Origin of the sequence: Kosakonia sp. 1610 (assembly GCF_050435845.1) — a bacterium.
Lineage (GTDB): Bacteria > Pseudomonadota > Gammaproteobacteria > Enterobacterales > Enterobacteriaceae > Kosakonia > Kosakonia cowanii.
This window is the reverse complement of sequence record NZ_JBNDKZ010000007.1, coordinates 1-56443: the sequence shown is the minus strand read 5'-3', so window position 1 is coordinate 56443 and position 56443 is coordinate 1. Positions and strand designations below refer to the sequence as shown.

At 58.7% G+C, this 56443-nt stretch carries 56 protein-coding genes; 25 read left to right on the top strand and 31 right to left on the bottom strand.

Features of this window, described 5'->3' with window-relative positions; translation table 11 throughout:
• Window positions 1-263: 263 nt before the first annotated feature.
• The 9 genes from csrA to mltB all read right to left on the bottom strand — a co-directional run bounded on the left by csrA (window position 264) and on the right by mltB (window position 9592).
• Entirely contained in the window at window positions 264-449 is a 186-nt protein-coding gene (gene csrA, locus ABIC80_RS17730; protein ID WP_023480680.1) for a carbon storage regulator CsrA, read from the bottom strand.
• Window positions 450-687: 238 nt separating this feature from the next.
• A complete protein-coding gene (alaS, locus tag ABIC80_RS17725; protein ID WP_200135652.1) occupies window positions 688-3318 on the bottom strand; it encodes an alanine--tRNA ligase in 2631 nt (876 codons plus the stop codon).
• Between the two features lie 130 nt (window positions 3319-3448).
• Complete coding sequence (recX, locus tag ABIC80_RS17720; RefSeq protein ID WP_094421794.1) at window positions 3449-3964, bottom strand: recombination regulator RecX; 516 nt, start codon at window positions 3962-3964, stop codon at window positions 3449-3451.
• A 67-nt stretch (window positions 3965-4031) separates the two neighbouring features.
• Window positions 4032-5096 (bottom strand): recombinase RecA, encoded by a 1065-nt coding sequence (gene recA, locus ABIC80_RS17715; protein ID WP_023480527.1) that lies wholly within the window; start codon window positions 5094-5096, stop codon window positions 4032-4034.
• Between the two features lie 90 nt (window positions 5097-5186).
• Window positions 5187-5684 carry a nicotinamide-nucleotide amidase gene (gene pncC / locus ABIC80_RS17710; RefSeq protein ID WP_023480601.1) on the bottom strand — a complete coding sequence of 166 codons (498 nt, stop codon included), beginning with the start codon at window positions 5682-5684 and terminating at the stop codon, window positions 5187-5189.
• Between the two features lie 186 nt (window positions 5685-5870).
• Window positions 5871-6749 carry a metal ABC transporter substrate-binding protein gene (locus ABIC80_RS17705; protein WP_094421798.1) on the bottom strand — a complete coding sequence of 293 codons (879 nt, stop codon included), beginning with the start codon at window positions 6747-6749 and terminating at the stop codon, window positions 5871-5873.
• Window positions 6750-6760: 11 nt separating this feature from the next.
• A complete protein-coding gene (locus ABIC80_RS17700; protein WP_042714680.1) occupies window positions 6761-7624 on the bottom strand; it encodes a metal ABC transporter permease in 864 nt (287 codons plus the stop codon).
• Entirely contained in the window at window positions 7621-8283 is a 663-nt protein-coding gene (locus tag ABIC80_RS17695; protein WP_429178030.1) for a metal ABC transporter ATP-binding protein, read from the bottom strand. The genes ABIC80_RS17700 and ABIC80_RS17695 overlap by 4 nt, the downstream gene beginning before the upstream one ends.
• A gap of 226 nt (window positions 8284-8509) precedes the next feature.
• On the bottom strand, window positions 8510-9592 hold the full coding sequence (gene mltB / locus ABIC80_RS17690) for a lytic murein transglycosylase B (RefSeq protein WP_094421800.1): 1083 nt from the start codon (window positions 9590-9592) through the stop codon (window positions 8510-8512).
• Window positions 9593-9862: 270 nt separating this feature from the next.
• On the opposite strand from mltB, the gene srlA reads away from it, so the two are divergent.
• From srlA to gutQ, 7 genes are all read left to right on the top strand, one after another.
• Window positions 9863-10423, top strand: a complete 561-nt coding sequence (gene srlA / locus ABIC80_RS17685) for a PTS glucitol/sorbitol transporter subunit IIC (protein ID WP_429178028.1) — start codon at window positions 9863-9865, stop codon at window positions 10421-10423.
• On the top strand, window positions 10420-11379 hold the full coding sequence (srlE, locus tag ABIC80_RS17680) for a PTS glucitol/sorbitol transporter subunit IIB (protein ID WP_124967451.1): 960 nt from the start codon (window positions 10420-10422) through the stop codon (window positions 11377-11379). Before srlA ends, srlE begins: the two co-directional genes overlap by 4 nt.
• Window positions 11380-11389: 10 nt before the next feature.
• Entirely contained in the window at window positions 11390-11752 is a 363-nt protein-coding gene (srlB, locus tag ABIC80_RS17675) for a PTS glucitol/sorbitol transporter subunit IIA (protein ID WP_242389156.1), read from the top strand.
• A gap of 17 nt (window positions 11753-11769) precedes the next feature.
• Window positions 11770-12549: a sorbitol-6-phosphate dehydrogenase gene (gene srlD / locus ABIC80_RS17670; protein ID WP_054804638.1), complete on the top strand. Its 780-nt coding sequence runs from the start codon at window positions 11770-11772 to the stop codon at window positions 12547-12549.
• A 158-nt stretch (window positions 12550-12707) separates the two neighbouring features.
• A complete protein-coding gene (gene gutM / locus ABIC80_RS17665) occupies window positions 12708-13067 on the top strand; it encodes a transcriptional regulator GutM (protein WP_242389157.1) in 360 nt (119 codons plus the stop codon).
• A gap of 67 nt (window positions 13068-13134) precedes the next feature.
• Window positions 13135-13908 carry a glucitol operon DNA-binding transcriptional repressor SrlR gene (srlR, locus tag ABIC80_RS17660; RefSeq protein WP_042714694.1) on the top strand — a complete coding sequence of 258 codons (774 nt, stop codon included), beginning with the start codon at window positions 13135-13137 and terminating at the stop codon, window positions 13906-13908.
• Window positions 13901-14866 (top strand): arabinose-5-phosphate isomerase GutQ, encoded by a 966-nt coding sequence (gene gutQ / locus ABIC80_RS17655; protein ID WP_200581197.1) that lies wholly within the window; start codon window positions 13901-13903, stop codon window positions 14864-14866. Before srlR ends, gutQ begins: the two co-directional genes overlap by 8 nt.
• Here gutQ and norR read toward each other — a convergent pair.
• Window positions 14863-16377, bottom strand: coding sequence for a nitric oxide reductase transcriptional regulator NorR (gene norR / locus ABIC80_RS17650; protein ID WP_429178026.1), 1515 nt, complete (start codon window positions 16375-16377; stop codon window positions 14863-14865). The two genes, gutQ and norR, sit on opposite strands and share 4 nt — an antisense overlap.
• Window positions 16378-16558: 181 nt before the next feature.
• Here norR and norV point away from each other — a divergent pair, with 181 nt between their 5' ends.
• On the top strand, window positions 16559-18001 hold the full coding sequence (gene norV, locus ABIC80_RS17645) for an anaerobic nitric oxide reductase flavorubredoxin (protein ID WP_429178024.1): 1443 nt from the start codon (window positions 16559-16561) through the stop codon (window positions 17999-18001).
• Window positions 17998-19131 (top strand): NADH:flavorubredoxin reductase NorW, encoded by a 1134-nt coding sequence (gene norW / locus ABIC80_RS17640; RefSeq protein WP_429178022.1) that lies wholly within the window; start codon window positions 17998-18000, stop codon window positions 19129-19131. The genes norV and norW overlap by 4 nt, the downstream gene beginning before the upstream one ends.
• On the opposite strand, the gene hypF is transcribed toward norW, so the two are convergent.
• The 4 genes from hypF to ABIC80_RS17620 all read right to left on the bottom strand — a co-directional run bounded on the left by hypF (window position 19076) and on the right by ABIC80_RS17620 (window position 25232).
• The gene (gene hypF / locus ABIC80_RS17635; RefSeq protein ID WP_429178020.1) at window positions 19076-21349 is read right to left on the bottom strand and encodes a carbamoyltransferase HypF; all 2274 of its coding nucleotides are present in this window, start codon (window positions 21347-21349) and stop codon (window positions 19076-19078) included. The two genes, norW and hypF, sit on opposite strands and share 56 nt — an antisense overlap.
• Before the next feature lie 4 nt (window positions 21350-21353).
• Window positions 21354-23504 carry a formate dehydrogenase subunit alpha gene (gene fdhF, locus ABIC80_RS17630; RefSeq protein WP_263754070.1) on the bottom strand — a complete coding sequence of 717 codons (2151 nt, stop codon included), beginning with the start codon at window positions 23502-23504 and terminating at the stop codon, window positions 21354-21356.
• Window positions 23505-23539: 35 nt separating this feature from the next.
• On the bottom strand, window positions 23540-24085 hold the full coding sequence (gene hydN / locus ABIC80_RS17625) for an electron transport protein HydN (RefSeq protein WP_023480526.1): 546 nt from the start codon (window positions 24083-24085) through the stop codon (window positions 23540-23542).
• 133 nt (window positions 24086-24218) lie between these two features.
• On the bottom strand, window positions 24219-25232 hold the full coding sequence (locus ABIC80_RS17620) for a LacI family DNA-binding transcriptional regulator (protein ID WP_429178018.1): 1014 nt from the start codon (window positions 25230-25232) through the stop codon (window positions 24219-24221).
• A 264-nt stretch (window positions 25233-25496) separates the two neighbouring features.
• Here ABIC80_RS17620 and ascF point away from each other — a divergent pair, with 264 nt between their 5' ends.
• From ascF to ABIC80_RS17600, 4 genes are all read left to right on the top strand, one after another.
• Window positions 25497-26939: a PTS cellobiose/arbutin/salicin transporter subunit IIBC gene (ascF, locus tag ABIC80_RS17615; protein ID WP_094421819.1), complete on the top strand. Its 1443-nt coding sequence runs from the start codon at window positions 25497-25499 to the stop codon at window positions 26937-26939.
• 20 nt (window positions 26940-26959) lie between these two features.
• The gene (locus tag ABIC80_RS17610; protein WP_094421821.1) at window positions 26960-28384 is read left to right on the top strand and encodes a 6-phospho-beta-glucosidase; all 1425 of its coding nucleotides are present in this window, start codon (window positions 26960-26962) and stop codon (window positions 28382-28384) included.
• 136 nt (window positions 28385-28520) lie between these two features.
• On the top strand, window positions 28521-29414 hold the full coding sequence (locus ABIC80_RS17605) for an SDR family oxidoreductase (protein WP_023480577.1): 894 nt from the start codon (window positions 28521-28523) through the stop codon (window positions 29412-29414).
• 84 nt (window positions 29415-29498) lie between these two features.
• Window positions 29499-31313 (top strand): glycoside hydrolase family 15 protein, encoded by a 1815-nt coding sequence (locus tag ABIC80_RS17600; protein ID WP_429178016.1) that lies wholly within the window; start codon window positions 29499-29501, stop codon window positions 31311-31313.
• Window positions 31314-31332: 19 nt separating this feature from the next.
• On the opposite strand, the gene ABIC80_RS17595 is transcribed toward ABIC80_RS17600, so the two are convergent.
• Both ABIC80_RS17595 and ABIC80_RS17590 read right to left on the bottom strand, forming a co-directional pair.
• Complete coding sequence (locus ABIC80_RS17595; protein WP_429178014.1) at window positions 31333-32394, bottom strand: bifunctional transcriptional activator/DNA repair enzyme AdaA; 1062 nt, start codon at window positions 32392-32394, stop codon at window positions 31333-31335.
• Window positions 32381-33145 carry an isocitrate lyase/PEP mutase family protein gene (locus ABIC80_RS17590; RefSeq protein ID WP_429178012.1) on the bottom strand — a complete coding sequence of 255 codons (765 nt, stop codon included), beginning with the start codon at window positions 33143-33145 and terminating at the stop codon, window positions 32381-32383. Before ABIC80_RS17590 ends, ABIC80_RS17595 begins: the two co-directional genes overlap by 14 nt.
• A gap of 335 nt (window positions 33146-33480) precedes the next feature.
• Here ABIC80_RS17590 and ABIC80_RS17585 point away from each other — a divergent pair, with 335 nt between their 5' ends.
• Window positions 33481-33879: a type IV secretion protein Rhs gene (locus ABIC80_RS17585; protein ID WP_429178010.1), complete on the top strand. Its 399-nt coding sequence runs from the start codon at window positions 33481-33483 to the stop codon at window positions 33877-33879.
• A 135-nt stretch (window positions 33880-34014) separates the two neighbouring features.
• The gene (locus ABIC80_RS17580; protein WP_429178009.1) at window positions 34015-34422 is read left to right on the top strand and encodes a putative T6SS immunity periplasmic lipoprotein; all 408 of its coding nucleotides are present in this window, start codon (window positions 34015-34017) and stop codon (window positions 34420-34422) included.
• A 35-nt stretch (window positions 34423-34457) separates the two neighbouring features.
• Here the strand turns inward: ABIC80_RS17580 and ABIC80_RS17575 are convergent, their stop codons facing one another.
• The 5 genes from ABIC80_RS17575 to ABIC80_RS17555 form a co-directional block, all read right to left on the bottom strand.
• Window positions 34458-34991 carry a hypothetical protein gene (locus tag ABIC80_RS17575; RefSeq protein WP_429178008.1) on the bottom strand — a complete coding sequence of 178 codons (534 nt, stop codon included), beginning with the start codon at window positions 34989-34991 and terminating at the stop codon, window positions 34458-34460.
• Window positions 34992-35299: 308 nt separating this feature from the next.
• Entirely contained in the window at window positions 35300-35599 is a 300-nt protein-coding gene (locus tag ABIC80_RS17570) for a helix-turn-helix domain-containing protein (RefSeq protein ID WP_124967434.1), read from the bottom strand.
• Window positions 35600-35788: 189 nt separating this feature from the next.
• Window positions 35789-36484, bottom strand: coding sequence for an ArsR/SmtB family transcription factor (locus ABIC80_RS17565; protein ID WP_429178006.1), 696 nt, complete (start codon window positions 36482-36484; stop codon window positions 35789-35791).
• Window positions 36481-36873 (bottom strand): amino acid-binding protein, encoded by a 393-nt coding sequence (locus ABIC80_RS17560; RefSeq protein WP_094421828.1) that lies wholly within the window; start codon window positions 36871-36873, stop codon window positions 36481-36483. Before ABIC80_RS17560 ends, ABIC80_RS17565 begins: the two co-directional genes overlap by 4 nt.
• Window position 36874: 1 nt before the next feature.
• A complete protein-coding gene (locus ABIC80_RS17555; protein WP_042714721.1) occupies window positions 36875-37189 on the bottom strand; it encodes an antibiotic biosynthesis monooxygenase family protein in 315 nt (104 codons plus the stop codon).
• Between the two features lie 219 nt (window positions 37190-37408).
• On the opposite strand from ABIC80_RS17555, the gene ABIC80_RS17550 reads away from it, so the two are divergent.
• Together ABIC80_RS17550 and ABIC80_RS17545 are read left to right on the top strand one after the other, a co-directional pair.
• A complete protein-coding gene (locus ABIC80_RS17550; protein ID WP_263754058.1) occupies window positions 37409-39268 on the top strand; it encodes a beta-glucoside-specific PTS transporter subunit IIABC in 1860 nt (619 codons plus the stop codon).
• A gap of 30 nt (window positions 39269-39298) precedes the next feature.
• Entirely contained in the window at window positions 39299-40294 is a 996-nt protein-coding gene (locus ABIC80_RS17545) for a LacI family DNA-binding transcriptional regulator (RefSeq protein ID WP_413313173.1), read from the top strand.
• 162 nt (window positions 40295-40456) lie between these two features.
• Here ABIC80_RS17545 and ABIC80_RS17540 read toward each other — a convergent pair whose 3' ends face one another.
• Window positions 40457-41317, bottom strand: a complete 861-nt coding sequence (locus ABIC80_RS17540) for an aldo/keto reductase family oxidoreductase (RefSeq protein WP_054804326.1) — start codon at window positions 41315-41317, stop codon at window positions 40457-40459.
• A 167-nt stretch (window positions 41318-41484) separates the two neighbouring features.
• On the opposite strand from ABIC80_RS17540, the gene ABIC80_RS17535 reads away from it, so the two are divergent.
• On the top strand, window positions 41485-42438 hold the full coding sequence (locus tag ABIC80_RS17535; RefSeq protein WP_042714729.1) for a GGDEF domain-containing protein: 954 nt from the start codon (window positions 41485-41487) through the stop codon (window positions 42436-42438).
• On the opposite strand, the gene hycI is transcribed toward ABIC80_RS17535, so the two are convergent.
• From hycI to hycA, 9 genes are all read right to left on the bottom strand, one after another.
• Complete coding sequence (hycI, locus tag ABIC80_RS17530) at window positions 42435-42890, bottom strand: hydrogenase maturation peptidase HycI (RefSeq protein WP_429178004.1); 456 nt, start codon at window positions 42888-42890, stop codon at window positions 42435-42437. The genes ABIC80_RS17535 and hycI overlap by 4 nt on opposite strands.
• Complete coding sequence (locus tag ABIC80_RS17525) at window positions 42883-43293, bottom strand: formate hydrogenlyase maturation HycH family protein (protein ID WP_242389172.1); 411 nt, start codon at window positions 43291-43293, stop codon at window positions 42883-42885. Before ABIC80_RS17525 ends, hycI begins: the two co-directional genes overlap by 8 nt.
• Window positions 43293-44057 carry an NADH-quinone oxidoreductase subunit B family protein gene (locus ABIC80_RS17520; RefSeq protein ID WP_042714733.1) on the bottom strand — a complete coding sequence of 255 codons (765 nt, stop codon included), beginning with the start codon at window positions 44055-44057 and terminating at the stop codon, window positions 43293-43295. The genes ABIC80_RS17525 and ABIC80_RS17520 overlap by 1 nt, the downstream gene beginning before the upstream one ends.
• A complete protein-coding gene (locus ABIC80_RS17515) occupies window positions 44057-44599 on the bottom strand; it encodes a formate hydrogenlyase complex iron-sulfur subunit (protein ID WP_023480689.1) in 543 nt (180 codons plus the stop codon). The genes ABIC80_RS17520 and ABIC80_RS17515 overlap by 1 nt, the downstream gene beginning before the upstream one ends.
• A 17-nt stretch (window positions 44600-44616) precedes the next feature.
• Window positions 44617-46326: a formate hydrogenlyase subunit HycE gene (gene hycE / locus ABIC80_RS17510; protein WP_094421840.1), complete on the bottom strand. Its 1710-nt coding sequence runs from the start codon at window positions 46324-46326 to the stop codon at window positions 44617-44619.
• 12 nt (window positions 46327-46338) lie between these two features.
• The gene (locus ABIC80_RS17505) at window positions 46339-47265 is read right to left on the bottom strand and encodes a respiratory chain complex I subunit 1 family protein (protein ID WP_429178003.1); all 927 of its coding nucleotides are present in this window, start codon (window positions 47263-47265) and stop codon (window positions 46339-46341) included.
• Between the two features lie 2 nt (window positions 47266-47267).
• A complete protein-coding gene (gene hycC, locus ABIC80_RS17500; protein ID WP_429178002.1) occupies window positions 47268-49082 on the bottom strand; it encodes a formate hydrogenlyase subunit 3 in 1815 nt (604 codons plus the stop codon).
• Window positions 49079-49687, bottom strand: a complete 609-nt coding sequence (locus ABIC80_RS17495; RefSeq protein WP_054804321.1) for a 4Fe-4S dicluster domain-containing protein — start codon at window positions 49685-49687, stop codon at window positions 49079-49081. Before ABIC80_RS17495 ends, hycC begins: the two co-directional genes overlap by 4 nt.
• A 94-nt stretch (window positions 49688-49781) precedes the next feature.
• Window positions 49782-50249, bottom strand: a complete 468-nt coding sequence (gene hycA / locus ABIC80_RS17490; RefSeq protein WP_023480582.1) for a formate hydrogenlyase regulator HycA — start codon at window positions 50247-50249, stop codon at window positions 49782-49784.
• A gap of 197 nt (window positions 50250-50446) precedes the next feature.
• Between hycA and hypA the strand changes: the two genes are divergently transcribed.
• The 7 genes from hypA to ABIC80_RS17455 all read left to right on the top strand — a co-directional run.
• Entirely contained in the window at window positions 50447-50794 is a 348-nt protein-coding gene (gene hypA / locus ABIC80_RS17485; RefSeq protein WP_023480549.1) for a hydrogenase maturation nickel metallochaperone HypA, read from the top strand.
• 3 nt (window positions 50795-50797) lie between these two features.
• A complete protein-coding gene (hypB, locus tag ABIC80_RS17480) occupies window positions 50798-51670 on the top strand; it encodes a hydrogenase nickel incorporation protein HypB (protein ID WP_429178001.1) in 873 nt (290 codons plus the stop codon).
• Entirely contained in the window at window positions 51661-51933 is a 273-nt protein-coding gene (locus tag ABIC80_RS17475) for a HypC/HybG/HupF family hydrogenase formation chaperone (protein ID WP_042718782.1), read from the top strand. The genes hypB and ABIC80_RS17475 overlap by 10 nt, the downstream gene beginning before the upstream one ends.
• On the top strand, window positions 51933-53054 hold the full coding sequence (hypD, locus tag ABIC80_RS17470) for a hydrogenase formation protein HypD (protein WP_429178000.1): 1122 nt from the start codon (window positions 51933-51935) through the stop codon (window positions 53052-53054). Before ABIC80_RS17475 ends, hypD begins: the two co-directional genes overlap by 1 nt.
• Window positions 53051-54061, top strand: coding sequence for a hydrogenase expression/formation protein HypE (gene hypE, locus ABIC80_RS17465; protein ID WP_429177998.1), 1011 nt, complete (start codon window positions 53051-53053; stop codon window positions 54059-54061). Before hypD ends, hypE begins: the two co-directional genes overlap by 4 nt.
• Before the next feature lie 43 nt (window positions 54062-54104).
• On the top strand, window positions 54105-56186 hold the full coding sequence (gene flhA, locus ABIC80_RS17460; protein ID WP_128482238.1) for a formate hydrogenlyase transcriptional activator FlhA: 2082 nt from the start codon (window positions 54105-54107) through the stop codon (window positions 56184-56186).
• A partial coding sequence (locus ABIC80_RS17455) for a hypothetical protein (RefSeq protein ID WP_429177996.1) occupies window positions 56179-56443 on the top strand: 265 nt, incomplete at its 3' end. The genes flhA and ABIC80_RS17455, both read left to right, overlap by 8 nt.

Here is a 56443-nt window from a genome sequence, read left to right as displayed (position 1 = left end):
TGGGACTTATAAGTCAAACAATTTTTCCCAGCCCTGAATCGTTTGCACACTTCGCAGGCAATTAGGCGCTAAAAAGGGCAAAAAGGATGTTTTATCAGCAAAAATTCACTGCCCCGCAGGCATGACATTACAGATGTGTGAAAACAAAAATGGCGCGAGAAAGTATCAGATGCAGGAAATCTGCAATAAAAATGAGACAGAGAAGCGGGAGAATCGACGGGAGGGTTGCGTCTCGCCGAACAACCGCGAGACGCATAATGGCATCAGAAATTGGACTGCTGGGATTTTTCAGCCTGGATACGCTGGTAGATCTCTTCACGATGGACCGATACTTCTTTGGGGGCGTTTACGCCAATGCGCACCTGGTTACCCTTAACCCCTAATACAGTCACAGTGACCTCATCCCCAATCATGAGGGTTTCACCAACTCGACGAGTCAGAATCAGCATTCTTTGCTCCTTGAAAGATTAAAAGAGTCGGGTCTCTCTGTATCCCGGCATTATCCGTCATACAACGCCAAAACATAAGCGATGACAAACTCATAACATGCAAGCAGCCATGGCATTACATTCTGTAGACGTAAGTTTAGCCGATATACACAACTTCAACCTGACTTTCTCGTTATCAATAGCGTAGTGGCAACAAAGCCATAACCTCAAGGTTATGGCTTGTGCGTTCGCTTTGTAATTATGACAGTTTAGCGCTTACCCAATCTTTAACACTGGCGAGAGCAGCAGGCAGCGCGGCCGCATCGGTACCACCGGCTTGCGCCATGTCCGGGCGTCCACCGCCTTTGCCCCCAACCTGTTGGGCGACCATTCCTACCAGTTCCCCTGCTTTAACGCGGTCAGTCACATCCTTAGAGACGCCCGCGATGAGAGAAACTTTACCTTCAACAACAGTGGCAAGAACGATAACCGAAGCGCCGAGTTGGTTCTTCAGGTCGTCCACCATGGTACGCAGCATCTTCGGCTCGACACCTTCCAGCTCGCTCACCAGCAGCTTAACGCCGTTGATCTCCATCGCGTTACCGGAGAGGTTTGCGCTCTCTTGCGCTGCCGCCTGTGCTTTAAGCTGCTGCAACTCTTTTTCCAGCTGACGCGTACGTTCAATCACTGAACGCACTTTGTCGCCGAGATTCTGGCTGTCGCCTTTCAGCAACTGAGCAATATCCTGTAGCTGATCGTTCTGCGCATGCAGGCTGGCAATTGCCGCTTCGCCGGTGACGGCTTCGATACGACGCACGCCCGCCGCGGTGCCGGATTCAGACACAATGCGGAACAGACCAATATCACCGGTGCGCGAAGCATGCGTACCGCCGCAAAGCTCGGTGGAGAAATCCCCCATCTGCAACACGCGAACGCGATCTTCATACTTCTCGCCAAACAGCGCCATTGCGCCGTTCGCTTTTGCCGCTTCAAGATCCATGATGTTGGTTTCGATCGGCAGGTTGCGACGAATTTGCGCATTCACCATATCTTCCACCGCGCGGATTTCCGCCGGCTTCATGGCTTCGAAATGGGAGAAGTCAAAACGCAGCGCTTTGTCATTCACCAGCGACCCTTTCTGCGCGACATGCGTACCAAGTACGCTACGCAGCGCGGCGTGCATCAGGTGGGTGGCAGAGTGGTTAAGGCGGATACGGGCGCGACGCGCTTCGTCAACTTCCGCTTTCACGCCGTCGCCCACTTTCAGCGAACCGCTGCTGAGCTTGCCGACATGACCAATCGCCTGACCATACTTCTGCGTATCCAGGACGGCGAATGTAAAGCCGTTGCCTTTCAGCTCGCCTTTATCACCAACCTGGCCGCCTGATTCCGCATAGAACGGGGTCTCATCAAGCACGACAACCGCTTCCTGGCCGGCGGCAATCGACTCAACCTGTTTGCCATCGACAAACAGCGCGGTCACTTTGCCGTTCAGCTCAAGCTGATCGTAGCCTTTAAATTCTGTTGCGCTATCAACGCGGATCATCGCGTTGTAGTCTGCGCCAAAGCCGCTGGACTCACGTGCGCGACGGCGCTGCTCTTCCATTGCCGCTTCGAAGCCCGCTTCATCCACTTTCAGATTGCGCTCGCGGCAGACGTCTGCGGTCAGATCGACCGGGAAACCGTAGGTGTCGTACAGGCGGAAGGCGGTTTCGCCATCCAGCGTGTCGCCCTGCAGTTTGGAGAGCTCTTCATCCAGCAGTGCCAGACCGCGCTCCAGCGTACGTGCAAACTGCTCTTCTTCGGTTTTCAGAACCTGCTCAACCTGCGCCTGCTGGCGCTGCAGCTCTTCCCCGGCGGAACCCATCACTTCAATCAGCGGGCCAACCAGTTTATAGAAGAAGGTATCCTTCGCGCCGAGCATGTTGCCGTGACGAATCGCGCGGCGAATGATGCGGCGCAGCACGTAGCCGCGGTTCTCATTCGATGGGATCACACCGTCCGCAATCAGGAAGGCGCAAGAGCGGATATGGTCAGCGATAACGCGCAGAGATTTGTTGCTCAGATCCGTTGCGCCGGTCACTTTCGCAACCTGCTGGATCAGCTTCGAGAACAGATCGATTTCATAGTTGGAGTTCACGTGCTGCAGCACGGCTGTAATACGCTCCAGGCCCATACCGGTGTCTACGGACGGCTTCGGCAGCGGCTCCATGGTGCCATCAGCCTGGCGGTTGAACTGCATAAAGACGATGTTCCAGATCTCGATATAGCGATCGCCATCCTCTTCCGGGCTGCCCGGCGGGCCACCCCAGATGTGGTCGCCGTGATCGTAGAAGATCTCGGTGCAGGGGCCACACGGACCGGTATCGCCCATCTGCCAGAAGTTGTCAGACGCATACGCTGCGCCTTTGTTATCACCGATACGAATAATACGTTCGCGCGGGATACCGACCTCTTTTTCCCAAATTTCGTACGCTTCATCGTCGGTTTCGTACACCGTCACCCACAGACGCTCTTTCGGCAGCTTGAACCAGTTTTCACCGGTCAGCAGTTCCCATGCGTACTGGATAGCATCATGTTTGAAGTAGTCGCCGAAGCTGAAGTTGCCCAGCATTTCAAAGAAGGTGTGATGACGTGCGGTGTAGCCGACGTTTTCCAGGTCGTTGTGTTTGCCACCTGCACGCACGCAGCGCTGCGACGTGGTTGCGCGGGAATAATTACGTTTGTCGAGCCCAAGGAAAACGTCCTTGAACTGGTTCATCCCGGCGTTGGTAAACAGCAAAGTCGGGTCGTTATTCGGTACCAGGGAGCTGCTGGCAACTACCTGATGTCCCTTGCTATGGAAAAAATCGAGAAACGCCTGACGGATCTCAGCGGTGCTCTTGCTCATAATTATCCTGAAATCAAGCTAACGAAATGTGGTAGCGGGCCATCGCCATCGCATGGCAGACGCATCCGCTACTGGAAAAAGTGGGAATAAGATAAGTTTTCTTTAGTGGGAAGTAAAATCCCGTATGCGCTCAGTCGGCAAAATTTCGCCATATTTCCTGAATATCTTCTTGCATAAAGCCGCGATAGAGCAGAAAGCGTTGCACTTTCACTTTTGCAGCAAATTCAGTGGGCAACGGCTCGCCATATTTGCGCTGCGCCTGATCGCGGGCGCTGCTTACCCAGTCAATCTCGCATTCGCGCATCGCGTTTTCGCTGGTCTCCCGGGCAATACCTTTCTGGTTCAGCTCCTGGCGAATACGTACCGGGCCATACCCTTTGCGCGCGCGGCTGGCGATAAACTGACGGACAAAACGGCTGTCATCAAGAAAGCTGTGCTCTATGCACCACGCCACAACCTGATCGATCTCTTCCGGCGTCGCGTCAACCGCTTCCGGGCCCTTCTTCGTCATGATGGGTGCGGCAAGCTTGCGGCGAAACTCAAGTTCGCTATGGTCGCGCATTGCCAGAATACGCATGGCGCGATCGCGTAAGCGCGCCATGGCGCTGCGGCGGGAGGTGTTATCAGAAGAGGAGTTATCGGACATCGTAAAATCCTGTCACCATAAAAACAAAAAGGGCTGCATCAGCAGCCCTTGATTACGGATAACGTTATCAGAAATCTTCGTTAGTTTCTTCAACGCCCGCGTCTTTGTCGTCAACGGTAAACTCTGGCGTCGCAGTCTGGTTGCTGAGCAGAATTTCGCGCAGCTTCTTCTCGATCTCTTTCGCCGCAGCCGGGTTCTCTTTCAGCCAGGAGGTCGCGTTCGCTTTACCCTGACCAATCTTGTCGCCGTTGTAGCTGTACCAGGCGCCCGCTTTTTCGATCAGCTTCTCTTTCACGCCCAGGTCGACCAGCTCGCCGTAGAAGTTAATGCCTTCGCCGTAAAGGATCTGGAATTCAGCCTGTTTAAACGGTGCCGCGATTTTGTTTTTCACAACCTTCACGCGGGTTTCGCTGCCGACAACCACATCGCCCTCTTTCACCGCGCCGATACGGCGGATGTCGAGACGAACGGAAGCGTAGAACTTCAGCGCGTTACCACCGGTAGTGGTTTCCGGGTTACCGAACATTACACCGATCTTCATACGGATCTGGTTGATGAAGATAAGCAGCGTATTGGACTGCTTCAGGTTACCGGCCAGCTTACGCATCGCCTGGCTCATCATACGTGCCGCGAGGCCCATGTGAGAGTCACCGATTTCGCCTTCGATTTCCGCTTTCGGCGTCAGCGCCGCAACGGAGTCGACCACCAGCACGTCAACCGCGCCGGAACGCGCCAGCGCGTCACAGATTTCCAGCGCCTGCTCGCCGGTATCCGGCTGGGAGCAGAGCAGGTTATCGATATCAACGCCCAGTTTGCGGGCATATACCGGATCCAGCGCGTGTTCCGCATCGATAAACGCACAGGTTTTGCCTTCGCGCTGCGCCGCAGCGATAACCTGCAGAGTCAGGGTGGTTTTACCGGACGACTCAGGCCCGTAAATTTCGACGATACGGCCCATTGGCAGACCGCCCGCGCCCAGCGCGATGTCGAGGGAGAGTGAGCCGGTAGAGATAGTCTCTACATCCATGGAGCGGTCTTCACCCAGACGCATGATGGAGCCTTTACCGAATTGCTTTTCGATCTGACCCAGTGCAGCTGCAAGCGCCTTTTGTTTGTTTTCGTCGATAGCCATTATTACTCCTGTCATGCAGAGTGAAGCGCGTTACGCCCCGTGGTGAATAACTGATTTGTTGCGGCAATTATACTGTATAGTCATACAGTATCAAGCCTTTTGTAGAAAATGTTGCCAGAGGGTCGTAAGTGCATAGGCCGTCGCTTGACGACGCACCGATTCACGGTCTCCCTGGAAGCATTCGCGCCGCGTAATCCCTTCTCCGTTAACGCAGGCAAGCCCAAACCAGACGGTGCCGACAGGCTTGCTTTCGCTGCCGCCATCCGGCCCGGCGATGCCGCTAATCGAAATCGCATAGTCAGCGCGCGCGGCTTTAAGGGCCCCAATCGCCATCTCGACTACCACCGGCTCGCTGACAGCGCCGTGCGCATCCAGCGTCTCGCTTTTCACGCCGATCATTTGCGCTTTCGCTTCATTACTGTAGGTCACAAACCCGCGTTCAAACCAGGCGGAGCTGCCTGCGATATCGGTAATCACTTTCGCAACCCAACCGCCGGTGCAGGATTCAGCGGTGGTTAGCGTCGCGCCGCGCGCCTTTAGCGCAAGCCCGATGCGCTCGCTGAGCTGCATTAATTCACTGTCCGTCATGATGGCTCCCATGCCTCCATTAAACCGTGGCGTGAAAGATAGCACTTTCCCGTCAAATATGGGGATGGTATGGCAATTTTACGAGGCGACTTCCGAAAAAAGCAGTGTGATATAGCGGGGACGTGGTGAGGAGAAGCCCGGTGCGCCGTCGCGTCACCGGGTAGTTTACAGGCTATCCGCGCAGGGTTACTTCATGCTATTGGCGATAGTGTCCACGTTGTGGCGAAAGGCTTTCTGATAGGTATCCGCCACGCCCCCTTTTGCGCTCAGCGCTTCAGGGTAGAGCTCGCCGCCCGGCTGCGCGCCGGTGGCATTCGCGATCTGTTTTACCAGACGCGGGTCGAGCTGGTTCTCCATAAACCACACCTTCACGCCATCAGCTTTAATCTGTTTGATAAGCGCCGCCACCTGCGATGCATTGGCCTCGCTTTCCGATGAGAGCCCCTGCGGTGCCATAAACTCAACGCCATACGCGCGGGCAAAGTAGCCGAAGGCGTCATGGCTGGTGAGCACTTTGCGTTTCGCCTGCGGAATGGCGCTGAAGCGCTCTTTCGCCCAGCTATCCATCTCTTTCAACTGCTCAATATAGCGCTGTCCCGAGGCGTTAAGCGCCGCTTCATCCGCCGGGTCGGCTTTCACCAGCGCCTTGAGAATATTTTGCGCATAGAGGGCACCATTCGCGGCACTGTTCCACGCATGAGGGTCGGTGACCGTCGCACCATCCTCCTCCAGCGTATGGGTTTGCACACCGTCAGAGGCGATCACCAGTTGGCCTTTAAAACCGGAGGCCTTCACTAACCTGTCGAGCCAGCCTTCCAGCCCAAGCCCGTTGACCACCACCACATCCGCATTATTAAGCAGCGCACTATCTTTTGCCGAAGGCTCAAAGGTGTGCGGATCGCCATCCGGCCCCACCAGCGAGGTCACCTTTACATGATCTCCGCCCACCTGACGGGTGATATCGCCCAATATCGAAAAGCTGGTTACCACGTTGATGGTTTTTGCCACCGCGCTCTGCGCCATCAACCCGAGCGCCAGTGCCAGAATCACCCCTGTACGTTTCATTATGTTCCCCTTTATGTAAAAAGCGCGCGCAGGCTGTTTGCCAGCCCGCTGCGCGTGCCGAATAAGATGGATAAAAAGAAGATAAGGCTCGCAGTCAGCACTATTGCCGGGCCGGCAGGTAGCCCCGCCAGCCACGACAGGCTTAAGCCGAGCCAGGCGCAGAGCGCGCCAATCGCCGCAGCCAGCAGTAACAGACGCGGCAAGGTCCGCGCCCAGCAGCGCGCTGCCACGGCGGGCAGCATCATTACCCCCACCGCCATCAGCGTGCCGAGCACCTGAAAACCGGCCACCAGGTTGAGCACCAGCAGCGCCAAAAACAGCCCGTGCAGCATGCCCGGCAAGCGCGGTGCGTTGACCTGTAAAAAGGCGCTGTCGAACGCCTCACTCACCAATCCGCGATAACAGACGGCAAGGGTAATCAGCGTCAGGCTGGAAACCCCGGCGACAAACAGCGCCGCGTCGCGATCCACCGCCAGAATTGAGCCGAACAGCAGGTGCAGCAGATCGACATTCGACCCGCGCAGCGACACCAGCGTCACGCCCAGCGCCAGCGAGCCAAGGTAGAAACCGGCAAAGCTGGCATCCTCTTTCAGCGGCGTCCGGCGGCTGACCCACCCCGCCACCAGCGCGACGGCAATCCCGGCGATAAACCCGCCGACACTCATCGCCAGCAGCGACATGCCGCTCAGTAAGTAGCCCACCGCTACGCCGGGCAGGATGGCGTGGGATAACGCATCGCCCATCAGACTCATGCGCCGCAGCAGCAGAAAGATGCCGAGCGCCGTGGTGCTGACAGAGAGCGCGAGGCAGACCACCAGCGCGCGGCGCATAAACCCGTATTCGATAAAGGGCTGGAAAAAGAGATGCCAGATCATGCGCAGTTCTCCTCAAGGCTCAGCGTCGCCCCCCACTGCGCCCGTTTCTCATCCAGCCGCAGCGTCTGCGGAAAGTAGCGCGTCACGCGCGCGCTGTCGTGCAGCACCGCCAGCAGCGTCTGCCCGGCGCGGTGCATATCCACCATCTGCTCCATCAGCAGCTGCGACGTCGCTTCATCAATGCCGGTAAAGGGTTCATCGAGCATCACCAGCGGCGCGTTCTGCACCCAGATGCGGGCAAACAGCATGCGCTGAAACTGGCCGCCAGAGAGGGTGTCGATGGTCTCGTGCGCCATCTCCGTTAGCCCGACACGCTCCAGCCCCTGCGCCACGCGTTTGCGCGCATCGCGGTTCAGGCCAGCAAACAGGGAGATGCGCGGCCAGCAGCCCATGCTCACCACCTCCTGCACCGTCAGGGGAAATTGCGCCTCCAGCGCGTGACGCTGCGCCAGCCAGCCGATAGTGGGCCGCGCGCCCTGCCAGCGCAGCACGCCGCTGACCGGGGGTAAAAATCCCGCCAGCGTTTTCAGTAGTGTCGATTTGCCGCAGCCGTTGGCACCAACAATCGCCGTCATGCTGCCGCGCGCCAGCGTGCCGCACAGCGCCGGGGTGATCGCTAGCCGATCATAGCCAGCAACCAAGTGGTCCAGTTCCATCATGGCAGCGCAACCGCCCACTCAGTCAGTAGCCAAAGCAGCAGCAACAGCCCTGCCGCCAGCAGCAGGCGGCTCGCAGCGGAAAAGGAGAAAAGGGTTACGGGAATCATTCACACACCTCATATGTTATAACGTAACAATAAGCTGTAGTGATAATGATGTAAATCGCGGAGCGTAACGGGAGTGCGTCGAAATGTTTCAATCCCCTCCCGCAGGAGGGGAAAGCAATTTACTGAATACGCGCCAGCGCTACCGCCTGGCCAAGCTGCCAGACCGCCATCGCGTAGTGGGTGCTGTGGTTGTAGCGGGTGATGGTGTAGAAGTTCGGCAAACCGTACCAGTACTCATACCCGGTGCCGACATCGAGGCGCAGCAGGCTCGCCTGCTGATGATCGCCCAGCGGCTGTTGCGGTGTCAGACCCGCCGCCGCCAGCTGTCCGAGGCTGTAGTTGGTTTTGAAGCCGTTCGCCAGACCCGGTGCCTGGCCGTTAGCCGGAACCGCAACCTGATCGCCCTTCACCCAGCCGTGCTGTTTGAAGTAGTTAGCCACGCTGCCAATTGCATCCACCGGATCCCACAGGTTGATATGGCCATCGCCGTTGAAGTCCACCGCGTACTGCTTATAGGAGGACGGCATAAACTGGCCGTAGCCCATCGCACCGGCGAAAGAGCCTTTCAGTTCCAGCGGATCGTCGCTCTCATCGCGCGCCATCAGCAGGAAAGTCTCCAGCTCGCTGGCGAAGTAGTCTGCGCGGCGCGGGTAGTCAAAGGCCAGCGTCGCCAGCCCATCGAGGATGCGGGTTTTGCCCATCACGCGGCCCCAGCGCGTTTCCACGCCGATAATGCCAACGATAATTTCCGGCGGTACGCCGTAGACACGCCATGCGCGGTCGAGGGCATCCTGATACTGGTTCCAGAAAGCGACACCGTTCTGCACGTTATCCGGCGTGATGAACTGCTTGCGGTAGCGCAACCACGCACCGTTTGGCCCGGTTGGGCCCGCGGTCGTCGGCGCCTGTTTGTCCATCAGGCGCAATACGTAATCAAGACGTTTCGCCTGCGAAAGGATCTCATGCAGCTGCTGACGATCGAATCCATGCTTGCTCACCATCGCATCAATAAAGCGCTCTGCCGCCGGGTTATTGGCAAAGTCGCCGCCGCTCATCACCACCTCATGCTGCGGTTTAAGCAGAAAGCCGCCGGATGGCGCGGGCGACACGGTCTGGGGAGCTTCAGCGAGCGGGGGTTTACTGCTACAGGCACAGAGCACAACAAACGCGGGCAATAACGCCGCGTAACAACGCTTCAACATGGGATATCCACTTAAACGAATTCAGCCAGGGGGCAAGTATGGTAAAGCATTTCCCCGCCGACAAGGAAGCGCGGCATCACCTGCGTAGAGGATCGCATTTCCCCTGTATCCCCTTCTCTTTTCATTCATTTAAAACCGAAGCACCTCGCAAAAACTTTCAAAATGATCATTTTTTCTTTCATAGTGAGATCTAAATAACACATTAAGACCTTTCATCATGATTATGATAGCGCCCGGTGACATAACAAAAACCCCCTACAGGAGAGAACAATGGAAACCATCACGCATGGTGCCGAATGGTTCATCGGGCTGTTTCAGAAAGGCGGTGAGGTCTTTACCGGTATGGTGACCGGTATTTTGCCGCTGCTGATAAGCCTGCTGGTGATCATGAACGCGCTGATTAACTTTATTGGCCAACACCGCATTGAAAAACTTGCCCAGCGCTGCGCGGGCAACCCGATCGCCCGCTACTTACTGCTGCCCTGCATCGGCACATTTGTGTTCTGTAACCCGATGACGTTAAGCCTCGGGCGCTTTATGCCGGAACGATACAAACCGAGCTATTACGCCGCCGCGTCCTATAGCTGCCACTCGATGAACGGCCTCTTCCCGCATATCAACCCCGGCGAGCTGTTTGTCTACCTCGGTATCGCCAGCGGCCTTACAACGCTCGGCTTACCCCTCGGTCCGCTGGCGGTGAGCTACCTGCTGGTAGGCCTGGTGACCAACTTCTTCCGTGGCTGGGTCACCGATCTCACTACCCGCATTTTTGAGCGAAAAATGGGCATTCAGCTTGCACATGAAGTTCACCTCGCCGGAGCAAAATCATGAGCCGAATCATTATTGAAAAAGGTGCCGGCGGCTGGGGCGGCCCGCTGGAGATCGATGCCAGCAGCGAGAAGAAGATCGTCTATATCACCGCGGGCACGCGCCCGGCAATCGTCGACAAACTGGCGCAGTTGACCGGCTGGCAGGCGGTGGACGGCTTTAAAGAGGGTGAACCGCCTGAGGAGGAGATCGGTGTGGCGGTGATTGACTGCGGCGGCACGCTGCGCTGCGGCATCTACCCCAAACGCCGCATTCCGACCGTCAATATTCATGCGACGGGCAAGTCGGGGCCGCTGGCGCAATACATCCTTGAGGATATCTATGTCTCTGGCGTGAAAGAGGAGAACATCCGGCTGCAAGGTGACGCTCCGGCTGCCAGAGCGCCCCAGCCGCGGGATTACGACACCACGAAAAAGATCACCGAACAGAGCGACGGCCTGCTGGCGAAAGTCGGCATGGGTATGGGTTCGGCGGTGGCGGTGCTGTTCCAGGCCGGTCGCGACACCATTGATACGGTGCTAAAAACCATCCTGCCGTTTATGGCCTTCGTCTCGGCGCTGATCGGCATCATCATGGCTTCCGGGCTGGGCGACTGGATCGCTCACGGCCTTGCGCCGCTGGCCAGCCATCCGCTCGGGCTGGTGACGCTGGCGCTGATTTGCTCCTTCCCGCTGCTCTCGCCTTTTCTTGGCCCGGGGGCGGTTATCGCTCAGGTTATCGGCGTGCTGATTGGCGTGCAGATAGGCCAGGGGCATATCCCTCCGCACCTTGCGCTACCGGCACTGTTCGCCATTAACGCCCAGGCCGCCTGCGACTTTATTCCCGTTGGCCTGTCGCTGGCAGAAGCCCGCCAGGAGACGGTACGCGTCGGCGTCCCTTCCGTGCTGGTGAGCCGCTTTTTAACCGGTGCGCCAACGGTGCTGATCGCCTGGTTTGTCTCCGGTTTTATCTATCAATAAGGGGTGATGCATGACCGTTATCTATCAAACCACCATAACCGCAATTGGCGAAAGCGCACCGGAGGCGCTCAGCGACAACATGCTGATCACCTTCCGCGAGGGCGCACCTGCCGATGTCGCCGAGTTCTGTTTTATCCATAACCACGGCCCGCTCTGCGGCGCACTGCTGCCGGGCGCAAAGTTTACGCTCGGTGAAAAGCACTACCCCGTCACCGCCGTCGGCGAGGTCGCCGAGCAGAATTTGCGTGAGCTGGGTCATATCACCCTGCGTTTCGATGGACAGACGCAGGCGGAGTTTCCGGGCACGGTGCACGTCGCCGGTCCGGTACCGGACGCTGTCGCGCCGGGCTGCATTTTAAAATTTGTCGCTTAAGGTCTAAGGAGAAGAGTATGAAACAGGTTGCCGTTGTCATTGGTGGAGGACAGACCCTCGGGGCGTTCCTCAGCCGTGGGCTTGCCGCAGAAGGGTACCGCGTGGCGGTTGTCGATATTCAGAGTGATAAAGCGGCGACGGTCGCTAATGAAATTAACAGCGAGTATGGCGAAGGGATGGCCTATGGCTTTGGTGCCGACGCCACCAGCGAGCAGAGCGTGCTGGCGCTGGCGCGCGGCGTTGATGAGATTTTTGGCCGCGCCGATCTGCTGGTCTATAGCGCCGGGATCGCCAAAGCGGCGTTTATCAGCGACTTTGCGCTGGGGGATTTTGACCGCTCGCTGCAGGTTAACCTGGTGGGCTATTTCCTTTGTGCCCGCGAGTTTGCCAAATTGATGATCCGCGATGGCATTCAGGGGCGCATTATCCAGATCAACTCCAAGTCCGGCAAAGTGGGCAGCAAGCACAACTCCGGCTACAGCGCGGCGAAGTTCGGCGGCGTAGGGCTAACGCAATCCCTGGCGCTGGATCTGGCGGAGTATGGCATTACCGTGCACTCATTGATGCTCGGCAACCTGCTGAAGTCGCCAATGTTCCAGTCGCTGATCCCGCAATATGCCAGCAAGCTTGGCATTCCGGCAGAGGAAGTGGAGCAGCATTACGTTGATAAAGTGCCGCTGAAGCGCGGCTGCGATTATCAGGATGTGCTGAACGTGCTGATGTTCTACGCCAGCCCGAAAGCCTCCTACTGTACCGGCCAGTCAATCAACGTCACCGGCGGTCAGGTGATGTTCTGATTCGCCCCCAACGCCTGATGGCGCTGCGGTTCTTGTAGGCCTGGGTTTTGTAGGCCGGATAAGGCGTCAGCCGCCATCCGGCAAACAGCCCACACCTACGCCTGATGGCGCTGCGCTTATCAGGCCTACGGGTTCAGCGATTTATAAAGGAGACACCGATGGTTTCATCCCTTATCACTCTCGCCATTATCGCCTGGCTCAGCCAGCTGGCGCTTGGCGGCTGGCAAATCCGCCAGTTCAACAAAGCTTTTGACTCGCTCTGCCAGCGCGGGCGCGTCGGCGTTGGTCGCTCGGGCGGGCGCTTTAAACCGCGCGTAGTGCTGGCGGTGGCCTTCGATCAACACGATCGCGTCAGCGACACGTTACTGATGCGCGGCCTGACGGTTTTTGCCCGCCCGAGCAAAATTGAGCGCTTAATCGGCGTAAAAAGAGAGGAATTAGAGCCCGATGTGATCTTTCCCCATGATCCGGGCTGTCAGAATGCTCTATCATTGGCGCTTAAAATGAAACATGGATAATTTCGTTGTGAACGCTATTAGCTTGCGAAATTATCATTTCGCAACGTAACGCAGGATATCTTCGCCTATGAAACCACGTCAGCGTCAGGCGGCAATTCTTGAGCATCTGCAGAAGCAGGGAAAGTGTTCTGTTGAAGAGCTGGCACACCACTTTGATACCACCGGCACAACCATCCGCAAAGATCTGGTCGCGCTGGAGCAGTCCGGCGCGGTGATCCGCACCTACGGCGGGGTGGTGCTCAATAAAGACGAGGCCGATCCGCCCATCGATCACAAAACGTTGATCAACACCGTGCAAAAGGGTCTGATTGCCGAAGCAGCCGTTGGCTACATCCACGACGGCGACTCGATCATCCTCGACGCGGGCAGCACGGTGCTGCAAATGGTGCCGCTGCTCAGCCACTTCAATAACATCACCGTGATGACCAACAGCCTGCATATCGTCAACGCCCTTTCAGAGCTGGATAACGAACAGACCATCCTGATGCCCGGCGGCACATTCCGCAAAAAATCGGCCTCCTTCCACGGCCAGCTGGCGGAGAACGCCTTTGAGCAGTTCAGCTTCGACAAGCTGTTTATGGGCACCGACGGCATCGATCTTAACGCCGGGGTGACCACCTTTAATGAGGTCTTCACCGTCAGCAAAGCGATGTGCAATGCCGCCCGCGAGGTGATCCTGATGGCAGACTCCTCCAAGTTTGGCCGTAAAAGCCCCAATATTGTCTGTAGCCTTGAGAGCGTCGATAAGCTGATTACCGACGCCGGGATCCCGCCGGACGTTCGCGCCGCGCTGGAAGAGAAAGGAATCGATGTGATTATTGCCGGAGAAGAAAATGCGTGACGCTTTTATTAACGCCGCCCGCCAGGCTCTGCTGCTGGAGCTACAGGAAGCAAGCCGCCTGCCGGAGCGCCTTGGCGACGATTTTGTCCGCGCCGCTGAAACGGTGCTGAACTGCCAGGGCAAAGTGATTGTTTCCGGGATCGGTAAGTCCGGGCATATCGGCAAGAAGATTGCCGCCACCTTCGCCAGCACCGGCACCCCGGCCTTTTTTGTCCACCCGGCAGAGGCGCTGCACGGCGATCTCGGCATGATCGAGAGCCGCGACGTGATGCTGTTTATCTCCTACTCCGGTTCGGCAAAAGAGCTGGATCTGATCCTGCCGCGTCTTGACGAGAAAGCCGTCACGCTGCTGGCGATGACCGGTAAATCGCGCTCGCCGCTGGCGCTCGCTGCCCACGCGGTGCTTGATATTGCCGTTGAGCGCGAAGCCTGCCCGATGCATCTTGCCCCCACTTCCAGCACCGTCAACACGCTGATGATGGGCGATGCGCTGGCAATTGCAGTCATGCAGGCGCGCGGCTTTGACGAAGAGGATTTTGCCCGCTCGCATCCGGCGGGCGCGCTGGGCGCACGGCTGCTGAACAAAGTGCATCATCTGATGCGCAAAGCAGATCAGGTGCCGCAGGTGATGCTGACCAGCAGCGTGATGGACGCGATGCTGGAGCTGAGCCGCACCGGGCTGGGCCTGGTGGCAGTCTGCGACGCCGGGCATCACGTGCATGGGGTGTTTACGGATGGCGACCTGCGCCGCTGGCTGGTGGCGGGCGGTGCCTTAACCGCGGCGGTCAGCGAGGCGATGACGCCGGGCGGCATTACCCTTGACGCCAGTAGCCGCGCAGTGGATGCCAAAGAGCGCCTGATGCAGCGCAAAATCGCCGCCGCGCCGGTGGTAGATGATGCAGGTGAACTGGTCGGTGCCATCAACCTGCAGGACTTTTACCAGGCCGGAATTCTCTAGTCCTTGAGCCCAAGACGCTTCGCCAGCCGGTGCAGGTTGGCGACGTCCATCTCCAGCGCTCTGGCGCAGGCGGCCCACTTGCCGCCACTCTCCTCAAGCGCGCGAGAGATAAGTGTGCGCTGGAACGCCTCCGTCGCTTCGCGCAGGTTTTGCCCGCTTAACGGCACGCTTACCGGCTTTGCCGGCGGTGCAGGCTCATCGCTCAGGGCAAAGTGATGCGCTTCCAGCACGATATCCCCGGCATGCTGGGTGCCGCACGCCAGCACCACCGCCCGGTGGATGGCATGCTCCAGCTCGCGCACGTTCCCCGGCCAGCCGTAACGCTGCAAATGCCCGCGCGCAGCGGGGCTTAGCGCCACGCGCCCGAGACCAAAACGCAGGCGGCACTGCTCGCAAAAATAGCCCGCCAGTAGCACCACATCCTCGCCCCGCTCGCGCAGCGGCGGCACCTGTAACGGAAAGACGCTCAGGCGGTGATAGAGGTCGGCGCGAAACCGTCCGGCAACCACCTCTTCACGCAGATCGCGGTTGGTAGCAGCCAGCACCCGCACATCAACACGCTGGCTGCGGTCATCGCCGACGCGCTGAATATCGCCATACTGCAACACGCGGAGCAGCTTCGCCTGTAGCGCCAGCGAAAGCTCGCCAATCTCATCGAGAAACAGCGTGCCGTTATCGGCCATTTCGAACTTGCCGCTGCGGTTGCTGATGGCTCCGGTAAAGGCCCCTTTCACATGACCGAAAAGTTCGCTCTCGGCGACACTCTCCGGCAGCGCGGCGCAGTTAAGGTAGACCAGCGGCTTGTCGGCGCGCGGCGAGGCTTCGTGGATTGCCTTCGCCACCAGCTCTTTACCAGTGCCAGTTTCGCCGCCGATCAGCACGTTGAGATCCGAAGGCGCAACGATGGCGATCTCTTTTTTCAGCTGCACCATCCCTGGCGACAGGCCGATCATCTCGCTGCGCGCGACCTGCTCAAACGCCGCGGGCGCACCGGGCAGCATGTTCTGCCGCTCCAGCTCCTCAATCAGCAATGCGTTATTGAGCGCGCCTGCCGCCAGCGCGGCAACCAGCCGCAGCTCCTCATCACTGAAGGCGTCAAACTGATCCGGCGACATGCCGTCGAGAGTCAGCGCGCCAATCAGGTTTTGCCCGGCAAACAGCGGCAGGCCGACGCAGGCGTGCACTTTGAGTTTCTCCTGGCCGGGGATCAGCCCATCGTAGGGATCGGGCAGATCGCTGTCGGCAGGAAAGCGCACCACATCCCCGGCGCGGGCAATCGCTTCCAGCCGCGGGTGGCCTTCAAGGGTAAAGCGACGCCCGAGCACATCCTGCGCCAGGCCGTCGATCGCCAGCGGAATAAACTGCCGCGCCTCGTAGCGCAGCAGCGCCGAGGCATCGCACGCCAGCACCTGACGCAGGGTGGTAATCAGCCGCTGGAAACGATCCGCGTGACCGATCCCGCTTTGCAGTTCAATGGCGATACCCGCCAGCACATTCAGAGAAAAACGCATTCTGACCCCACTGTCATTTTGACAATACATAGTGTCATATTGACTGCATTTATCATAGTCATAATGACATTATAATTTTCGATTATTTTAAAAAAACATATCAATATCAAAATGATAAAAATCTGGCATGCCTCTTGATATAGCCATGTATCACATTGAGAAACTGCACAGGACTACGATCATGGCGATTCATGTAAAAAACAATATTCACTGGGTTGGACAACGCGACTGGGAAGTTCGTGATTTTCACGGCACCGAATACAAAACGCTGAAGGGCAGCAGCTATAACAGCTACCTGATCCGCGAGGGCAAAAACGTGCTGATTGATACCGTCGATCACAAATTCAGCCGCGAGTTCGTGCAGAACCTGCGCGGGGAAATCGATCTGGCAATGATCGACTACATCGTCATTAACCACGCTGAAGAGGATCACGCTGGCGCGCTGACGGAGCTGATGTCGCATATCCCCGATACGCCGATCTACTGTACCCATAACGCTATCGACTCGATTAACGGCCACCATCACCACCCTGAATGGAATTTCCATGTGGTGAAAACCGGCGATACGTTGGATATCGGCAACGGCAAACAGCTAATCTTTGTCGAAACGCCAATGCTGCACTGGCCCGACAGCATGATGACCTACCTGACCGGCGACGCGGTGCTGTTCAGCAATGACGCCTTCGGCCAGCACTACTGCGACGAGCATCTGTTCAATGATGAGGTGGATCAGGCCGAGCTGTTTGAACAGTGCCAGCGCTATTACGCCAATATCCTCACCCCCTTTAGCCGACTGGTAACACCGAAAATTACCGAGATCCTCGGTTTTAATCTGCCGGTAGAGATGATTGCCACCTCCCACGGCGTAGTGTGGCGCGATAACCCGACGCAGATCGTTGAGTTGTACCTGAAATGGGCGGCGGATTATCAGGAAGATCGCATCACCATTTTCTACGACACCATGTCAAACAACACCCGCATGATGGCCGACGCCATCGCCCAGGGAATTACCGAAGTCGATCCGCGCGTGGCGGTGAAAATCTTTAACGTGGCGCGCAGCGATAAAAACGACGTGCTCACCAATGTTTTCCGCTCAAAAGGGGTGCTGGTCGGCACGTCGACGATGAACAACGTGATGATGCCGAAGATTGCCGGGCTGGTGGAGGAGATCACCGGCCTGCGTTTTCGCAATAAGCGCGCCAGCGCTTTCGGCTCCCACGGCTGGAGCGGCGGCGCGGTTGATCGCCTCTCGACGCGTTTGCAGGATGCCGGGTTTGAGATGTCCCTCAGCCTGAAAGCGAAATGGCGACCCGATGTCGATGCGCTGGAGATCTGCCGCCAGCACGGGCGCGACATTGCCCGCCAGTGGGCGCTCGCTCCGCTGCCGGAACCGCTCAGCCAGCCCGCCGTGCAAGCTGCCTGCGGCTGCGCAGAATCAACTGCCGATCTCGGCCCGCGTATGCAATGTAGCGTCTGCCAGTGGATTTATGACCCCAAAACAGGCGAGCCGATGCAGGATGTCGCGCCGGGTACGCCGTGGTCTGAGGTGCCGGGCTCCTTCCTCTGCCCGGAGTGTTCGCTGGGTAAAGAGGTATTTGACGAACTGGCAGTGGAGGCAAAATGAGCGCCGGGATTGTGATTATCGGCTCAGGCTTCGCCGCCCGCACGCTGGTGAAAAATATCCGCAAGCTGGACAGCCACGTACCGCTGACGCTGATTGCCGCAGACGGTATGGAAGAGTACAGCAAGCCTGAGCTGAGCCATGTGATAAGCCAGGCGCAGCGCGCCGAAGATCTGATCCGCCAGACGGCGGGCGACTTCGCCGAGCAGTTCAACGTGCGCCTTTTCCCCTACACCTTTGTCACCGCCATCGTTCCCCACGCGCAGGTGGTGAAAAGCGCCGACAGAAGCTGGCCGTACGATAAGTTAGTTCTGGCGACCGGGGCGAAAGCCTTTGTGCCGCCGCTGCCGGGGTGCGAAATGATGCTGACCCTTAACAGTTTGCAGGAGTATCACACCTGCGAAGAGCAACTGCGGGCGGCAAAGCGGGTGCTGATTGTCGGTGCCGGGCTGATTGGCTGTGAGTTAGCGATGGATTTTCAGCGCGCGGGCAAGACCGTCACCCTGCTGGATAACGCCGCCAGCATCCTTCCGGCGCTGATGCCGCCGGAGGTGAGCGCACGTCTGCAACACTGCCTGACGGCAAGCGGCGTGCGCCTGCTGCTCGCCGCTAAGCTGGCACGGCTTGAGGCTCAGGAGAGCGGCGTGCGGGCGCGTCTGGATGATGAGCGCATTGTCGATGCCGATGTGGTGGTTGCCGTCACCGGCCTGGTGCCGCACACCGCGCTGGCGCAGGCCGCCGGGCTGGAGACCCGCCGCGGAATTGTCGTCGACGCCACGCTGCAAACCAGCCATCCGCATATCTTCGCGCTGGGCGACTGCGCCGAAATTAATGGTCAGGTGCTGCCCTTCCTGCAACCGATCCAGCTCAGCGCCATGACGCTGGCGAAAAACCTCACCGGCAGCCCGTCGCAACTGACGCTGCCGCCGATGCTGGTGAAGGTGAAAACGCCGCTGATGCAGCTGCATCTGGCAGGTGAAACCTCGCGCGCCGACCTGCGCTGGTACATCGCTACCGATGCCGCAGGCATGGTGGCAAAAGGGGTCGACGACTCCGACAAGCTGCGCGCGTTTGTGGTCAGTGAAGATCGCATGAAAGAGGCCTTTGCGCTGCTGAAGGCGCTGGGGCAATAGCCCGCGCGGCCGCCACCAGCCCCTGGCCGAAGGCGATGCCGCCATCCCCGGCCGGAAGCTGGTAGGGAAAAAGCAGCGTAAAATCGGCCAGGTAGTGCTGTAAGCGGGCTTTCAGCAGGCGGTTATGCAGCACGCCGCCGCTGAACACCAGCGTTGTAATGCCGCGCTTGCAGGCCTGCCCGCGCGCAAGCCCGGCAAAGCCGCGCGCCAGCGCGTCGTGGAATGCCCACGCCCGCGCGGAGGGTGCCGCCTGCCAGCACAGCCACGTCTGCCAGAAGGTCGCCAGATCGAGCCGGTTCCCTAGAAGCGGCATCTTCACCGAGTGCTCAAGGTTTTCCGCTTTTGCCGCCAGCGCTTCCAGCTGGCAGGCGGCCTCCCCCTCATAGCTAAGCTGCTCTGGCGCACAGCCGAGCGCGCAGGCCACCGCGTCAAATAGCCGCCCGCAGGATGAGGCCAGCGGCGCGTTGATGCCGCGCGCAATTGCTCGCTCCAGCACTGGCCAGTTCTGCTGCTGGATAAGCGCCGTTTCCGGGTACGCCTGCCACCTCTCAACGAAGGCCAGCATCTGCGCCAGCAAGTTGCGCCACGGCTGACGCGCGGCGAGATCGCCCCCCGGCAGCGCCACCGACGGCAGGCCGCCGAGGTGCTCGCAGTCGCGGTAGTTGACCCGCAAACACTCCCCGCCCCACAGCGCACCGCCCTCGCCCATCCCGATACCATCCAGGGTTATGGCAATCACATCCCCGCCGTCGAGCGGCCAGCCATGCTCACCCAGGCAGGCGGCCGCGTGAGCGTGGTGATGCAGCACGGTGTGAACCGGTAATCCCGAACGATCCGCCCATGCGCGAGTGCGATAGGCCGGATGCGCGTCCACCACCACCTGCTGCGGCGTGAAATTGTAGATTTGCTGCATCAGGCGTAGCGCGTTTTGCCACTGCGCCTCGACGCCATCATCGGTTAAATCGCCGAAATGTTGCCCCGGCACGGCACTTTCGCCGCGCAGCAGGCAGAAGGTGTTTTTCATCTGCGCGCCGAGGCAGAGCAGCGGCGGAATATCACGAAAGCCCGGCGGCAGCGGCAGCGCATCGGGCACATAGCCCCTCGCGCGACGCAGCATCTCGCCGCTCGCCCGCACCACGGAGTCATCCATACGCTGCACAATGTCGCGATTATGCAGCAGGAAACCGTCGACTATCGACGCCAGCTCGGCCTGCGCGGCAGCGTTGGTGAGTGCGGGCGGTTTGCCGCTGAGGTTGCCGGAGGTCATCACCAGCGGGCGCTGCAACGCCTGCGCCAGCAGATGCTGCACCGGATTTGAAGGCAGCATCACGCCAATTTCATCAAGCCCAGGGGCAATGGCCTCACAGAGGCCGCTGACGCTTGCGCTCTCCACCAGCACAATCGGCGCCGCAGGCGTGGCCAGCAGGCGCTGCGCTTCAGGGGAGAGCCCGTCGCTTGACGCCAGCATTACCGCCAGCGGCTTGCTCGGGCGCTGTTTTCGCGCGCGCAGGTAGCGCACGGCGGCCTCGTTGCCCGCATCGCAGACCAGATGAAAGCCGCCGATGCCTTTCACCGCCACCACGCCGCCGCTTTTGATCAGCGCCACCGCCATCTGCAACGCCTCTTCGCCCGCAGCCCGGTAGCTCGCATCATGCCAGCTCAGTTGCGGCCCGCATTCAGCACAGGCCACCGGCTGGGCATGAAAACGCCTGTCCAGCGGATTGCGATACTCCGCTTCGCACTCCGGGCAGAGGGGAAATGCCGCCATAACCGTCAATGGGCGGTCATAGGGCATGGCGTGAATAATGGTGAAACGCGGTCCGCAGTGGGTGCAGTTGATAAAGGGGTAACGGTAACGGCGCCCGGCGGGGTCGAACATCTCCGCCAGGCAATCAGGGCAGGTTGCGGCATCGGGAACAATCTGCGTATCCATTGCCCCGCCCGCGCTGTCGCGGATGGTGAAGGCCTGCGGTAATACAGGCCAGTGAAAGGGGTGCTGCTCAACGCGATCGATGCGCGCCAGCGGCGGACAGCGCTGGTGCAGAAGACGGAGAAAGGCCTGCGCGTCGCCAGCGAGACGTATCTCTACGCCCTGCGCGTCGTTACAGACATCGCCGTTCAGCGCCAACTGCTGCGCCAGTTGCCAGACAAAGGGGCGGAAGCCCACCCCCTGCACTTTTCCGTAAACGCGTAAGCAAACCCCAGGGCTTTGGCTCATATCATCATTGCAGCGCCGCATCGCGCAGGCGCGTCTTCATCTGTTGATAGGTGCGCTGAGTGTACGCTTCGGCCCAGGATTGATCGTTGATCGCACTCACCCGTACCGCGCAATATTTGGTCTCCGGCGTTTTCGATATCGGGTCGAGATTATCCTGCGTCAGCTCGTTACAGGCACCGATCCACCACTGGTAAGTCATATAGACGCTGCCCTGGTTGATGCGCTCGCTGACATCCGCGCGGGTGATCACCTTCCCGCGACGCGACTCTACCCACACCAGCTGGCGGTCACGGATCCCCAGCGCATCGGCATCCTGCGGGTTGATCTGCATAAAGCCCGGCTCATCGGCGAGGGTTTGCAGCGCCGCGCAGTTGCCGGTCATTGAGCGGCAGGAGTAGTGCCCTACTTCGCGCACGGTACAGAGCACCAGCGGGAATTCACTGTCCGGGCGCTCGGCGGGCGCGCGCCACGGCGCGGCGAAGAGGTGGCCTTTGCCATCCGGCGTATCAAACTTGTTGTCGTGGTAAAGGTAAGGCGTGCCGGGATGATCGAGCGTCGGGCAGGGCCACTGAACATGGCCCATATCGCCCATCTTCTCGTAGGTGACGCCGTAAAAGAGCGGGCAGAGTTCGCGCAGTTCATCCCAAATCTGCTGATTGTTGTCGTAGTGCATCGGGTAGCCCATCTCGGTGGCGATCAGGCTGATAATCTCCCAGTCACGTTTGACGTTATAGGTCGGCTCAATCGCTTTTTCGAAGCGCTGGAAACCGCGGTCGGCGCAGGTAAAGACGCCGCCATGTTCACCCCACGAGGTGGCGGGCAGCAGCACGTCCGCCTGCTCGGCGGTTTTGGTCATAAAGATGTCCTGCACCACGATAAAGTCGAGAGCCTCAAAGCCTTTGCGCACCAGGCCCAGGTCCGCTTCGGTCTGCAGCGGATCCTCGCCCATGATGTAGTAGGCTTTCACTTTGCCCTCCAGCGCCAGGTGCGGCACTTCGGTAATGCGCACGCCCACCTGATCATCCATTACCGCCGGATCGATCCCCCAGGCAGCGGCGAATTTCGCCCGCACCTGCGGGTCAACCACATCCTGATAACCGGGGAACTGGTTCGGGATGACGCCCATATCGCACGCGCCCTGCACATTGTTTTGCCCGCGCACCGGGCCGACGCCGACATGCTCGCGGCCGAGGTTGCCGGTGAGCAGCGCGAGGCTCGATAATCCTTTCACCACATCAACCGCCTGACCAAACTGCGTCACGCCCATGCCCCACATAATGGTGGCGGACGGCGCGGCGGCAAAGGTGCGCATCGCCTGGCGTACCTGTTTCGCCGGCACGCCGGTAAGGTGTTCCACCGCTTCCGGCGCGTACTCTTTTACCGTTTCGCGGTAGGCATCCAGCCCGGTAGTAAAGCTGGCGACATAATCTTTGTCATACAGCTCCTCTTCGAGCAGCACATAACCGAAGGCGTTGACCAGTGCCATATTGCAGCCGTTTTTCAGTTGCAGATGCTGGTCGGCGATGCGCGCGGTCTCGATCCGACGCGGATCGCAGACGATAATTTTCGCACCATTTTGCCGCGCTTTAATCACTCTTCGCGCCACGATCGGGTGTGAATCGGCGCAGTTGTAGCCAAAAATCAGCAGGCAGCGGGAGTTTTCAATATCGCTGATGGAGTTGCTCATCGCGCCGTTGCCGAGGGTCTCCTGCAACCCGGCAACAGAGGGGCCGTGGCAGACGCGGGCGCAGCAGTCGACGTTGTTGGTGTTAAGCACGCCACGGGCGAATTTCTGCATCACATAGTTAGTTTCGTTCCCCGTCCCGCGTGATGAACCAGTCGTCATAATGGCGCGCGGGCCGAACTGGGCTTTGATTTCGCTAAGGCGTTTTGCGGTGTAGCGGATCGCTTCATCCCAGCTGACCGGGGTAAGCTTGCCCCCTTTCTGATAGCGGATCATCGGTTGCGTCAGGCGCGGGGTGAGCAGTTTGGTGTCGTTAAGGAAATCCCAGCCGTAGTAGCCTTTCAGGCAGAGTTCATTCTGGTTGGTATGGCCGTCGGCGGCTTCCGCGCGGATGATTTTTCCGTCATCAACAACCAGTTTCAGCTTGCAGCCCGCGCCGCAGTATGGGCAAACACTTGTGATCTTCTTCATCAGTAACAGACCTGTTAAAAGTGAAAGTAAAGGGGTTAGAAGGTAATGGAGAGCGAGCTGTCGAGCGCGGCGCGACGCCGTTTATCCGCGCTCATCTGCTCCAGCACATTACGATCGATGCAGACCAGCGCCTTGGTCGGGCAGGCCTGAATGCAGGCCGGGCCGCTCTCGCTGTGGTGGCAGAGATCGCACTTGTTGGCTTCAGCTTTTTCCGCCCGCACGTTGAGGCCCGCGCCGCTGTGGCGAATAACCGGACGCACAACCACTTCCATCGCGCCATAGGGGCAGGCCACCACGCAGGTTTTGCAGCCGATGCAGCGCTCCTGCATCACATGCACAAAACCTTCGTCGCGGCGGATGGCGCCGTTCGGGCAGACATTGGCGCAGGGCGCGTCTTCGCACTGACGACACATGGTTGCCGTCGACACATTGACGCCTTTCACCACGTGAATACGCGGCAGGAAGGTTTCCGGGGTGAGCGCCGCGCAATCGCGATCCGCCTGATGGGAGACCACGCAGGCCACCTCACACGTGCGGCAGCCAATGCATTTTGCGGCGTCGGCCATAATAAATCGGTTCATCATTTTCTCCAGCTAAGAGCCTTGTCCCGCTGAAGTATTCATAAAGCGTGCCACTTTTTAAGTGGCTGAATTTAATGATGTTAGTAAAAGCGCAGCGCTGTCATCGACAGAAGTGTCGATGACGGCTGACACCTCAGGCGCAGGGGCCGCTGGTGATAGAGTCGCGCAGGATCAACTCGCCGGGAAAGGTGGATTGCAGGGTAAAGTCGCCGCCATCGAGCATAAATATCAGGCGATTGATGGTCTCTTTGATCATGCCGGTAACCGGGATTTTGACGCTGGAGAGCGCTGGCACGGTGAAGGGTGCCATGGCGATATCATCAAAGCCCACTACCGAAACCTGGCCGGGTATGGCAATGCCGCTGTCATGCAACTGCTTGATGGCACCTACCGCCATATCATCGTTGCTCGCCACCAGCGCACTGAAGGAGACCTTGCGATCCAGCAGTTCACGCACGCCGCTTGCTCCGCTTTGCGGTGTCCATTTCCCTTCGACAATCAATTCGTTACGCACCGCAATGCCCTGCTGTTGCAGCGCGTCTTTGTAACCGGATAAACGCTCAATGCCGGTGGGTGAATCGAGCGAGCCAGTAATCAGCGCAATATCGCGATGGCCGCGCGCAATCAGCGCCGAGACTGCCTGCTGGCTGGCGGCGTGCTGATCGCAAAAGACGCAGTGGCTGAGGTTTTTGCGCAGGCGGCGGTTGAGCACCACAATCGGCCGAGGGTGGCTGTCGATAATCGCATCCAGCTCGTCGACGCTGAGAAAACGCGGGTAGATGATGACGGCGTCGCAGCGCAGATCGAGCAGGTACTGAATCGCCTGACGCTCCTCTTCGGCGCTGTGTTTGCCATCTGCCAGCAGCAGCTGACGCCCTTTGTCTTCGGTCATGCGCGCCGCGTGAGAGAGCAGTTCGCTGAAGTAGACGCCGTGGTAAAGGGTGTTGGTAACCACTAATCCCAGCGTCTGGGTGGTGCTGCTGGCAAGGCTGCGCGCCAGTAAGTTTGGCCGGTAGCCGCTCTCGCTAATCGCCTGAAAGACGCGGTTTTTTGTCTCTTCGCTGACATAGCCTTTACCCGTCAATACGCGTGAAACCGTGGCTTTCGACACCCCTGCCCGCTTCGCCACCTCCTGCATTGTCGCCATCTGTCCTGCTCCTGCAAATGTCCTGTGGCGAAGTGTACTTCAGCCACGAGGCGTATTGAAACAGTTAACCATCCGGCAAAAAGCGCGCGTTTGTGATTATCCGGTGATCTCGGTCACGCTTTGAAAAAGTGCTTATTTTTAGGTCTTGTTTCCCTCACATAAACTCATCATGATTTTGTGGAACCGGTTACCTATTTCATGTTTCATCGCCGCCTGGGCGTGCGATAAGTCATTACCCTATTGATTAAACAGGATAAAAAAACAATGGCTAAGAACTATGCGGCGCTTGCCCACTCGGTGGTAGATGCGCTGGGCGGTGTCGATAACATTGCCGCCGTAACGCACTGCATGACGCGCCTGCGCTTCGTGGTGAAAGATGAAACGCGCATCGACAGCGCGACGCTGAAAAGCATCAGCGGCGTGATGGGCGTGGTACGCAACGACAACCAGTGCCAGGTGATTATCGGTAATACGGTTTCGCAGGCGTTTCGTGAAGTGGTCAGCCTGCTGCCGCAGGATATGCAGCCCGTCGAGACGCAGACCAAACAAAAACTCACCTTGCGCCGCATCGGCGCGGGCATTCTCGATGCGCTGATTGGCACCATGTCTCCACTGATCCCGGCGATTATCGGCGGCTCGATGGTCAAACTGCTGGCGATGGTGCTGGAGATGTCCGGCGCACTGCCCAAAGGCTCCTCTACCCTGACCATCCTGACGGTGATTGGCGACGGGGCCTTCTTCTTCCTGCCGCTGATGGTCGCTGCCTCGGCGGCGGTAAAATTCAAAACCAACATGTCGCTGGCGATCGCCATCGCCGGTGTGCTGGTGCACCCGAGCTTTATTGAGCTGATGGCGAAAGCGGCACAGGGCGAGCACGTCGAGTTCGCGCTGATCCCGGTGACCGCGGTGAAATATACCTACACGGTGATCCCGGCGCTGGTGATGACCTGGTGCCTCTCCTACATTGAGCGCTGGGTCGATCGCATCACCCCGGCGGTAACGAAAAACTTCCTCAAGCCGATGCTGATTGTGCTGATTGCCGCGCCGCTGGCGATTGTGTTGATTGGCCCGCTCGGCATCTGGATCGGTAGCGCCATCTCCGCGCTGGTTTACACCATTCACGGCTATCTCGGCTGGCTCTCCGTTGCCATTATGGGCGCGCTGTGGCCGCTGCTGGTAATGACCGGTATGCACCGCGTCTTTACACCCACTATCATTCAGACCATTGCCGAGACGGGCAAAGAGGGGATGGTGATGCCGTCGGAAATCGGTGCGAACCTCTCCCTTGGCGGCTCGTCGCTGGCGGTGGCATGGAAAACGAAAAACCCGGAACTGCGCCAGACGGCGATGGCGGCGGCGGCCTCGGCGATCCTCGCCGGCATCTCCGAACCGGCGCTCTACGGCGTGGCGGTTCGCCTGAAACGCCCGCTGATCGCCAGCCTCATCAGCGGCTTTATCTGCGGCGCGGTCGCCGGTATCGCCGGGCTCGCCAGCCACTCGATGGCGGCACCGGGGTTATTTACCAGCGTGCAGTTCTTCGATCCGGCAAACCCGATGACCATTGTCTGGGTGTTTGGCGTGATGGCGCTGGCGGTAGTGCTGTCGTTTGTGCTGACGCTGCTGCTCGGCTTTGAGGATATTCCGGTCGAAGCGGAGAAAAACGCACCGATGGCGCAGCCGGTAACGGTAAAAGAAGCACAAGCCTGATTAATAGAGCGAGGTAACGCATGGCTGTTTTTCCGCAAGGATTTTTATGGGGCGGCGCACTGGCCGCCAACCAGTCGGAAGGGGGATATCTGGAGGGCGGCAAGGGGCTGACCACCGTCGATATGATCCCGCACGGCGCGAACCGTCTGGCGGTGAAACTGGGGCAGGAGAAGCGCTTTGCCCTGCGCGACGATGAGTACTATCCCAGCCATGAGGCGATCGATTTTTACCATCGCTACAAAGAGGATATTGCGCTGATGGCGGAGATGGGCTTTACGGTGTTCCGCACCTCGATTGCCTGGAGCCGTCTCTACCCGAAAGGCGACGAATTAACGCCGAATGAAGAGGGGATCGCCTTCTATCGCGCGGTGTTTGCCGAGTGCAAAAAGTACAATATCGAACCGCTGGTGACGCTGTGCCACTTCGATGTGCCGATGCACCTGGTGACGGAGTATGGATCCTGGCGCAACCGCAAAATGGTGGAGTTTTTCACCCGCTATGCGCGCACCTGTTTTGAAGCCTTCGACGGGCTGGTGAAGTACTGGCTTACCTTCAACGAAATCAACATCATGCTGCACAGCCCCTTCTCCGGTGCCGGGCTGGTGTTCGAAGAGGGTGAAAACCAGGATCAGGTGAAGTACCAGGCCGCGCACCATGAGCTGATTGCCAGCGCGCTGGCGACCAAAATCGCCCATGAGGTGAACCCGCAAAACCAGGTGGGCTGCATGCTGGCGGGCGGTAACTTCTACCCCTACTCCTGCAAACCGGCCGATGTCTGGACGGCGCTGGAGAAGGATCGCGAAAACCTCTTCTTTATCGATGTGCAGGCGCGCGGCAGCTACCCGGCCTACTCCGCCCGCGTATTCCGCGAAAAAGGGGTGCAGATTGTTAAAGAAGCAGGCGATGACGACATCCTGAAAAACACCGTCGATTTTGTCTCCTTTAGCTACTACGCCTCGCGCTGCGCCTCGGCAGAGATGAATGCCGCCAACACCAGCGCGGCGAATATCGTCAAATCCCTGCGCAACCCGCATGTTGAGGTGAGCGAATGGGGCTGGGGCATCGATCCCCTTGGCCTGCGCATCACCATGAACATGATGTATGACCGCTATCAGAAGCCGCTCTTTTTGGTGGAGAACGGGCTGGGGGCGAAAGATGAGGTCGATGCCAACGGCGAGATCAACGACGATTACCGCATTAGCTACCTGCGCGAACATATCCGCGCGATGGGCGATGCGATTGAAGATGGCATTCCGGTGATGGGTTATACCAGCTGGGGCTGCATCGATCTGGTGGCGGCCTCCACCGGTGAGATGAGCAAACGCTACGGCTTTGTCTATGTCGACCGCGATGACCAGGGCAACGGCACGCTGGCGCGCAGCCGCAAGAAATCCTTCTGGTGGTATAAGAAGGTGATCGCCAGCAACGGCGCGGATCTCGACTGATCCTGACGGCAGCGAAAACACCGCTTTTCGCTGCCGTTTTATTTCACATATTCCTGGTTTTCCTGCCCGTAACGTGACAACGCTCACATCTATGCCAGGTTTAAACACGTGTCTACATAACGTTTAAGGAGCAAGCATGGCAGAGCAAAACACTAAACGACCTTTAGCGCCGCACTACCCGACCCCTCCTTTTGCCGAGCAACCGCAAACGCCGCCTGGCCTTGCCAGCAAGATGATCCCGGTGCCGGATCATGGCGAAACCAGCTATCGCGGTTCTGGCCGTTTGACCGGACGTAAAGCGCTGATCACCGGGGGTGACTCTGGTATTGGTCGCGCTGTCGCCATCGCCTATGCCCGTGAAGGGGCCGACGTGGCGATTAACTATCTGCCGGAAGAGGAGTCCGATGCGGCAGAAGTGATCAAACTGATTGAAGCGGAAGGCCGCAAAGCGATTGCCATTCCGGGCGATATCCGCTCCGAAGCCTTCTGCCAGCAGCTGGTAGAGGAAGCCGTTAAAGGCCTTGGCGGGCTGGATATTCTGGTTAACAACGCCGGTCGCCAGCAGTTCAACGAATCGATCCTCACCCTGTCGACGGAAGATTTCGACGCCACCTTTAAGACCAACGTCTACGCGATGTTCTGGATCACTAAAGCGGCGGTGAAACACCTGCCGGAAGGCGCGAGCATTATCAACACCTCTTCGGTGCAGGCCTACCAGCCAAGCCCGATCCTGCTTGATTACGCGCAGACCAAAGCCTCGATTGTCGCCTTTACCAAATCCCTGGCGCAGCAGCTGGGCGAGAAAGGGATTCGCGTCAATGCCGTTGCACCGGGTCCTTACTGGACACCGCTGCAATCAAGTGGCGGTCAGCCGCAGGAGAAAGTGCAGCAGTTTGGTGCCAGCGCACCGCTGAAACGCCCAGGCCAGCCGGTTGAGATTGCGCCGCTGTACGTCACGATGGCGTCGCCGGAAAGCAGCTACAGCTCCGGCCAGGTATGGTGCTCCGACGGGGGTACCGGCACATTGTAAGGATTGCCACAATCCTGCATCTCGTGGTCGCCGCCCGGCGGCCACGTCCGTTTCTCCCCTCCTCTCAACAGGACACAACAGACCGTGAAGAACGCGCAATACACCTCTCCCGTGCGGGAAAATGGCTTTGTCGAGGCGGGCGATTATGCGGCTATCGGCGAAGGCCGCTCCGTGGCGCTGATTGCGCCGGATGGCTCGATTGACTGGTGGTGCGCGCCCAATCTTGATTCGGCCCCGCTGTTTGACCGCCTGCTCGACCCCGATATCGGCGGTTTTTTTCAGCTTGAGCCAGATGCGCCCTACAGCGTGACGCGGCGCTATCGCGATGACAGCAACGTGCTGGAAACCACCTTTACCACCGACAGCGGCAAAGTGCTCATCACCGAATCGATTAACAGCACGCTGGCGGGCCGCCTGCCGTGGAGCGAACTGGCGCGGCGCGTTGAAGGAATTGAGGGAGAGGTGAAAATGAAGCTCTCCCTGCGCTTTGGCACGCGGGCAGAAACCTGCTCGCCGTGGCTTAATGAGACAGCTCACGGCAACGTCTACCATATTGCCGATCTGATGGCGATGCTGCGCACCAGCGAGGATGTGGCGATCGTCGATGTTGATGATGAGCAGATCCACGGCGCCTTTACCACCTCGCCCGAGAGCCGCACGCTGGTGGCGCTGCTGGTGACGGAGAAGGAGCCGCTGGCGGTGCCGGATCTCGCGGCGATTGATGAGCGGATTGAGACCAGCCACACCGCGTGGGTCGACTGGTCAAAAAGCCTCAGCTACCGCGGGGCGTATGAAAATCATGTCGGGCGTTCGGCGCTGGCGCTGAAGTTTCTCTGGTATTCGCCGACCGGTGCCCTTGCCGCAGCGGCAACGACGTCGATCCCGGAAGGGGTCGGCAAAGAGAAAAATTATGACTACCGCTATGCCTGGGTGCGCGATGCCTGCCTGATCATTAAAGCCTTCGCCTTTCTCGGCGCGCTGGAGGAGTGCAAAGCCGCCTTCTCATGGTTATCAAAAACGATTATTCGCCACGGTGTGCAGCTCCATGCTTGCTATACGCTGGAGGGCGAAGCGGTGCCCGCCGAGACCTATCCGCCGCTGCGGGGCTATAAAGATTCGCGCCCGGTGCGCGTCGGCAATAACGCCCGCGATCAGCTGCAACTGAGTATGTATGGCGACATGCTGGCGACGGCGCAGCTGTTTGTTAACGCCGGACATGTGCTGGATCTGCGCACGTCACGTTTACTGGGCGAGCTGGCGAACTGCTGCGCCGATCACTGGCGGCAAAAGGATTGCGGCATCTGGGAACTGCCCGAGCACCAGCACTATACCCACTCCAAAATGGCCTGCTGGCTGGCCCTCGACCGCGCGGTCGAGATGGCGCGCGAGAAGCATATTGAGCCGACCTGGGTAGGCCGCTGGGAGCGCGAACGCGACCGCATTCGTGACTGGGTTGAGGAGCACTGCTGGTCTGAGCGCAAACAGGCCTACCTCTTTTATCCGCAAAGCGAGGATCGCCTCGACGCGTCGCTGGCGCTGGTGCACCGCTATGGCAACAGCGTTAATCCGCAGCGCATGTTATCCACCTACCGCGCCATCCGCGAAGAGTTGGGCGACGGCTGCGCCATGACCTACCGTTACAGCGGCGTGCAGGAGGAGGAAAACACCTTTGTCGCCTGTTCGTTCTGGCTGGCGGAAGCGTGGGCGGCAATGGGTGAAATCGACTGCGCGAAAACAGCGATGGAGGAGATCCTTGAGTGCATATGCGATAAAGGCAACGTCGAAACCTTCAACGAGATGTTCGACGTGCGCACCGGAAAATGGAGCGGCAACCTGCCGCAGGGGTTGAGCCATCTGGCGCTGATCTGCGCCGCGCAGGCGATAACGGAGCATTCGTAAGAGGTTGATGCGCCTTGCGCTATCCGGCCAGGTTAAGCGCGTGGCGCGCCTCATGCTCAATTAACCACTTTTTGCGGGCAATGCCGCCGCCATAGCCGGTCATGGTGCCATTTTTACCGATAATACGGTGGCATGGGATGACTATTGCCACCCGGTTGGCACCATTCGCCGCCGCGACCGCCCTCACCGCCAGCGGTTTAGCGATACGCTCGGCAAGGCATTGATAGTGCGTTGTATGACCATACGGCACATCCTGCAAACCTTGCCAGACGAGGCGCTGAAAGGCGCTGCCCGGCAGATCTAATGCCATATCAAAATGGCGGCGATGACCCGCAAAATAGTCGCTTATCTCCTTTTCGGCCTGCCGCGTATGCTCATTCTCTCCGGCGAGAATGCGGGCGTTAAGCAACCGTTGCAGATCGCTGAACTCGGTTTCAAGCATACGTCTGTCGACAAACTCAAGCAGGCAAACCCCGCGCGCGGTAGCGCAGACAAACATTGGACCCAGCGGCGTCGTGAAGCGGTGGATCATGATGGTCTGCCGCCCTTCGCTCGGCGCGGCACCGGTGAGTTTTTTATAGGTGTAACCGAACCCGCTCAGCGATTCATACCCACTGTCGAAAGCCACATCGGTGGCGCTGCGACCACCTTTAAGCTCCTGCAACGCAACGTTGACGCGCATCATCCGCTGAAAAGCCTGAAACGTCATGCCGTGGTGTTGTAAAAACCAGCGCCTGACACGCTCCGGACTGATATTCCGTTCACGCAGTTGCGTATCACTGATGCGGGATTTGAGGTTATTACGCACCAGCGTAACCGCCTGCTCAATAAAGTCTGGCGCAGAGCAGGCATTTTCTGTTGGTCGGCACACTTTGCACGGCCGGAAACCCGCATCCAGCGCCGATTTCATATCGCTATAAAATTCGACATTCTCTCGCTTCGGCTTACGCGCCCGGCAGACAGAGATGCAGAACACACCGGTGGTTTTCACGCCGACGAAGAACACGCCCGTGTACTCCGAGGCGCGGTCAAGCAGCGCCTGATACCAGTTCGCGCATTGAACAGGATCACTGATTTTCATCGCAGAAAATCTCCTCAAAAACCTGCTTCCGCTGAATGCCTGAGAGTAACGTTTTTAGCCGGGCCTGTATCGCTTGATGCAGGAAATTTCCTGTTGATATCCGCCGCACACCCCAGCGTGAGAGTGCAGCAATATCAGCCAGCCCTGGTAAGGCCATCACATTGAGCGGCAGCGCAACCTGTCCGGCAATGGTGATGATATCCGTGTCCTGTTTTACCCCCGGCACAAACAACCCATTTGCACCGTGGTCCGCATACAGTTCGCCGCGCCGCAGCGTTTCCTGCAGGGTATCATCTCCCCCAAGCAGAAAGGTATCGGTACGGATATTGAAAAAGAAACCCGCGGGCAGCAGGCCGACGAGGGTTTGCAACTGACGCGCGAAAAGTAGGGGATCAACCAGAGATCGTCTGCCGTTGACCACCTGGCTATCTTCCAGATTGATACCGACCACGCCCAGTGCGATTAACTGCTGGATATTTTGCGCAATCTCTTCGGCAGAGCGGCCATAACCCGCTTCCAGATCGACACTTAATGGTAAGTCGCTTACGGCGCGAATGCGCTCGACTATAAAGAGCAGGTGTGCGAAGGGCATTGCTTCGCCATCGGCATAGCCGAACTGTGCGGCGATAGCGGCACTTGAAGTGCCTAATGCCGCATAGCCCGCCCGCTCCGCCGCCTGGGCACTGCTTGCATCCCAGACGTTAGCTAACAGTAAAGGGCAAGGTTGTTGATGAAGGTCATTGAACGTCATGGTCGTCTCCGGTGTTGTTGTTGAGCCGAGTCTGACGTTTAGAGCCATACACGCACAACCGAAAATCGGACGACCATTTTTACCCTGAGCGGGCGCGGTTTCTTGCCGGATGGCGGCTGCGCCTTATCCGGCCTACGAAGACGACGGGCGGCGTTCGGGGGCTGTTAAAGATGTTGGTGTTTTCGGGAAGGAGGTGACGGTGCGCGATTCTGTAAAGGCAGGAGCTTTTTTAATTTTGCGACTTTTTCATCGAATACTTTGAGATTTTGACTCTGACCATACCCGCACAAAAAATGCGATTATTTAGGCAATTTGTAACAACCGAGAGTATAAAGATGGAAACCAGGGAAGGCTTTGAAAGAGCGTTAACATGTGGGGAAATTGTGCTGGCACGCTCTATATATGGCAATTCAATTTTTTATAACGACGTAAAAGTACATTGTGACAGTTACTTTCCATTCGGATTACAAGATCCTGCTTATGCAATGGCCCCCAATGGAGAGCTGTGGTTTCGAAAAGAGGGTTATTTATCCGACTTCTCACGAGGAAATGATGAATCTCAGCATACTTTCATACATGAAATGGCTCATGTCTGGCAGCACCAGAAAGGTATGTGGGTAAGGTTGAGCGGCCTTTTTAGCGGAGTTGCTGATTACACGTACCGCCTTGATGGTAAGAGGTTGCTCCATCACTATACGATGGAACAGCAAGCATCCATCATTGCTGATTATTAGTTGCTTCGAAAACTAGGGTATTCCAGATGGATTAAAAACGTACGCCTTATCAATTTCAGGGGTGTAACAAATAAGACTGTCCTGCCAGAATACGAATATGTTCTTTCACACTTTTTAAACCAAAGGTAATAGCCGATGAAAAAAATGGTGTTAGTAAGCCTGTTAGTATTATCGCTTGCAGCCTGCCATCAGAACCCACAGCCTCCGCAGCTACGGGCTAAGGCTGTTACCGTCGCGAATAATGTTTGTGTTCTTGTTCAACCCGAAGGCGATGAAAAAGTGGCGATTGTCAAAATCTTAGAAGTCGGGAATCCGCAAAATGCGCTTGAAAAATATGATATCAACGATACAGCGGCCAGCTCTGACAGTTGCATGCCGACTTATGGCTATAAGTTTGAAAAAGGGTACTTCTATAACTTCACCGTCTACCTCGACTCAGACGAAAAAAGAGAGAAAGCGATAATCCCCTCTTCACGCATATTCTCTGTAGGCTTTGCCGTTCGGGATAATAACGGTAATACAGAAATATTTAGTGATAACTAATTTTGGGCCCAGTGGCTGAGCTCATATTTATTCTCTTACGGGTAAATCGCCATCAGAACACTGCGTTTATCCTGTGAGAAGAGAGTGAAATCATCACTTAGCGCCGGATTTTTTGTTAATAAACGCTGCTTAACCGCCAGAAATTTATCGTCGTTGGTAAAAAACAGCGCCATCAGATAATCCGTATTTTCAATATGATTACTTTCCGATTCGCTGATTACACGTTGATAGCACGCATCCTCTTTTTTACCCAGACGCTCTTTGAGCATGCACTCTTGCAGCAATAATGATGGATTAGCGTTAGATCTGTTAACAGGCTCAAGATAAGTGAGCGATTTCTGATAGTCGCCTCTGGAAGCAAGCAGGCTGGTATAACTGCGAATAACATTCACGTTTTCGGAATTTTTGCGCGCGAGCTTGTCGAAATCCTCTAACACGGCAGGTTTATCCGCATCCTCTGACAGCGTGTATTTTTTCACCAGCTCAGAGGCTTGCTGTTTGGGCTCCGCTATCGCGGGTGCGCTGAGAAAAAGGATTACGAGTAATGTTGTCACGCCACTGATACGCATTGAGCCTTCCTTGCTTTAAAACGAGACATAACCTTACTGCGCAGCGCTTTGCACACCAAAGAGAGGGATATGCCTTATCCGGCCTACAGACGATTTGGGTTGCGTAGGCCTGATAAGCGCAGCGCCATCAGGCAGCAATCTGCTGCCATGCCGGATGGCGGCTTTGCCTTATCCGGCCTACACACGCGACGACTTTGGGCGCGGATGGGGCATTCGAGGCGGTTAAAGCCAAGGCCAGCATCGTGGTTGGTGGCTGGATATGTTGCAACAGTCCACCGGGAAGCCATATGCGGTATAGCGCGGCAGCCTCAGATCTGAAATGCCACCCGTTTACCGGTGGGCAACGTAATATCAATGGTTAACTCGCCGCCCAGCGCCGCAACGTAGCGTTTAAGGGTTGAGAGACGCGGATCGTTGCCCGGCTGCTCTATTTTGGCAAGCGTTGGCTGCTTCACCCCCATCAGGCTGGCAAGCTCGGTCTGGGAAATGTTCAACTCTTCACGAAGCTGGCTTAACACAATGCTGCGACGCAACTCATCAACCCGCTCTTCAATGCGCGCCAGACTTTCAGGGCTTCGTTTAGCTAATAGTTCGTCTAAGGTTGCCATAATAACTCCTTATTTCGCATATGCTTGCTGAACTCTGCGTCGGCAATTTTAATCATCTCTTTATAAAACCGCTTCTCGTTAAAACCCCGTTCCCTCATAGCTTTTTTGCTATGGGAAAAAATTATAGCCTGCAAGCTATGTAAGCAAGATATCGTTGGTTATTTCACAAGCGTACCGACATTTTTCTTCTCATCCTTGCACACCAAACACCCTAAACAGTGCGCTTCTTCCCTCTTCGGTAATCGTCACTTCGCGGTAGCCCGGCGTGCGCTGCAGCCAGCCGCGCTGTTCGAAGGCGACAAGCAGCGCGGCGCCGGCATCGCCGCCGAGATGAAAGCGGCGCTCGCTCCAGTCGAGGCAAGCGCTACAAGGTTTGCGACGGGTGTTCGGGTCGAGCGCTACGCCGAGTTTTGCAAGCTCGCGCCTGCCGGTTTCGGTTACCGCATCACCCGCGTCGGTGATCCACCCATCTCGCTGCATCACGCTGTAAATGCCAACGGCGATCTCACCGGCGAGGTGATCGTAACAGGTACGCGCCCGGCGTAGCGCCAGCGGCGTGCGGGTGACGGGCGCTTTGGCGCCGCGCATCGAGACACCCATCATATTTTCCAGCAGCCCGGCGACATCGCTGCCCGCCAGCCGGTAGTAGCGATGTCGCCCCTGTGAGACGCAGACCAATAGCCCACTGTTTAGCAACTTAGTTAAGTGCGCGCTGGCCGTTGACGCGGCGATATCAACCACTGCGCAGAGTTCCGTTGCGGTCCACGCCCGCCCATCCATCAGCGCACAGAGCATCCGCGCGCGCGACGGCTCCGCCATGGCGCTGGCGATGGCGGCAAGGGCTGTTTCCAGCACTGGCGGTGAATTGTCGGCAGGTAAACTCATACTTTCGATACGTCCCAATGTTGTGTCACCTCGTGCGCCAGTGGATCATTATCGGTGAGCAGGATCAAGCGATTATCGTGATCGCTGTACTGCACCTCAATGTTGATCCCGGCGTTTGCCAGCGCGCGCGCAATTGCACCCAGCTCGCCCGGCCTCTCCTGCTTCAATTTGCGGATAAGCGGCTTTCGCACGCTTTGCAGCGTAAAGCCTGCGGCCTTCAACACCTGCCCTGCGCGCTCCCCCTCTTCCACCAGAAAGTGAGCATGGCACTGCGCGTTGACGGTAAACACGCCGCCGCCCTCAAGGCCGACGCCATTGCGACCCAGCGTTTCGCCAAGCGCCGCCAGCGCGCCGGGCGCGTTATCCAGCACCACGTGAAGATCGTACATATCAGGCTCTCCTGTCGGTCGAGGTGTAGTCGCGAAGCACCTGCGCGACGCGAATGCGGTAGAACGAAAAGATGGTGCGCTGCCCTTCTGCTTGCGCGGCCTGGTGCAGGATGTTTTGCTTCCAGGCGATCACCGCTGCCTCATCGCGCCACCAGGAGAGGGACAAAATCTTCCCCTCCGTGCTCAGGCTCTGAAAGCGCTCGATGGTGATAAAGCCGTCAATCTCCGCCAGCTGCGGCTTCAACTCTGCGGCAAGCTGTAAATAGCGCGGCTGCTCGCCAGGCGCAATATCCGCTTCAAATAACACTGCGATCATAGGTCACTCCCTCTACTGTTCCGTCTCGCCAGTGTTATGCAGCGCCCAACGCGATGCTTCGCCCGGCAACGAAATGTCGCCGTACCCCCTCTTTTTTAGGAGTGATTAAGTTCGCACTTTTCCATGAAACCGGTTGCGGCAGAGCGTCACCAGGCTAGCATGAAACCGGTTTCACCCAGTTACACCTACTCAGTTTCCGATAATAAAAGGTAAATAAAAATGGCCGTTATCAGGGATTACAATAAGTTAGCGAGCGATATCCTGCGGGAGGTCGGCGGTGAAGAGAACATCAGCAACTTCTCCCGCTGCGCCACACGACTGCGCCTTGTCCTCAATGAAACGCCCGCCACGGCGAAAAACAACGTGCAGAGTTTGCCCGGCGTCATTGCGGTCGTTGAGAGCGGCGGTCAGTTCCAGGTGGTGATTGGCACCCACGTCGCCGATGTTTTTAACGCCCTGAGCGGCATGGTGAAAGAGCGCGGGGATGACGCGCCGCCACCCAAAACGCGCTGGCTCGATGCGGTGATCGCCACCATGTCGGCGGTGTTTGCCCCCATCGTCTATATTCTTGCCGCCGCCGGGATTTTACAGGGTTTGTTGATCCTGCTCGGCCTTGCGGATGCGGATATCAAATCCACCGGCACCTTTGCGGTGCTCAACTTTATGTCCTGGACACCGTTTGCCTTCCTGCCGGTGTTTATTGCCATCACCGCCGCGCGCCACTTTAAGTGCAACCCGTTTATTGCCGTGCTCTGCTGCTGTGCGCTGATCAACCCCGAGTGGACGGCGCTGGCGGGCAAAATCGCCGCCGGTAACGAAGTGAAGTTCCTCTTCTTCCCGCTGGCGGAAACGGTTTATACCTCGTCGGTGCTGCCGCCGCTGTTCCTCGTCTGGGCGCTGTCGTGGTTTGAGCGCCGGGTGGAAAAATGGCTGCCGGAGGTGGTAAGCCCGCTCTTTACGCCGCTTATCTGCTTTGTAGTGATTGTGCCGCTGACGCTGATTGTGATTGGGCCGCTGACCAGTTGGGCGGCGATTGGCGTGGCAAATGGCTACAACGCCCTGTTCCATGCCGCTCCGGCGCTGGCAGCCGCGATTATTGGCGGCGTCTGGCAGGTGATTGTGATTTTTGGCGTTCACTGGGGTATTACGCCGGTGATCATGGCCAACTTCGACACCCAGGGGTATGACTCCTTCCAGGCTTACCAGACCATCGCGGTGATTGGTCAGATGGCAGCAGTCTTCGGCGTGTTTATCAAAAGCCGTAACAAACAGCTGAAAGCCACCTCGCTGTCGGCGGGCGTCACCGCTATTTTTGGTATTACCGAACCGGCGATTTACGGCGTTACGCTGCGCTTTAAAAAGCCCTTTATCTGCGGCTGTATTGGCGGTGCCATCGGCGCAGTGGTCGCCAGCCTGTTTGGCAGCCTCTATTATGCTTATGCCGCGCTGCCGGGCCTCTTTACGCTGGTGAACGCCATCAGCCCCGATGCGCCGATGTCCTTTATTGGCGAACTGGCCGGTGCCGGGACGGCGATTGTGCTGACCGTAGTGATGGTGCAGTTTGTTGGCTTTGACGATCCGGTTGAAGAGACGCCCGCAGAGCAGAAACCAGCGACAGTTACCGTTGGCACACTGCAAATGCTCAGCCCAATCAAAGGCGAAGTGATTGCGCTGGAGAGCGTGAAAGATGAAGCGTTTGCCGGCAAAGTGCTGGGCGATGGCATCGCGATTGTCCCCGCCGAGGGAAAAGTGGTTGCGCCGTGCGATGCGCAGGTTGCGACATTAATTGACTCCCATCACGCTATCGGCCTGATCTGTGACAATGGCGCAGAATTACTGATCCATGTTGGCCTGAATACCGTTAATTTACAGGGGCAATACTTTACGCCGCTGGTGAAAGAGGGCGACCGGGTGACAGCAGGCACGCCTCTGCTGGCATTCGATAAGGCGAAAATTGAGCAGGCCGGGTATGATTTAACAACGCCGGTGCTGGTGGTGAACAGCGATGAGTTCACGCTTACTCACCATCAGTCACAAGGCGCCGTCACGGCGGGAGCGCCGCTGATGTCGCTGGCCTGACAAGAGAGATAACACGAGCGAGGATGAAGAATGGTAACGATACTGGATGTCGCACGGCTGGCTGGCGTCTCCAAAGCGACGGTATCGCGCGCGCTGAACGGCAAAGTCTTTGTCCGCGAAGAGGTTAAAGCCCGCATTATGCAGGCGATTGACGAAACGGGTTACAAGCCAAACCAACTGGCGCGCAACCTTGCCAATAACAAAACCAACTCCGTCGGTCTGGTGATCACTAACGGGCTCTACAACGGCCCGTTCTTCTCCAGCATGATTTACCACGCGGCGACCGACAGCGAAATGCACGGTCGTCAGCTGGTACTGGCGGACGGAAAACACAGCGCTCAAGAGGAGCGCGACGCTATCGACCTCCTGCTGTCGCTGCGCTGTGAAGCGATCCTCATCTACCCGAAATACCTGACGGTCGACGAGCTGGACGAGATTATTGATACCAGCGAGACGCCGATTGTGGTGATTAACCGCGAACTGAGCCGCAACCGCAGCCAGTGCGTGTTTGTTGACCACCAGCAGAGCAGTGAAAGGATGGTGGCGTATCTGCTGGCGCAGGGGCATACGCGTATTGCCTTTGTCGCCGGTTCCGAGGGTTCGCCCACCGGCGACAGCCGTCTGGCGGGGTATCACCAGGCGCTGCGCAACGCCGGAATCGAGCCGGACCCACAGTTGCTGGTGCGCGGCAGTTGGAGCACCGACAGCGGTTATGAGGCCGGGCGCGAGCTGCTGGCGCGCAATGTGCCGTTCAGCTGTGTGCTGGCGGGGAATGACGATATGGCGATTGGCGTGGCGAAAGCGTGTCAGGAGGCCGGGCTGCGCCTGCCGGAGGATGTTTCCCTTGCCGGGTTCGATGATTCGGTGATTGGCAAATATTACAACCCGGCGCTCACCACCCTGCATGTGCCGATGGATGAGATGATCCGCCACGCGGTGGCGATCCTTTTATTGCCGGACGAAACGCCCCCGCGCGCCCATCAGGGCGAGTTGGTGTGCCGCGAGTCGGTGGTTAAAGTTGGCTAATGCCTGATTTTTTGTAGGCCGGATAAGGCAAAGCCGCCATCCGGCAATGCAGCAGATTAATGCCTGATGGCGCTGCGCTTATCAGGCCTACGTAAACCGAACCGGTTGAGAGTTTTGTAGGCCGGATAAGGCGGGAGCCGCCATCCGGCAATGCCTGGCGCGCTACGCGCCGATGCTGTTTAACGTCTCCAGCGCCTCGCGCGGCAACACCAGCTTCGCGCTGGCGAGGTTCTCCTGCAGATGCTGCGGAGAGGAGGTGCCCGGGATCAGCAAAATATTGGGCGAACGCTGTAACAACCACGCCAGCGCCACCTGCATTGGCGTTGCATCAAGCTCCGCCGCTACCGCATTCAGCTCGCTCGATTGCAGCGGTGAAAAACCGCCAAGTGGGAAGAACGGCACAAAGGCGATGCCCTGCTCATTCAGACTATCAATCAGCGCGTCGTCCTGGCGGTTTGCCACGTTATAGAGATTCTGCACGCAGACGATGGGCGTCATCTTCTGCGCATCCGCCACCTGTTTCGCCGTCACGTTGCTGAGGCCAATATGGCGAATCAAGCCGCGATCTTTCAGCTTAATTAAGGTCTCCAGCGGCGCCTCCAGCGACCCTTCCGCCGGGCCGTGGGCACTAAACATCGCGCGCAGGTTCACCACATCCAGCACATCAAGCCCGAGATTGCGCAGGTTATCTTCCACCGCGCGGGTCAGCTCTTCATCACTAAAAGCGGGCAGCCAGTTGGCTTTCTCATCGCGGCGCGCGCCGACTTTGGTGACAATCGTCAGGTTATCCGGGTAGGGATGCAGCGCCTGCTTAATCAATTTATTGGTGACGTGCGGGCCGTAAAAATCACTGGTATCAATATGATTCACCCCGGCGGCCACCGCATCGCGCAGTACCTGCAACGCGCGCGCTTCGTCGGCCGGCGGGCCAAACACGCCAGGGCCTGCGAGCTGCATTGCACCATAACCCAGACGACCCACTTCGTTGTCGCCCAGACGATAAGTCAGCGAAAGTTCAGACATAGCATTGCTCCTGTGTGTTAAGTCAGTCGATTGTAGGCGGCGCGTCTGAAGGCGGCAATGCACCTTTTGTGCGAAGGGTAAAGCCCATCCTCAAGCCACGGATATATAACGCAATCGTTACAAGAAATGTCTACACTTTAGAAAACGGGCCCTATCGAGGATGTCATATGATTTTTCCAGCTATGCCAGTCAACGAAAAAGAGCGTCTGCACTCTTTATACATGATGGATCTGCTTGATAAAAAAGATGACGAACGCTTCGACCGCTTAACCCGCATGGCGAAAACCACCTTCGATGTGCCGATTGCGGTGATTAGCCTGCTCGATCGCGATCGCCAGTGGCTGCTCTCTCGCGGCGGCATCGATACCCACGAAACCCCGCGTAACCTCTCTTTCTGCGCCCACGCCATTCTCGAAGAGGGCGTCTTTATTGTGAAAGATACCCAGATGGATACGCGCTTTGCCGATAACCCCTTCGTCACCGGCGAGCCGTGGGTGCGTTTCTACGCCGGTTGCCCGGTGCGTCTGCCGGATGGCGCCATTGCCGGTACCATCTGCATTATTGATACCTACCCGCGCCCCTTCTCCAGCGCGGAGATCAACACCCTGCTCGATTTCGCCGCCATCGTCGAAGATGAGTTTTTAATTCTCAGTATGGCGATGACCGATGCCCTGACCGGCATGCCCAACAGCCGCGGCTTTTACCGCTCCGGCGAGAAGCGCTTCACCTTGTCGAAAGAGCACAACACCCCCTTCAGCCTGCTCTATTTCAGCATCGACAACCTGAAGTCGATCAATGAAGTGCTGGGCAGTAAAGAGGGGGATGCGGTGGTGAAAACCTTCGCCAGCACGCTGACGAAATGCCTGCAGGAGCAGGATATCGCCGCGCGCATGGGTGGCGGGGAGTTTGCCGTGCTGCTCAGTAACAGCGCCGAGCACGATGTCGATGCCTTCCTCTTCGACCTGCAAACGCGAATGGACGCGCTGGAGGTGAGCGGCGGCAAAAACTATCACATCAACTACTCTCACGGTGTGATTGAGCAGGATGAGAAGTACACCACTCTGCGCGACATGCTGGAGGAGAGCGGCAAAGTGATGTACGCAGAGAAACGTCGCCGTTAAAGGGTGGCGAAACCGCCCTGCCCTTGCCAGCCCTCAAGCCGCTGATAGATCGTCTCTACCGCCGCCTTCACCGGCGGCGTCATCGGGTAGTAAAAGCCGACGATATCGGGCTGAATACCGAGGAAAATCACCTCGCCCACATCCTCTTTCAGCTGATCGATCAGGTAGTTGAGCGGCATATTGTGGGTGGTCATCATAAACATCTCGGCGATGTCGTCCGGGTTAACCACACGGATCTCGCCAGGGTTAAGCCCCATATCGGTGGCATCGACCAGCAACAGCCGTGCCGGGCGCAAATCACGGATCGCGGCGACATTATTCTCCGGCGCGCTACCGCCATCAATCACCCGCCACTCTCCGGCAGGTTTCGCGGCGCACATCTCCGCCAGCAGCGGGCCTGCGCCATCATCGCCCATCATGCTGTTGCCGACACAGAGTAAAACGTCAGTCACGTAACCTCCTGACCATCAGATAGATGGCGCTCTCCTGGTAAATATCATGCAGCATCGACAGTAACTCGCGGCTCCACGCCTGCTGCGTTGCGGTTTGCTGCGCCAGCGCGCGGTCAAACGCGTTCGCCAGCAGCATCACATGCGTACTGTCGATAACAATTTCGCCATAGCGCGGCACCCCTTCCATTTTTCGCCGCGCTTCGCTGCCCGCTTCAAGGGTGGCAATCCACGCCAGATAGTCGTCCCACGAGCAGGTGAGCGCCGCCTCCAGACAGTCGATCACCCCAAGATGGTGGCCAATAGCCAGACTGTAGTAGACCACCTGCTGCGCCTGCGGCGGCGTCGCCTCGTTTTCGTCGATAAATTTGCGCCGCAGCTGGCTAAAGACCACCGTTTCGCCCATCAGATTTTCGCCTCCTGCACCACCTGGTTAAGGTGGCTGACAATCTCCGTCAGGCGCGGATCGTTCTCCTGCGCCAGCCAGTTCATCACTTCATGCTCGCCGAGGGTGCGCAGGCGCAGGTAGTCATCGGCAATCTGGCGGCCATAGCGATAACCCGCCAGCCGACGCGCGGTGCGATCCACTTTGACCCGCAGCGGCTGCACCATCTGCGGATGGAGGATCTCCGCCGGTTGATCGTCCTGCTCGCCGGGGAGGCGGGCGTGAATTTTCTGCTCCAGCAGCCCGAGCGCCATCGCAAAGCCATACAGCGTGGCGGCAGGCGTCGGCGGGCAGCCGGGAATATAGACATCGACCGGCACGATCTTGTCCGTTCCGCCCCAGACGCAGTAGAGATCGTGGAAGATCCCGCCGCTATTGCCGCAGGCACCGTAGGAGATGCAGATCTTCGGATCGGGCGCCGATTGCCAGGCGCGTAACGCCGGGGAGCGCATCGCGCGGGTGACCGCACCGGTAAAGAGCAAAATATCGGCGTGACGTGGCGACGGCACTACCTTGATACCGAAGCGTTCGGCATCGAACAGCGGCGAAAGGGTAGCGAAAATTTCGATTTCACAACCGTTGCAGCCACCGCAATCCACGCGGTAAACGTAGGCTGAGCGTTTGATCTTCTTCAGCAGCGAGGCTTTCATGCTGGCGATGGACTCCTCCACCGTCATCGGCAGCGGAATGCCCTCTGCGTCGCGCGGTCCAATAAGCTGGCTCATTAGCTGGCCTCTCTCATATGGCGGGTCAATTCAATCCGGTCGGTTGGCACCAGGCACTGCTGGCGTTTACAGGCCGGGCAGGTTTCAAAGCTGGCGCGGTGCGCTTCGGCGCGGGTGTCGCCGTTATGCGCCAGCAGCGCGATGGCGTAATCGATCTCTTTTTGTACGGCAAAGGGGCGCGCGCATTCGCGGCACTGGCACAGCTCAAAGCGCGACTGTTGCAGAAAGTCGGCCTTGTTCCACACCGCCAGCTCATACTCCTGCGACAGGGTAATCGCCGCCGTCGGGCAGACCTCTTCGCAGCGGGCGCAGAAGATGCAGCGCCCAAGATTAAACTGCCAGGCCTGCTCGCCGGTGGCAAGATCGGTCTCTACCGTCAGCGCATTAGAGGGGCAGGCGTTGACGCACGCCGCGCAGCCGATGCACTGCTGCGGGTTGTGCTGCGGCTTACCGCGAAAATTTTTATCAACTGGCATCGGCGACAGCGGATAGTCGCTTGTCGGCGCGCCGGTTTTGATCACTTTTTTGATAAAGGTAAACATGGCTTGCAACGCTCCTTCTATTTCAGCGGCGAGTGCTTACGCTCAATGCTGTAGCGCTCCAGCTCTTTGTAGGGCACCACCTGGCTCTTTTTCTTGCGTACATCCACCACCGTCATGCGGTCGGTGCAGGAGTAACAGGGATCGAGGCTGCCGATAATCAGCGGCGCGTCAGAGACGGTATTGCCGCGCAGCATATAGCGCAGGGTCGGCCAGTTGGCGTAGGTCGCCGCGCGGCAGCGCCAGCGGTAGAGTTTCTGGTTGTCGCCGGTCATGCTCCAGTGGATATCATCCCCGCGCGGCGCTTCGGAAAAGCCAAGAGCAAAGCGGTGCGGAATATAGGTAAAGCCCTCCACCATCAGCGGGCCGCCGGGCAGATTATCGAGACCAAAATCAATCATATTCAGGGCGGTAAAGACTTCGTTGATACGCACTTTCAGGCGCGAAATCACATCGCAGCCCTGCTCGGTGTGGACGGTCATTGGCAGCAGGCCGTAACCAACAAACGGGTGATCGGCGCGGGTGTCGCGAGCGTGGCCGCTGGCGCGCACCATCGGGCCAACGTTGCTAAAGTCGCGGGCGATTTGCGGATCGAGGCGGCCAATCCCCACCGTGCGCTGCTCAATATTCGGCGTGCTTAACAGCATATCGACCAGCTCCTGCACATCGCGGCGCATCTGCTGCGCCAGCTGGCGGGTCTGGATCATCTCATCCTTCAGCATGTCGCGGCGGATACCACCAATCAGGTTCAGGCCGTAGGTTTTACGCGCCCCGGTGAGAATTTCCGCCATCTTCATTGAGGTTTCACGCACGCGGAAGAACTGCATAAAGCCGGAGTCAAAGCCGACAAAGTGGCAGGCCAGGCCGAGGTTGAGCAGGTTGGAGTGCAGGCGCTCGACCTCAAGCAAAATGGCGCGGATCATCTGCGCGCGCTCCGGCACCACAATGCCCATCGCGTTCTCCACCGAGGTGGTGTAAGCGGTGCTGTGGGCAAAGCCGCAGATGCCGCAAACACGATCCGACAGGAAGGTCACCTCGTTGTAACCCATGCGGGTCTCCGCCAGCTTTTCCATGCCGCGGTGGACATAGAACATGCGGTAATCGGCGTCGATAATGTTCTCGCCATCAACGAACAGGCGGAAATGGCCCGGTTCATCAGAGGTGACGTGCAGCGGGCCAATCGGCACCACATTGTTCTTCTTATCGCCCAGTTCGTTGATGAACTCGTAGGTTTCCGCATCGGTGGTTGGCGCGGGGCGCTGGCGGTAATCCATGCTGTCTTTGCGCAACGGATAGAGTTCATCCGGCCAGTCGTCGGGCAGCACCAGACGGCGCTCATCGGGCAGGCCTACCGGGATCAGGCCATACATATCGCGCACTTCGCGCTCGCCCCATACTGCCGCCGGCACGCGCGGCGTGACGGAGGGGTACTCCGGTTTCAGGGCATCCACTTCGACGCGCACGGTGATCCAGCACTTGACGCCCTGCTCCATCGACAACACGTAGTAAACGGCGAAGTGGCCATTGAGCTTGCGCTCATCGTTGCCAAACAGCACCGACAGCCAGCCGCCCTGCTGGTAGTAGAGAAACTCGACCACTTCCGGCAGGTAGTTGATTTTGATGGTCAGGGTCAGCTGATCCTTCGTCTGCCATGCGCTCTCCAGCACCACGCCGGGGAACTTCTCATGCAGCGCGGCAAGGTAGTGTTGGCCGATCTTTTCTTCAGACATAGATAAACTCTCTTAATAGGTCGCCAGCAAGGAGACAAAGGCCAGGAAGGCGACGCCGAAACCGGCCCAGGTGACGCGCGAAGCGGCAACAAAACGCAGGCGTGCCATGCTGTTTTCAAACAGGGCGATAACCAGTACGCCGAGCAGCAGTTTCAGCAGCGCGACAACCAGCGCCAGCAGCAGCCCGCCAACGCTGAAGGCGGTCATCTGCCCCCAGGGTAAAAAGACGCCGACAAACAGTTGCAGCACCACCAGCTGTTTCAGGCTGATGCCCCACTTGAGGATGGCGAAGCCGCTGCCGCTGTACTCGGAGAGCGGCCCCTCCTGCAACTCCTGCTCCGCTTCCGCCAGATCGAACGGCAGCTTGCCCATCTCAATAAAGGTGGCGAAGGCGCAGGCGCAGAGCGCAAGAAACAGCGGCAGGCTGGCGTGCAGCGGCCAGTGATAAACGGTGTCAGTAATGTGGGTGATATGGGTTGATCCGGCGACCAGCGCCGCCACCCACAAGCCCAACAGCAGGATCGGCTCCACCAGCACGCCGAGCATCGCTTCGCGGCTGGCACCCAGCCCGGTGAAGGGGCTACCGGTATCCAGCCCGGCGATGGCGAAGAAGAAGCGGGCAATGGCGAAGAGGTAGATAAGGGTAATCAGATCGCCGAGCAGCGGCATCGGTGAGGCCACTGTCACTACCGGCAGCGCGGTGGCCACCGTCAGCATCACGCCAACCATCACCAGCGGCGTCAGACGAAAGACCCAGCCGGAAGCCGCCGGGGCAATGCTCTGCCGCCCGAGCAGTTTGAACAGATCGCGATACTCCTGCAGCACGCCCGGCCCGCGCCGGTTATGCAGACGCGCACGCGCCACGCGGCTGATGCCGGAAAGCAGCGGCGCAAGGGCGAACAGCACCAGCGCCTGTACAACAGCAAACAGAAAACTCATCTTCAGGCTCCTCGGGAAATCACCACAACCACCAGCACCGCCAGCTCAATCAGCGCCAGGCGACGAAACAGCAGCGGCGCGGCGTCGCCCCGCCAGACGGGCAGCGACAGCGTTGGCTCCAGCCATTTTCGCAGCGCGAGTATCGGCGCGAAGGCCGCTTTAACCGGCATCGCAAAACCGTGGGCGGTGATGACCATCGACGCTTCATGGTCGTAACCACACACCCACGCCGCCCCCCTGCTGCGCGACGGCAGACGGTCGCCCTTCAGCAGCAAGAGCAGCACCAGCGGCAGCAGCGTTGCGGCAATCAGCAGCAGGGCAATCATCGGTTGCGACACCACGGTGTTCGCCGTTTCAAGCGGCAGCGGCACGGCACTGAACAGGCGCGGCAGCAGCCACGGCGCGGCAACCCCGCCAATCACACAGCAGATCGCCAGCGCCGCTACGCTTACACTCATCAGCCACGGCAGCGGGCGCGGGTTTTCCGCCTGCGCGCTGCGCGGTGCGCCAAGAAAAGTGACGCCATAGACTTTCGCCATGCACATCACCGCCAGCGCGCCGGTAATTGCCAGCCCGACCGCCAGCAGCGGCCCCATCACTTGCAGAAGAAAATTGCCGCTGGCGCTTAAGCGGAAGAAGGCCTGGTAGATCACCCACTCGCCGGCGAAACCGTTGAGCGGCGGCAGCGCGGCCATCGCCATCAGGCCAACCAGCATCGCCAGCGAGATAAGCGGCATGCGTTTACCGAGGCCGCCCAGTTTTTCGATATCGCGAAAACCGGTAGCAAACCAGAGCGCGCCCGCACCGAGAAACAGCGTGCTTTTAAACAGGCTGTGGTTGAAAAGATGATAGAGACCGCCGACCAGCCCGAGCGCCACCAGCGCAGGCTGGCGCAGCGCAAGCCCGGTGATGCCCGCGCCAAGGCCGAGCAGGATAATGCCGATATTCTCCAGCGTGTGGTAAGCCAGCAGCCGCTGAATGTTGTGCTCCATCAGCGCATACAGCCCGCCGACAAACGCCGTCAGCAGACCAAACGCCAGCAGCAGCACGCCCCACCACAGCGGCGGTTGCCCGCCAAGTAAAGAGAGCGTCAGGATGCCGAACAGGCCAACTTTCATCACCACGGCGGAGAAGAGCGCCGCCGCCGGAGCCGGGGCGTTGGCATGGGCCTGCGGTACCCAGGCGTGCAGCGGGATAATCCCCGCCAGCAGGCCAAAACCAATCACGCCAAGCAGCCAGGTGCCGCCGCTCAGCGGGTGCAGGCTCAGCACGCTGAAATTGAGGGTCTGGTAGCGCTGCCACAGCAGCCAGCAGAGCAGCGCCAGCAGCAGCGTGCCGAGACGCCCGAGGGCGAACCAGAGTTTGCCGGAGGCGCTGCACCCGGTGAGGAACACCGCGCAGAGCGCCATGATCTCCGCCATTACCACCAGCGCGCCAAGGTTGGCTGCGCTCACCGCGCAGATCGCCGCCGCCAGCAGGAGGTTAATCAACAGGCCATTGGCTTTTACCGCCTGATGGCGGTGCCACGCCAGGTTATAGAGGCTGATAAAGAAACCGCAGACACCAAGCGTCAGCAGCCAGACGGCGCCGAGCGGCGTGAGTAACAGTTGAAGATTAATCAGCGGCACACTACCGCTCACGGTTTGCCCGTCGAGCAGCGCACCAAGACCAGCCGCCGTCGCCAGCAGGCAGCCCACCGCACCACCCAGCCCCGCGAAGAAGCCGCTCAGGGGTTTGAACGCACTCAGCAGGCCCGCCAGCAGCGCAGCAGCGCTCAGTGTGACGACCGCTGCGCTCAGCAAAGAGAAAAGCGTCATTTTGCACTCCCGTTATTCTGCGCAAACCGCGCCAGATCGCCGTAATCGCTATTAAGGGTCTGCTCGCGTTTGCGGCGGCTGGCGCGATTGATATCGTGCGGGCTGACCAGGTGCAGCGCCTTGGTCGGACACATGCGCACGCAGGCCGGGCCGTCGGCGTCGAAGTAGCAGAGGTCGCACTTCACGGCGATGGCGCGCACGCCCGGCACCCAGTCGAGCAGCGAACTCACTTTCGCAGGCATCGGCGGCGCGGCGGGTGCTTTTGGCGTGTTGACGTTGGCCGGAATATCCAGCGGACGGCTGCCGGAAAACTCAATCGCGCCGAACGGACAGGCAATCGCGCAGAGCTTACAGCTGACGCAGAGGCTCTCATTGAGCTGCACCGCGCCATCCACGCGGTTGATGGCGTTCACCGGGCAGACCCCGGCGCAGGGCGCATCTTCACAGTGGTGGCACTGCTGCGGCGCGGATTCATGATGGCTGCGCATGACGCGCAGGCGCGGCATCGCCTGCAATCCATACGCGCGGTGCGTCTCGGCGCAGGCCGCCTCGCAGGTGTGGCAGCCAATACAGAGCGCCGGGTCGGCAATTACAAAACGGTTCACCAGTCGATCCTCAGGTGAGTCGCCCGCTTACGGGCAGTCATTTTTGACGAAACATGTCGATAGGTGTCATGTCGACACCTGTCGACACTCCAGCTCAGGCCAGCACCGGCGAGTGCCCGTCGCGGGCAAGGGTGGTGAGGTTGACCGGCGTATCGGCTTCCATTGCGGCATAGAGGTTGTCGTAGACGGCGGCGAGTTTGCCGAGGTAGTGCTCAAGCACCTTTTCGCGATCGCGGACCTCAAACAGGCCATCAATTTTCCCGTCGCTGGTGAGCCGCGCTTCGGCGATTAAACGCTTCTCTTCACTGCCTTTATTGGCAATCGCGTACTCAATGGTATGGCCGTTAAAGCCGCCGCTCAGGGTGATATAAACCGTGAAGTGATCGAACAGCACGAAGCAGAGCTGCTGCTCCGGCGCACAGCCAATGGTGTGGTGCAAACGCGCTTTGGCGAGCGTAATGCCCTGAACCAGCGTATTGCAGTAACTGCGCCACGCCTCTTGCAGACGGTGGTGCCGTCCGGCGATGTAATCCGCCTTTTCGCTAATTTCCCAAATCGTCATCTCAGCTTACCCGCTTAATTGAAACAACTGCTGATAAGCATCATCCATGCCAGTTTTTAAGCTACTGATTTTAATTGCTTTTATAAAAATAAAGGCGAATTTCGACGTGTCATCTCGTCATTGTCGTCATCGTCACCCTGACTAAATCGGGAGTGGCACTGTTATTGCATTAGCAGGGGAAATGATAAGGAGGCGTTATGCATGAAATCACGTTGTGCCAGCGCGCGCTGGAGGTGATTGAACAACAGGCGGCGGCAAATGGCGCACGCAAGGTCACCGGCGTCTGGCTGAAGGTGGGCGCATTTTCTTGCGTCGAAACGGACGCTTTAACGTTTTGTTTTGATCTGGTCTGCCGCGGCAGCCTGGCGGAAGGTTGTAGACTGCATATCGAACAACAACAGGCCGAGTGCTGGTGTGAGTCTTGCCAGCAGTATGTGACGTTACTCAGTCAGCGTGTACGCCGCTGTCCACAATGCCACAGCGACCAGTTGCAGATCGTCGCCGACGACGGTATGCAAATTCAGCGACTGGAAATTGAGGAGTAAGCAATGTGTACGACATGTGGTTGTCAGGATGGAAACCGCTATATAGAAGGCGATGAACATAACCCCCACTCCGCCTTTCGCAGCGCCCCCTTCGCTCCGGCGACGCGCCCGGCGCTGACCATTACCGGGGTCAAAACCGATGCGTTCAGCCCGACTCAGCTCGACGAAGGCGATCTACATTATGGACACGGCGCAGCGGGAACCCACGCGCCGGGCATCAGCCAGCGGCGGATGCTGGAAGTTGAGATCGACGTGCTGGATAAGAACAACCGCATCGCCGCCCGCAACCGCGCGCGCTTCGCGGCCCGCCAGCAGCTGGTGCTGAATCTCGTCTCCAGCCCCGGCTCCGGCAAAACCACTCTGCTCACGGAAACCCTGCTGCGCCTGAAAAACCGCCTCCCCTGCGCGGTGATTGAGGGCGATCAGCAAACCGTTAACGACGCCGCGCGCATCCGCGCCACCGGCACCCCGGCGATTCAGGTGAATACCGGCAAAGGCTGCCACCTCGACGCGCAGATGATTGCCGATGCCGCACCGCGTCTGCCGCTGGCCGAGCAGGGCATCATGTTTATTGAGAACGTCGGCAATCTGGTCTGCCCGGCGAGTTTCGATCTTGGCGAACGGCATAAAGTGGCAGTGCTCTCCGTAACTGAAGGCGAGGATAAGCCGCTCAAATATCCGCATATGTTCGCCGCCGCCTCGCTGATGTTACTCAACAAAGTCGATCTGCTCCCCTACCTCAACTTCGATGTTGAGCAGTGCATCGCCTATGCGCGGGAGGTGAACCCGGAGATTGAGATCCTGCTGGTTTCCGCCACCAAAGGCGACGGTATGGACGCGTGGCTTGAGTGGCTGGAGGCGCAACGATGTGCATAGGCGTTCCGGGGCAAATCTGCGCCATTGACGGCCTGCAGGCGAAAGTTGATGTCAGCGGCATCCAGCGCAATGTCGATTTAACACTGGTTGGCAGTGAAGATGAGCAGGGTCGCTCGCGTATCGGCCAGTGGGTGCTGGTGCACGTCGGCTTTGCCATGAGCATTATCAACGAAGCGGAAGCGCGCGAAACGCTGGCGGCGCTGCAAAACATGTTTGACGTTGAGCCGGATGTCGGCGCGCTGCTCTACGGCGAGGAGGGATAATGCGCTTTGTCGATGAATACCGCGCGCCGGAGCAGGTGATGCAGCTTATCGCCCGCCTGCGTGAACGCGCTAACGCACTGGCTTACACCGCTGCGCGACCGCTGCGCATTATGGAGGTGTGCGGCGGCCACACCCACGCCATTTTCAAATTTGGCCTCGACCAGCTGCTGCCGGAGAATATTGAGTTTATCCACGGCCCCGGCTGCCCGGTCTGCGTCTTGCCGATGGGGCGCATCGACACCTGCGTGGAGATCGCCAGCCACCCGGAGGTGATCTTCTGCACCTTCGGCGACGCCATTCGCGTACCGGGCAAAAACGGCTCACTGTTACAGGCGAAGGCGCGCGGCGCGGATGTGCGCATCGTCTACTCGCCACTTGATGCGCTGGCGCTGGCGGAGAAAAACCCGCAGCGTAAGGTGGTCTTTTTTGGCCTCGGCTTCGAAACCACCATGCCTGCCACCGCGATTACGCTACAGCAGGCGAAGGCGCGGGATATCAACAACTTCTGGTTCTTCTGCCAGCACATCACGCTGATCCCGACCCTGCGCAGCCTGCTTGAGCAGCCCGATAACGGCATTGACGCCTTTCTCGCGCCCGGCCACGTCAGCATGGTGATTGGCACCGACGCCTATACCTTTATCGCCGATGAGTTTCAGCGCCCGCTGGTGGTCGCCGGTTTTGAGCCGCTCGACCTGTTACAGGGCGTGCTGATGCTGGTCGAGCAGAAAGTTGCCGCCCAAAGCCGGGTGGAGAACCAGTATCGCCGCGTAGTGCCGGATGAGGGCAACCGGCGGGCGCAAGAGGCGATTGCCGACGTTTTCACCGTGCGCGGCGACAGCGAGTGGCGCGGGCTGGGGATGATTGGCGAGTCGGGCGTGCATCTGACCGCTCCCTATCAGCGTTTTGATGCCGAAGCCCATTTCCAGCCAGCCATGCAGCAGGTGTACGACGACCCGCGCGCCCGCTGCGGCGACGTGCTGACCGGGCGCTGCAAACCGCACCACTGCCCGCTGTTTGGCAACACCTGTAATCCACAAAGCGCCTTTGGCGCGCTGATGGTCTCCTCTGAAGGAGCCTGCGCCGCCTGGTATCACTATCGTGCTCAGGAGTGTGAAGTATGAATGAGGTTCAGATGGCGCACGGCAGCGGCGGCCAGGCGATGAAGCAGCTAATCGGCGAACTCTTTATGCAGGCCTTCGCCAACCCCTGGCTGGCGGAGCAGGAGGATCAGGCGCGCCTCGATCTCACGGCGCTGGCGGCGGGCGGTGACAGGCTTGCCTTCTCCACCGACAGCTATGTGATTGACCCGCTTGTTTTCCCCGGCGGCGATATCGGCAAACTCGCCGTCTGCGGCACCGCCAATGATGTGGCGGTCAGCGGCGCGATCCCGCGCTACCTCTCCTGCGGCTTTATCCTCGAAGAGGGGCTGTCGATGGCAACCCTGAAACAGGTGGTGGAGAGCATGGCCGCGACTGCCCGCAACGCCGGGATCGCCATTGTCACCGGCGACACCAAAGTGGTGCAGCGCGGCGCGGCGGATAAGCTGTTTATTAATACCGCCGGTATTGGTGCGATCCCCGCCACTATTCACTGGGCGGCGGCCTCGTTACAGCCGGGCGATGTGCTGCTGGCAAGCGGCACGCTGGGCGACCACGGCGCGACGATCCTCAACCTGCGTGAAGGGCTGGGGCTCGACGGGGAGTTAAGCAGCGACTGCGCGGTGCTGACGCCGTTAATTGAGACGCTGCGCGATCTGCCCGGCGTCAAAGCTTTGCGCGACGCAACGCGCGGCGGCGTCAACGCGGTGGTGCATGAGTTTGCCGCCGCCTGCGGACATGGCATTGAATTACAAGAGAGCAAATTGCCGATTAACCCGGCGGTGCGCGGCGTGTGTGAACTGCTGGGGCTGGATGCGCTTAACTTCGCCAATGAGGGCAAACTGGTGATCGCCGTTGCGCGCGACAGCGCCGAACTGGCGCTCAGCCGCTTACGCGCCCACCCTTTAGGTAAAGACGCCGCGATGATTGGTGAAGTCGTCGAACAACAGGGCGTGCGGTTAGCCGGGCTTTACGGCGTGAAACGCCTGTTAGATCTCCCCCATGCGGAGCCGTTACCGCGGATCTGCTAGTTGTTATTTTTCACACCTGTTGGTGTGTTTCTGGATGAGCAAAATGTCGTATACACCGATGAGCGATCTCGGACAGCAAGGGCTTTTCGATATCACGCGGATATTATTACAGCAGCCGAACGTGGCGGCGCTCAGCGAAACGCTGGCGCAGCTGGCGCGTCAGGCGGGGCTGGCGCAGGGCGCGGCGATTGTGCTGTGGCATGCGGATAGCCACCGCGCGAGCCGCTACAGTGTTCAGACAACGGAAAAGGGCGCGGAGTATGGCGATCAGGCGCTGCTGGCGAGCGGGCCGGTGCGGCATATTCTCTCGCACCCGCAGGCGCTGCACTGCACGGCGGAGCTGTTTAATGAGACCTGGCCCGTCCTTGCCGCAAGCGGGCTTTACCCACCCTTCGCCCACTACGCGCTGCTGCCGCTGGCGGCGGAGGGGCAGATTTTCGGCGGCTGCGAGTTCTTTCGCTATGACGACCAGCCCTGGAGCGAGCGCGAGCTGGAGCGCCTTAATACGCTGACGCAGTTAGTCGCGGTGGTGGCCGAACAGTTGCAGACCCGCGACCGGCGCACGCCGGACTATGCCCTGCTCAGCCAGGAGCGCAACGATTACCGCATTCTGGTCGCCATTACCAATGCCGTGCTCTCGCGGCTGCATATGGATGAGCTGGTGAGCGAAGTCGCCAAAGAGATCCACTACTACTTCGGCATTGACGCCATCAGCCTGGTGCTGCGCGGCAGCCGCAAAGGCAAGCTGACCATCTACTCCACGCACTACCTTGATGAGGCCAATCCGACGCATGAAACCCAGGAGGCGGACGAGGCGGGCACGCTGACGGAACGCGTGTTCCTGAGTAAAGAGATGCTGCTGCTCAACCTGCACGAGCGCGACAAGCTTGCCCCCTATGAGCGGATGCTGTTTGAGACCTGGGGCAACCAGATCCAGACGCTCTGCCTGCTGCCACTGATGTCGGGCAAAAACCTGCTCGGCGTGCTGAAGCTGGCGCAGTGCCAGAAAGAGGTCTTTACCCAGGCGAACCTCAAGCTGCTGCGCCAGATCGCCGAGCGTATCGCCATTGCGGTGGATAACGCGCTGGCCTACCAGGAGATCCATCGCCTGAAGGAGCGGCTGGTGGATGAGAACCTCGCGCTGACCGAGCAGCTTAATAAGGTCGACAGTGAGTTTGGCGAGATTATCGGCCGCAGCGAGGCGATGTCGCGGGTGCTGAAACAGGTGGAGATGGTGGCGCGCAGTAACAGCACGGTGCTGATCCTCGGCGAAACCGGCACCGGTAAGGAGCTGATTGCCCGTGCTATCCACAATCTGAGCGAGCGCAACAGCCGCCGGATGGTGAAGATGAACTGCGCGGCGATGCCGGCCGGATTGATGGAGAGCGATCTTTTTGGTCATGAGCGCGGCGCGTTTACCGGCGCCAGCGCCCAGCGCATCGGCCGCTTTGAGCTGGCGGATAAGAGCTCGCTGTTTCTTGATGAGGTGGGCGATATGCCGCTCGAGCTGCAACCGAAGCTGCTGCGCGTGTTGCAGGAGCAGGAGTTTGAGCGGCTCGGCAGTAACAAATTGATCCGCACCGATGTGCGGTTGATCGCCGCCACCAATCGCGATCTGAAGAAGATGGTCGCCGATCGCGAGTTTCGCAGCGATCTTTACTACCGTCTGAATGTGTTTCCTATCCAGCTGCCGTCGCTGCGCGAGCGCCCGGAGGATATTCCGCTGCTGGTGAAAGCTTTCACCTTTAAAATCGCCCGCAAGATGGGGCGCAATATCGACAGTATTCCGGCGGAAACCCTGCGGGTGCTGAGCGCGATGGAGTGGCCGGGGAATGTGCGTGAACTGGAGAATATGATTGAGCGCGCGGTGCTGCTGACGCGCGGCAATGTGTTGCAGCTTTCGATGGCGGAGATCGCCATGCCGCCCATGCCCGCGACGCCGCCCGCCGAGTCGCCGCGCGACGGGGAGGATGAGTATCAGCTGATTGTGCGCGTGTTAAAGGAGACCAACGGCGTGGTCGCCGGGCCAAAAGGTGCCGCGCAGCGGTTGGGGCTGAAGCGCACGACGCTGCTCTCACGTATGAAACGGCTGGGGATTGATAAGGATGATTTGTCGGGTGGATAAAATTCAGGTGCCATCCGGCAACCTTTTTGAACGCCAATGCCGGATGGCGCTTGCGCTTATCCGGCCTACGCCGTTTCAGAAACAGGGTTTTGTAGGCCTGATAAGGCGCAGCTGCCATCAGGCATTCCTTCAGCAACACAGATTTTCCCTTTACATCAAGTCTCACAGCGAGGGGGTTGTGTCCCCGCTGAAATCGGCGAACCGAAGCGTGAATGACAAGGTCTGGACGCCATGGATGGCGGACAGAGGCGAACCGA

Coding starts and splice junctions, on each gene's coding strand:
- srlE (WP_124967451.1), top strand. CDS start 10,420: ATGAGCCGAATCATTATTGAAAAAGGTGCCGGCGGCTGGGGCGGCCCG.
- hycE (WP_094421840.1), bottom strand. CDS start 46,326: ATGTCTGAAGAAAAGATCGGCCAACACTACCTTGCCGCGCTGCATGAG.
- ABIC80_RS17565 (WP_429178006.1), bottom strand. CDS start 36,484: ATGAGTTTACCTGCCGACAATTCACCGCCAGTGCTGGAAACAGCCCTT.
- srlR (WP_042714694.1), top strand. CDS start 13,135: ATGAAACCACGTCAGCGTCAGGCGGCAATTCTTGAGCATCTGCAGAAG.
- ABIC80_RS17575 (WP_429178008.1), bottom strand. CDS start 34,991: ATGCGTATCAGTGGCGTGACAACATTACTCGTAATCCTTTTTCTCAGC.
- ABIC80_RS17550 (WP_263754058.1), top strand. CDS start 37,409: ATGGCCGTTATCAGGGATTACAATAAGTTAGCGAGCGATATCCTGCGG.
- ABIC80_RS17520 (WP_042714733.1), bottom strand. CDS start 44,057: ATGAGCCAGCTTATTGGACCGCGCGACGCAGAGGGCATTCCGCTGCCG.
- flhA (WP_128482238.1), top strand. CDS start 54,105: ATGTCGTATACACCGATGAGCGATCTCGGACAGCAAGGGCTTTTCGAT.
- ABIC80_RS17505 (WP_429178003.1), bottom strand. CDS start 47,265: ATGAGTTTTCTGTTTGCTGTTGTACAGGCGCTGGTGCTGTTCGCCCTT.
- recA (WP_023480527.1), bottom strand. CDS start 5,096: ATGGCTATCGACGAAAACAAACAAAAGGCGCTTGCAGCTGCACTGGGT.
- hydN (WP_023480526.1), bottom strand. CDS start 24,085: ATGAACCGATTTATTATGGCCGACGCCGCAAAATGCATTGGCTGCCGC.
- srlA (WP_429178028.1), top strand. CDS start 9,863: ATGGAAACCATCACGCATGGTGCCGAATGGTTCATCGGGCTGTTTCAG.
- ABIC80_RS17540 (WP_054804326.1), bottom strand. CDS start 41,317: ATGTCTGAACTTTCGCTGACTTATCGTCTGGGCGACAACGAAGTGGGT.
- ABIC80_RS17605 (WP_023480577.1), top strand. CDS start 28,521: ATGGCAGAGCAAAACACTAAACGACCTTTAGCGCCGCACTACCCGACC.
- recX (WP_094421794.1), bottom strand. CDS start 3,964: ATGTCCGATAACTCCTCTTCTGATAACACCTCCCGCCGCAGCGCCATG.
- ABIC80_RS17585 (WP_429178010.1), top strand. CDS start 33,481: ATGGAAACCAGGGAAGGCTTTGAAAGAGCGTTAACATGTGGGGAAATT.
- ABIC80_RS17700 (WP_042714680.1), bottom strand. CDS start 7,624: ATGATCTGGCATCTCTTTTTCCAGCCCTTTATCGAATACGGGTTTATG.
- hypD (WP_429178000.1), top strand. CDS start 51,933: ATGCGCTTTGTCGATGAATACCGCGCGCCGGAGCAGGTGATGCAGCTT.
- ABIC80_RS17525 (WP_242389172.1), bottom strand. CDS start 43,293: ATGGGCGAAACGGTGGTCTTTAGCCAGCTGCGGCGCAAATTTATCGAC.
- hypB (WP_429178001.1), top strand. CDS start 50,798: ATGTGTACGACATGTGGTTGTCAGGATGGAAACCGCTATATAGAAGGC.
- ABIC80_RS17545 (WP_413313173.1), top strand. CDS start 39,299: ATGGTAACGATACTGGATGTCGCACGGCTGGCTGGCGTCTCCAAAGCG.
- ABIC80_RS17705 (WP_094421798.1), bottom strand. CDS start 6,749: ATGAAACGTACAGGGGTGATTCTGGCACTGGCGCTCGGGTTGATGGCG.
- alaS (WP_200135652.1), bottom strand. CDS start 3,318: ATGAGCAAGAGCACCGCTGAGATCCGTCAGGCGTTTCTCGATTTTTTC.
- hycC (WP_429178002.1), bottom strand. CDS start 49,082: ATGACGCTTTTCTCTTTGCTGAGCGCAGCGGTCGTCACACTGAGCGCT.
- ABIC80_RS17555 (WP_042714721.1), bottom strand. CDS start 37,189: ATGATCGCAGTGTTATTTGAAGCGGATATTGCGCCTGGCGAGCAGCCG.
- mltB (WP_094421800.1), bottom strand. CDS start 9,592: ATGTTGAAGCGTTGTTACGCGGCGTTATTGCCCGCGTTTGTTGTGCTC.
- hypF (WP_429178020.1), bottom strand. CDS start 21,349: ATGAGCCAAAGCCCTGGGGTTTGCTTACGCGTTTACGGAAAAGTGCAG.
- srlB (WP_242389156.1), top strand. CDS start 11,390: ATGACCGTTATCTATCAAACCACCATAACCGCAATTGGCGAAAGCGCA.
- gutM (WP_242389157.1), top strand. CDS start 12,708: ATGGTTTCATCCCTTATCACTCTCGCCATTATCGCCTGGCTCAGCCAG.
- norR (WP_429178026.1), bottom strand. CDS start 16,377: ATGCGTTTTTCTCTGAATGTGCTGGCGGGTATCGCCATTGAACTGCAA.
- hypE (WP_429177998.1), top strand. CDS start 53,051: ATGAATGAGGTTCAGATGGCGCACGGCAGCGGCGGCCAGGCGATGAAG.
- ABIC80_RS17535 (WP_042714729.1), top strand. CDS start 41,485: ATGATTTTTCCAGCTATGCCAGTCAACGAAAAAGAGCGTCTGCACTCT.
- ABIC80_RS17610 (WP_094421821.1), top strand. CDS start 26,960: ATGGCTGTTTTTCCGCAAGGATTTTTATGGGGCGGCGCACTGGCCGCC.
- pncC (WP_023480601.1), bottom strand. CDS start 5,684: ATGACGGACAGTGAATTAATGCAGCTCAGCGAGCGCATCGGGCTTGCG.
- ABIC80_RS17595 (WP_429178014.1), bottom strand. CDS start 32,394: ATGAAAATCAGTGATCCTGTTCAATGCGCGAACTGGTATCAGGCGCTG.
- ABIC80_RS17515 (WP_023480689.1), bottom strand. CDS start 44,599: ATGTTTACCTTTATCAAAAAAGTGATCAAAACCGGCGCGCCGACAAGC.
- gutQ (WP_200581197.1), top strand. CDS start 13,901: ATGCGTGACGCTTTTATTAACGCCGCCCGCCAGGCTCTGCTGCTGGAG.
- csrA (WP_023480680.1), bottom strand. CDS start 449: ATGCTGATTCTGACTCGTCGAGTTGGTGAAACCCTCATGATTGGGGAT.
- hycA (WP_023480582.1), bottom strand. CDS start 50,249: ATGACGATTTGGGAAATTAGCGAAAAGGCGGATTACATCGCCGGACGG.
- ascF (WP_094421819.1), top strand. CDS start 25,497: ATGGCTAAGAACTATGCGGCGCTTGCCCACTCGGTGGTAGATGCGCTG.
- ABIC80_RS17580 (WP_429178009.1), top strand. CDS start 34,015: ATGAAAAAAATGGTGTTAGTAAGCCTGTTAGTATTATCGCTTGCAGCC.
- ABIC80_RS17475 (WP_042718782.1), top strand. CDS start 51,661: ATGTGCATAGGCGTTCCGGGGCAAATCTGCGCCATTGACGGCCTGCAG.
- ABIC80_RS17620 (WP_429178018.1), bottom strand. CDS start 25,232: ATGGCGACAATGCAGGAGGTGGCGAAGCGGGCAGGGGTGTCGAAAGCC.
- ABIC80_RS17590 (WP_429178012.1), bottom strand. CDS start 33,145: ATGACGTTCAATGACCTTCATCAACAACCTTGCCCTTTACTGTTAGCT.
- ABIC80_RS17560 (WP_094421828.1), bottom strand. CDS start 36,873: ATGTACGATCTTCACGTGGTGCTGGATAACGCGCCCGGCGCGCTGGCG.
- ABIC80_RS17570 (WP_124967434.1), bottom strand. CDS start 35,599: ATGGCAACCTTAGACGAACTATTAGCTAAACGAAGCCCTGAAAGTCTG.
- hypA (WP_023480549.1), top strand. CDS start 50,447: ATGCATGAAATCACGTTGTGCCAGCGCGCGCTGGAGGTGATTGAACAA.
- srlD (WP_054804638.1), top strand. CDS start 11,770: ATGAAACAGGTTGCCGTTGTCATTGGTGGAGGACAGACCCTCGGGGCG.
- fdhF (WP_263754070.1), bottom strand. CDS start 23,504: ATGAAGAAGATCACAAGTGTTTGCCCATACTGCGGCGCGGGCTGCAAG.
- norW (WP_429178022.1), top strand. CDS start 17,998: ATGAGCGCCGGGATTGTGATTATCGGCTCAGGCTTCGCCGCCCGCACG.
- norV (WP_429178024.1), top strand. CDS start 16,559: ATGGCGATTCATGTAAAAAACAATATTCACTGGGTTGGACAACGCGAC.
- ABIC80_RS17695 (WP_429178030.1), bottom strand. CDS start 8,283: ATGATGGAACTGGACCACTTGGTTGCTGGCTATGATCGGCTAGCGATC.